We start from the raw sequence: 55,828 nt of genomic DNA on the forward strand, positions 1-55,828 counted from the left end.
CAGTACCCCGCCCAACTTTCCGGAGGACAAAAGCAGCGGGTAGCGATTGCTCGGGCGCTGGCCAGCAAGCCGCAAGTACTCCTCTGCGATGAAGCAACCTCGGCGCTAGACCCACAGACCACCAGCTCAATTCTAGAACTGTTGCGCGATATAAATCATCAACTGGGCATTACCATCCTGCTGATCACCCACGAGATGGAAGTGGTCAAATCGATTTGCCACCGGGTGAGCCTGATTTCGAATGGCGAACTGGTGGAGGACTCGGAAGTTGGCGATTTCTTTACCGCCCCGCGCACCCAGCTGGGTCGTGAGTTTCTCAACGACTTCCTGCAGCTAACGCCGCCTAAAGAGCTGATCGAGAGGCTTCTTGATGCCCCCGGCGAAAACACCCACCCCGTGGTACGCCTAACCTTCTCTGGTGATGCGGTCTCGACCCCGTTGATTTCACGCCTGGCACGGGAGTGCGGGGTCGATGTGAGCATTTTACAGGCGAAAGTAGAGTCGATTCAGGAACGTACCCTTGGCCTGATGATTGCAGAGCTATTGGGCTCTGCGACGCAAACCCAGCAAGCCATGCACTATCTCGAATCCCATCAACTACAAGTAGAGGTACTCGGCCATGTCCAGCGCAATGATTGATTTAATTTTACAGGCCACGCTGGATACGCTTTATATGGTGGCCGTTTCAGGACTTATTTCTACCCTCGTTGGCCTGCCTCTCGGGGTAATGCTCTATGTTACGCGCCCGCGGCAAATATTAGCGAAACCAGTGCTTAATCAAGTACTGAGCATTGTGACCAACATTGGGCGCTCGATTCCGTTTATTATTTTGATGGTGGCGATCATTCCTTTCACGCGCATGCTGGTGGGCACCTCGATTGGTATTAATGCCGCATCAGTTCCGCTCACCATTGCCGCAATTCCGTTTGTTGCACGACTGGTCGAGGCAGCGCTCAATGAAATTTCCCCTGGGTTAATCGAAGCTGCCCAAGCCATGGGAGCAACCCCATGGCAAATTATTCGCAAAGTACTGATTCCGGAAGCTCGTGGCGGCATCATGACCGGCTTAACCATCACCGTGGTCACACTGGTAAGCTACTCCGCCATGGCAGGCGCAGTGGGTGGCGGTGGCCTCGGCGACTTAGGCATTCGCTACGGCTACAACCGCTTTAACCCCACCATAATGCTGATTACGGTGGTGATTCTGGTCATCATGGTGCAGGGCTTTCAAAGCCTGGGCGACTACCTGGTTCGCAAAAGTGATCGTAAATAGCGGTAAACTCAACAGCCATCTTTTATAACCAAAATGCATTAGACAACGGTTTTTTATTGCCGCATCATTACACTATTAAGCACAACGTCACTGGAGAGACCTCATGCAAAAACTGATTATTGGTAGCCTTACCGCCCTGGCACTTGCGGTTAATGTCGCTAATGCTGAAACGCGCAGCATTAAAATGGGTACCGTGGCCGGCCCTGAGACCGAAGTGATGGAAGTGGCAGCGCGCATTGCCAAAGAAGAGTACGACCTTGACGTGGAAATCATCGAGTTTACCGATTACGTCACCCCTAATGCTGCCCTGGCAGACGGCAGCCTGGATGCCAATGCTTATCAGCATGAGCCCTACTTGCAGTCGATGGTCGACGACCGTGGCTATGACTTGGCTATTGCTGGCTACACCTTCGTTTACCCCATTGGCGCTTACTCAGAAAAATACGACAGTATCGATGACCTGCCAGACGGCGCTCAAATCGCGCTGCCCAACGACCCATCAAATGAAGGTCGCGCGCTTATCCTGATGCACAACGAAGGCCTGATCACCCTTAACGATCCAGAATTTCTCGAATCCACGCCTATTGATATCGCTGAGAACCCCCGCGACTTCCGCTTCCGCGAGATCGAAGCCGCGCAGCTACCCCGAGTCCTGCCCGATGTGGACATGGCGTTCATCAACAACACCTTCGCGCAACCGGCCGGTTTAAGCCTGGATGATGCCTTGATCAAAGAGGGCCCCGAGTCCCCTTACGTCAACCTGATCGCGGTTCGCGGCGGTGACGAAGAGCGCGAAGAGATTCGCCAACTGGTCGATGCCTACCAGCGCGATGAAGTGATCGAGAAAGCCGAAGAGCTCTTCAAGGGTGCAGCCGTTCCTGGCTGGACCGAGTAATACCGCAAGCCATCAATAGATAACATCAGGCCGACACGCATACCATATGCAAAAAGTGTCGGCCTGTTGCGTTAGTTACAAAGGACGCTAAATGCAAAACAGCATTGACTACCCTCTTCTCAATCGACAGCTTGAAGCGCTGCTCGATACACGCGACTGGCTCACCAACAGCGCGCAAACCTGTGCCTTTATTCAGCAACAGCTTAACGACTTAAACTGGGTCGGCTTTTATCTTCAGCGCCAGCCCGAGGTTTTAGCCCTGGGGCCTTTTCAGGGCCAGCCCGCCTGCCACCCGATCCCCTTTAGCAAAGGCGTCTGCGGCGCGGCTGCTCGCGAGCAAACCACCCAACGAGTGGACGACGTCCATGCGGTTGCCGACCACATTGCCTGCGACGCCAACTCCCGCTCCGAACTAGTGGTTCCCATCGTAGTGGATGGCCGCCTGTGGGGCGTCCTGGATCTGGATAGCCCACTGCATGCGCGTTTCACTCAACAAGACCAAGCAGGCATCGAAGCCCTGGTCGCCACTTTTATGCGCAAAACTGACCTGCCCCACTTTGTTTAATCAAGCACAAGTTTAGCGCTAACCATTAAAAGCCTTAGCGACTAAAAAAACCAAAAGCGCGCTACAACATCCACGCAAAAACGCCCCAAGCATCGCTGCTTAGGGCGTTTCTGATAAAAGCTGGTAGGACCAGGCGGATTTGAACCGCCGACCTCCACGATGTCAACGTGGCGCTCTAACCAACTGAGCTATGGTCCTGAAAAGGGGTGCTGATATTAGACTGGTAGAACCAGGCGGATTTGAACCGCCGACCTCCACGATGTCAACGTGGCGCTCTAACCAACTGAGCTATGGTTCTATTACGCTATCTATTAAACTATCGGTTAGTCCATCTGGAGTGCGCTATTTAGATAGCTGCGCGCCTTCCAACGGATGCATATCCTACGCTTTTATCACTGAATTGCAAGTTATTTCCTGTTGCGTGACCGCTCCCGCCAGCGTTACCCCCCTTTCGTATAGATATTCAAATTCGACACCCGCAACCTTCTAGGGCTAGGCTTAGCGCTTCAATGTGCTGGGTATTATCTATAGGGAGATAAACCATGCTGGGTATTTTGCTAGGAAGCATAGCGATCGTACTGTTAGTGGCGACGCTGATTGCACGAATTCATTTACACTGGTGGTGGATTCGCAGTTTTGAATTTCCACGCCTGCAGATCGCTTTCCTGGCTTTAACCACCTGGTTACTAGCCGTTATCTTCGTTGAGCCCGGCCCCTGGCTATGGGTAGCTCTACTCGCCTCGGGCATCACTTTACTGTTCCAGCTCTACTACATTCTGCCCTGGACGCCGCTATGGCCGGTTCAGGTAAAAGCGGCAGAAAGCAACGATTCAGATAAACGCATAACGCTGCTGATCGCCAACGTGCTGACCCCGAATCGACAGGCTCAGGCGCTGATCGATATGATCAAACAGCATCAGCCGGATATTGTACTGACCCTGGAGTCAGACCAGTGGTGGCAAGATCAGCTGGATCCTGCGCTCGCAGAGCAGTGGCCACACAGCGTCAAGATTCCGCTCGACAACCTTTACGGCATGCACCTCTACTCGCACCTGGAACTTACCGATACTTCCGTTGAGTGGCTAATACAGGACGACATTCCGTCGATTCATACCCGAGTAACGCTTGCTAACGGCGATAGCATTCGTTTTTACGCACTCCACCCACGGCCACCGGCCCCCAGTGAGAGTGAAAAATCTTTATGGCGGGATGCTGAGCTGCTGTTAGTGGGCAAACAGATCCATAAAGATCCCCGGGCAACGCTGGTCGCCGGGGATCTGAACGATGTGGCTTGGTCACGCACTACTCGGCTTTTTTGCCGCGTGGGCGGCATGCTCGACCCACGCCGTGGACGGGGTTTATTCAGCACCTTCCACGCCAAATATCCCATGTTGCGCTGGCCCCTGGATCATATCTTCGTGACCGAGCACTTTACCTTGGTTGGTATGCAGCGACTTAACTACTTCGGCTCCGACCACTTCCCGATACTGGCCACCTTTTGCTACCGCCCCTCGCGCCAAGACGAGCATGAAACGCCCGAAGCCGATGCAAAGGAGCGCAGTGAAGCCAGCGAAACAATTCAGGAAGGCAAAACCGAGCAGCAAGAAACCTGAACGAAAAGCCAACCTTAACGCTGTTTAAAGGTGTTACTCAGGGATGCCTCCCTGAGTTAACGCGGCGGGATCCAGCAGCCGCTCAAGCGTCTCACGGTCAAGATCCGTTTTCTCCTCGGCGACATCTATAATCGGCCGCCCCGCTTTGTAAGCCTCTTTGGCAATCGCCGCGGCGGCGTTGTAACCAATAGCGCCATTTAACGCCGTCACCAAGATGGGATTCCTGGCCAATGGCTCTTTCAGGCTATCTTCACGCACCTTGAAAGTGGCAATCGCACGATCGGCCAGCAGCCGTGCGGTATTACTCATCAAGCTGATTGACGTAAGTAAATTGGAAGCCACCAGCGGCAACATCACATTTAGCTGAAAGTTACCACTCTGCCCTGCGACGGTAATCGCACTATCCAGGCCGATGACCTGCGCGGCAGCCTGGGCGGCTGACTCAGGAATCACGGGGTTCACCTTCCCCGGCATAATCGAGCTGCCTGGCTGTAACGCCTCTAGCTCGATCTCACCCAACCCCGCCAGCGGGCCTGAATTCATCCAACGCAGATCGTTGGCAATTTTCATAATCACGCAGGCCAAACCTTTCAACTGCCCCGAAAGCTCTACCGCCGCATCCTGGGAAGAGAGGCTGGCAAAAAAGCTGTCATTAGGGGTGAACATCAGCCCCGTCTGTTCGCTCAGCTCTTGGGCGACCTGTTCAGCAAAACCGATAGGTGCGTTAATGCCGGTGCCAACGGCAGTTCCACCTTGAGCTAATCGGCACAGCCGTTTCATGGCGCTATCAATGCGTTCAATGGCCTGGCCTAACTGGCTTGACCATGCGCCCAGCTCTTGATCCATACGCAGCGGCATGGCATCCATGAGATGGGTACGGCCAGTTTTTACCACATGGCTTAGCTCACTGGCACGCTGGTCGATAGTACTGCGCAGGTGAACGAGGGCTGGACGTAGCGATTCATGCACGGCGATAGCAGCCGATAGATGGATGGCCGTGGGAATTACGTCATTACTGGACTGCCCCATATTGACGTGGTCGTTCGGCGTCACCTCGACGCCTTCACGGCTTGCCAGGGTCGCCAGCACTTCATTGACGTTCATATTGGTGGAGGTGCCTGAACCGGTTTGAAACACGTCGATGGGAAAGTGCTGATCATGCTTACCTGTTAATACCTCACGAGCCGCTTTTTGAATCGCCTCCCCACGCGCGCTATCAAGCCCTCCCAGGGTTTGATTAGCTCGGGCTGCCGCTAGCTTTATACGCGCGACTGCGTGGATAAAGGCTGACGGCATAGGCGAATGAGAGACAGGGAAATTATTGATTGCCCGCTGAGTTTGGGCGCCATATAGGGCTTCAGAGGGCACTTCCAATTCGCCCATGCTATCGCGTTCTATCCGTGTTGCCATTGCTCTTTCTCCCAACAGTGAGATTAACAGTGATGCCTATCTGAGCACATAACGGGTCTATCGTTCGCTGGCTAAAGCCACACTCTCTACCTTCAAGCTAGCTGTTTAGCTCATGCGGGTAAACATCTGCCTGCCACGCGGAGAGTAAATGCCAAAAACCAAATGTTGCACTGCACAAAAACAGTTGCTATGCTGCAACGCAAGATAGCTTAAAAAGCTACTCATTCAATCAGCAGCGCCAACCTCTGGATAGCTGCTTGTGCAAGAGTAAACCCAGGAGGGTATGACGATGCGTACTTTAAATACTAACGAAATGACTCAGCAGTTTGACAACATGTTTATGGCGCCAGTACGCGCATATATGGCACTGAGCATCGATTACAGCGAAAAAATGATCAACGCTCAGATGGATGCCAGCAAAGCCTATGTTGATACCGGCATTGCGCAAATGCGTCAAATGATGGACGTGAAAGATGCAGAAGGCCTGCGCAGCTATATGGAAGGTCAGCAAAAAGTGGCTAAAGAGCTGGCTGAGCGTGTTAAGGGCGATACCGATAAAGTCGTCTCTCTGCAGCAGGACTTTATCCAGAAAAGCCAGAAAATTACCGAAGACAACGTTAAGCAGGCGCAAACCGCTGCTAGCAAGATGAGTAAAACCGCTTAATCGCTTACTGAATCAGTAAGTGGGCAAGCAGTTCGTATAGAACGCCCCTGTTGGCTCTCGCCAGCAGGGGCGTTCTAGTTTGCATCTCTTTAACACACGCTTTACCAACCGAGAGCAGATTTCACAAAGGGGATCGTTAGCTTACGCTTGGCTGATAACGATGCCTTATCCAGGGTTTCCACCGCACGGCATAGCTCGCCTAGCTCCCGGGGGCCGCGATGCAAAATATAGCGCCCAACGTCATCAGGTAGTTGCATCCCTCTTACGCTGGCGCGCAGCTTTAACGCTGCTAAACGATCGTCATCATCTTCTAAGGGGTGAACATGAAACGTTACCCCCCAGGTCAGGCGGGAAGCCAAGTCCGGCAGCACCACGTTGAGCTGTCGCGGGGAGGCACTGGCTGCAATCACCAATTTCTTACCCGCATCTCTTAGCCGGTTAAAAGCGTGAAACAGCGCCTCTTCCCAGCGCTTACGGCCAATCACGCACTCCAGGTCATCAATGGCGACGAGATCCAGACGTTCGATGTCTTCCAGCATTAACGGCGGAAAGTGACCCAAATCATACAGCGGCAAGTAAAGCGCTCGCTTATCTGCATCAGACGCCGCATGACACGCCGCCTGAAGCAGATGACTACGCCCTACCCCTGGCGCACCCCACAGATAGAGAAACTGCTCACCCTCAGCGCTAAGCTGCTGTGTAAGGTGCTCTACCAGCGGCGTATTTGTACGCGCCACATAGTAGTTATCAAAGGTCGCATCATCACGCAGACCAATGCCCAAGGGAAGCTGTGCCGGTGCTCGGCTCATGGTGACTCCCGTCCATCATGATGGCCCAGCTCATCGTGGTGTGCAGAACTGACCTCAATGATTGGCGTATGGTTGTCGGTATTTTTTTCGTCGTATAACTCGCTATGCTGATAACGAACTTTTACTTCTTTTAGCAGCACTAGAATCACCGCAGCAACGGGCAGTGCCAACAATACCCCTGTTAAGCCAAACAGATTGCCACCCGCCAGCACGGCGAAGATAACCGCCACCGGATGCAGACCAATCTTATCCCCCAACAGTTTAGGCTGTAGAACCACGCTCTCGGCCATTTGACCAATACTGAACACCACAATGACGCCTAGCACTGCCCACCAGGTGGCGTACTGGAACAGAGCCACAACAAGAGCAATTACCAAGCCGACAATAAAGCCCAGGAATGGAACGATACTCACCAGTCCTGAAACAAAGCCGATCAAAAGGCCAAAATTAAGCCCCATCAGCGTTAAGCCCACCGCATAAATAATCCCTAAGCAGAGCATGACCAGCAGTTGGCCACGTAGAAACGATGACAACACTTCATCGCAGCGACGCGCCAACCGGAAAGTATCATCAGCCCATTGGCGTGGCACGAGATTGGCAATATTGGTCAGCAGACGGTTCCAGTCTAAGAGTAAATAGAAGGTCACCACGGGGATTAGCGCTACATAAGTGATCCATGAAGCAAACGCCATACCCGAACGACCAATCTGGCCTAGCGCCTGGGCTAGGTAGCCACCAGCATCGCGCCAGTTCTCGACCAGCGTCTCACGCGCATTGATTAATTCTGCGGTTAAGTCATAACCCGTCCACTCCTGCACCTGGGGTGCGAGCGTATTTTCTACCCAATTGAAGATACCCGGAATAGCTTCGCCCAGCTGTTTAAGCTGTTGTACAAGCAGCGGTATTAATATCAACAGACTCGCTACCAGAACGACCAGCAGTACTAAAAACACACTGCTCACCGCGAATGGCCGATTCATGCCCCAGCGCTGGAAACGGTTAGCCAGCGGATCAGCTAAGTAAGCGAGAATCATTCCGGCAATAAAAGGCATCAGCACCGCGTCTAACAAAAATATTAAGCCGCCTATTACCACCAAAAATAGGACACCCCACCAAGAATTCCGCATAGTTCCCTCTCAAACGTGGATTTAAACCAACCCTTCTCACTTATCGTCACTATTTTACTTGCCACTACTATTTTACTTACCACTACTATGCCGCATATAAGCAAAAGTCGCTCGTAAGCTTTTCATCATGTGCGACAGCGGTGCGGCCTGCGCCGCTGAGTGTTACAATCCGCTCCAGTTATCGTCTAGCACTGGCCATGTCGCCAGCACTACCAGCACCGCTATTTGCTTCACAGGATCTGTCATGACCGAGACTTCCTCTTCTTCGGCTACTCCTTCCCTCAGCTACAAGGACGCAGGCGTCGATATTGATGCCGGTAACGCCTTAGTTGACCGCATTAAACACGTTGCCAAGCGCACTACGCGCCCAGAAGTCATGGGCGGGCTGGGCGGCTTTGGCGCGCTATGCGAGATCCCCGCAGGCTATCGGCAGCCGGTGCTCGTCTCCGGCACCGATGGCGTCGGCACCAAACTGCGCCTGGCGATGGATCTTGGCAAGCACGACACCATTGGCATTGATTTGGTCGCTATGTGTGTCAACGATCTCATCGTGGCCGGCGCCGAACCGCTGTTATTCCTAGACTACTATGCCACGGGTAAGCTCGATGTGGATATTGCTGCTGACGTTGTCACCGGCATTGGCGCTGGTTGCGAACTGGCTGGTTGCGCCCTGGTCGGCGGCGAAACCGCCGAAATGCCGGGCATGTACGAAGGCAGCGACTACGATTTAGCGGGTTTTTGCGTAGGCGTGGTCGAGAAAGCGGACATTTTAGATGGCAGTAAGGTAGCGGAAGGCGATGTGATCTTGGGGCTTGCTTCTTCCGGGCCACACTCCAACGGCTACTCATTGATTCGTAAAATCCTTGAGGTTAGCGACGCTTCGCTAGAGACCGACATCGACGGTAAAACTCTCGGCGACGCACTGATGGCACCTACGCGCATCTATGTTAAATCGCTGCTCTCCTTAATGCGCGGTAGCGATATTGCCGTGCACGCATTATCGCACATCACCGGCGGCGGCTTGTTAGAAAACATTCCCCGCGTGCTGCCCGATAACCTCGCTGCGCATATCGATATTGCCAGCTGGCAGCGCCCCGCGGTGTTTGATTGGCTTCAGGCCAACGGCAACGTGAATGAAACAGAAATGCACCGCGTGCTCAATTGCGGTATTGGCATGGTCGTTGTAGTGCCGCAACATCAGGCAGAGCAGGCGTTGGCTCATCTGGAAGCCGAGGGCGAGTCCGTTTATCGTCTGGGCCAGATCGTTGCACGCCAAGGGGACGCCGTTATTCTGGAGAACCTCTCGGCATGACCAATACGGACTACCAGAGCGATACCATTAAAGACGTCACGCCGGAACCCCTCGGTGCGCGCCGCATTGTGGTACTTATCTCAGGCAGTGGCAGCAATCTGCAGGCGCTGATTGATGCTCAGTCCCACGACCGTCTAGGCGGTGGTGAGATTGTCGCGGTCATCTCCAATATTGCTGACGCTTATGGTTTGAAGCGCGCCCATGAAGCGGGCATAGAAGCGGTTGCGTTACCCCATCGTGAGTACGATAGCCGTGAAGCTTACGATGGCGCCTTGATCAAAGTCATTGAGCGCCACGAGCCGGATCTGATTGTACTAGCAGGCTTTATGCGCATTTTGACGCCTCGTTTTGTGCAGCGCTTCCTCGGCCGGATGCTGAATATCCACCCTTCACTGCTGCCGGCGTATCAAGGGCTCAACACTCACGCCCGTGCGCTGACAGATGGGGTTGCCAGCCATGGTTGTAGCGTTCACTTCGTTACCGAAGAGCTGGACGGTGGCCCGGTGGTACTGCAAGCGGAACTGCTGGTGACCAGTGACGACACTGCGGAAACGCTGCAAGAGAAGGTTCGCGCCCGGGAACATCTGATCTACCCGATCGCGGTGCAGTGGTTTTTGGAAGGTCGGCTGCAGTTCAGCGCCGAAGGCGCCAAGATGGATGGCCATCTGCTGCCGGAACAAGGGATGCGGCTCTCCCACGCCGACGCAGCGGAGGAGCTTGATGAAGACCTTGATGAAGAAGTCGACGAAGAGCCACAGGGCTAGAATAAGATCGTCACGGTAAGCATTAAAAAAGCGCTTTACGGGGTTCCCGTAAAGCGCTTTTTTTGTAGCAATGCACTTTCGTATGACTAGGTACGCGGCAAAGTAACACCGCGCTGGCCCATATACTTGCCGCCGCGGTCTTTATACGACGTTTCGCACACTTCATCGGACTCTAAGAACAGCATCTGAGCAACGCCCTCATGGGCATAGATTTTCGCTGGCAGATTGGTGGTGTTAGAGAACTCCAGGGTAACGTGGCCTTCCCATTCGGGCTCCAGCGGCGTCACATTAACAATAATGCCACAGCGCGCGTAGGTCGATTTCCCTAGGCAAATCGTGAGCACGTTACGGGGGATACGGAAGTACTCCACCGTACGCGCCAGCGCGAACGAGTTGGGCGGAATAATGCAGACGTCGCCTTTAATATCGACAAAGCTTTTTGCGTCGAACGCCTTGGGGTCAACTATCGCTGAGTGAATATTGGTAAAGACTTTGAATTCATCTGAGCAGCGCACGTCATAGCCATAGCTAGACGTACCGTAGGAGATCACCCGCTGGTCATTCACGTAGCGCACTTGCTCGGCTTCAAACGGCTCGATCATCGCGTCGCTTTTGGCCATGCGACGAATCCAATTATCAGATTTGATACTCATTTATTTCGTTATCACTCACTAAAGGAAATAGTTGGGCCGTCGCCTTGGTTCGCACTCACCGCCTCAGCGACTTTTTGGGCAATAGCCGCAAAGGTTTGGCTCACCGAGCCTTCAGGTTCAGACACTACGCTTGGGCGTCCCGAATCCGTTAACTCTCGGATGGAGAGCGTCAGCGGCAGCCGCCCAAGCACTTGGGTATCATACTCCTCGGCAATGCTGTCGCCACCGCCGGTGCCAAAAATCGCCGCCTCATGACCGCATTTTTCGCACTGGTAGAGGCTCATATTCTCCACCACGCCAAGCACCGGCACATTAACCTTGCGGAACATTTCGATTCCTTTACGGGCATCTAACAGCGCAATGTCCTGGGGAGTGGTCACAATCACCGCGCCAGCAACCGGTACTTTCTGGGCTAGGGTCAGCTGAATATCACCGGTACCCGGCGGCATATCGATCAGCAGAAAATCGAGGTTATCCCACTGGGTTTGCGTCAACATCTGCTGGAAGGCGCCCACCACCATTGGCCCGCGCCACACCATCGGCTCACGGGTATTGACCATAAACGCCATCGACATGGCCTGAATGCCATGGGCCTGGAGCGGCAGAAATCGGTCATTGCTGGCCGCCTGGGGGCGCGTGCCCTCTTTAACGCCAAGCATCTGTGCCTGACTGGGCCCGTAGATATCCGCATCCAGGACGCCTACTCGATAGCCCTGTGCTGATAGCGCTAATGCCAGGTTCACGGTGACGGTGGATTTTCCCACGCCCCCCTTACCCGATGCCACTGCAATAATATGCTTAACCCCATCCATTCAATGGCACTCCTCGTTTAGGCTTTTACTGTCTGAAATTAACGTTGAGTGAATGATACGCTTCACAGTCCCAATCATAAACCTACAACAAGAGGGCGGATGCCGGTTCTCCGACATCCGCCCTTAGGTTACTGGCGCGAAAGGTGCATAACTACCCTACTTTCTAGCCCCTTATTATCCAGCGTTTTGCTGAGACTCTTCACTGCCACCATCGCTGTCATTGGCGCTCTCATTTGAAGAGCTCTCATTTGAAGCGTCTTGATCTGACGAACTCTCCTCTGTTGTTAAAGAGTTTTCAGAACCGCCATTCTGTGAAGAACTGCCCTGTGAGGATGAGGTAGCCTCACTTGCGGACTGTTCCGCATCGGCCAAACGGCTATCGAGAGTCGACAGTTCATCGCGCCATTCGCTTAACTGACTCTCCAAACGCTCCAGTTGATTTTCACGCTGCTCGATATCACTCTCGACGCTGGCCACTTCTTCGCGCCCCATATCCAGAGCGACCATTACGTCATCCAGCTCACCGCGCACCTGACTCAGACTCTGCTCTTCCTCTTCGCGTAGCGCCGTTAGCGAATCAACATCATTTTGCAGCTCATCACGCTCGCTAGTGAGGGAGTCACGCTCATTTTTTAGCTCATCAAGCTCGCTTTGAGCAGCCGAGATTTCTTCTTCCAAGCCGGTTAGCTGTTCGTTGGCCTGGCTAATCTGTTCTTCAAGCGAAGATAACTCTTCTTGAGTGGCACCCAGCTCTTCAACCGCTTCTTGACGCTGCTGCTCAGCTTCCTGACGGGCAGCCTCAGCCTCCTGGCGGGCTTCTTCAGCGCTGGAACGCGCCTCCTCTACCTGCTGGAGGGCACTCTCAGCCTCATCCCGAGTACTGGTTATTTCGTCACGCTCTTCGCGCAACGCGGTCATTTCGCTCTCAGCGCTCTCTACTTGGTCATTAAGCGTGGCAACTTCTTCTTCCAGCGCAGCTCGCTCAGACTCAAGCTCTTCTAAACGGGACTCCACATCACTGACGTTACCTTGAGCACTTTCAAGCGACGAACTCGCTTCTTGCTGCTGTGCTTCCAGGGATGCCATCTCCTCCTGAAGGGCAGCTAAATTGCTTTCAGCTTCCTCGATTTCGTTAATACGCTGGCTCATTTGGCTGTTCTCTTGCTCAGCGCTGGCGAGCTGCTCTTCAAGACTATCAACGCGATCCTGGCGGGAGCCTGCATTAGACTGGGCCATAATCGCCCAAATAACCGCAATGGCAGCGATACCGGCAATGGCTTTTACCCGGTTATCTTGAAAGAGGGTTTTCATATCTGACTTTTTAGCCGGCTCTGGCTTATTGGTAGGCGGCTGGTGATCAGAGTGGTTTGCTTCCGACATTATGCGTTCCTCTATGGTCTAGGCTAACGTTTGTCCAAGCTAACGATAATCAAGTACGTAAATAATGCGCTAACCGTGGATGATCTCTCCCTTTAGCATACACAGCTCTCTGCATCTAGCCAGTCTGTTTGCAAAATCGTGTACAAATGTTTCAGAAGTGTTACCACCCGAATAGACATACCCACTGCTTAGCCTGAGGGTGGATGCTTTCCCTCATGGAAGCCTGAAGCTTCTCCATTATGCGCATCAAACCAAGCCAGTGTGGTATGCAGGGATACCACGCTGCCCACTATCATTAGCGTAGGCGGTTTAATATGACCCGCCAAGAAAGCATCAGGTAGCGCCAATAGCGTACCAACGTGGGTAAGCTGTTGGCGGGTGGTTCCCTGCTCGATAAGCGCCAGCGGTGTTTCGGGCGCCAAACCGTGCTCAATCAGCGCTTGGCTGATCACCCTAACGCTGCCCAGCCCCATATAAAACACCAAGGTTTGCCCAGGCCGCGCTAGCGCATCCCAGTCAAGTTCACACTCACCCTGCTGCAAATGCCCGGTGACAAAACGCACCGACTGGGCGTGATCGCGATGGGTTAAGGGAATCCCTGCATACGCGGCGCAGCCTGAGGCTGCGGTCACCCCTGGAATCACTTCCACGCTCACTTGCGCCGCCACCAACGCCTCAAGCTCTTCTCCGCCGCGGCCAAAAATAAACGGATCACCGCCTTTCAAGCGCACGACGCGCTTACCCTGGTGAGCCCACTTCACAAGCGCTTGATTAATGCCCTCTTGGGGGACGCTGTGCAGCGAGCGTGCTTTACCCACATAAAATCGCTGCGCCTCGCTGGGTATAAAGGCGACAATTTCATCGCTAACCAAGCGGTCATAAAGCACCACTTCAGCGGACTGAAGGCGCTTATACGCTTTTAGCGTTAACAACTCCGGATCGCCAGGGCCTGCGCCCACTAAACTGACCAAGCCGTATGGCTGAGACGTTTGCTCTCGTCCTGCTTCCAAGAAACCACCCCAGGAATAAAAAAGATTTTTGATATGCAAAAAAGTAATTAATTTTACCACTAAATGCCAATAACGCCTTGCCAGTTGCTTAGAATACAATCGAATATATATAAATAAAGAACATATATATTCTAAAAAAATATAGATAATAGCCATTTTGTCTGTAATGGCTTACATCCTGATTACGTATTTAGGGCTAATCTTCACGATCGAATTTAAATTGGCATATGTTTGGAGATTCACGCATGCCCGTGAATGATATAGATGCACCTCAGCGAGTCAGTGCAGACCACCTTGTACCCCACATACCTGGCGTTATCTTTCGGTTTCACCGTGCGCGCAATGGTCACATGCGGTTTCCCTATTTGGAGGGTGGCGGCGTGGCTCTCAAACATATTGACCGCGATCTACTCGCTGAAAATGCTGGCCAGTTAATTGAACAACTGACCGGCAGCGACCACCCCAAGATAATGTCCGCGATCGAGCGCTCGGCCCGTTGGATGCTGCCTCTCGCCACACGCTTTCGGTTACCGTTTCCAAAAGACAAACCTCACTGGATCGCGGTGAGTGCCAAACCAACGCCCGTCGCGGATGGCGTGCAGTGGAACGGCATAATGATGGACATTAGCGATCAAGTCAGCGAAGAGCAGCGGCTTCGCAAACTATGCGATACCGACCCCCTGACGCAACTGCCCAATCGGCGCAAACTGATGATGCACTTGACCCATGTTGCATCCCTTAGCACCCGTCACGGCACACCGCTCTCTATCATGATGATCGATATCGATCATTTTAAGCGCCTTAATGACCGATGGGGCCATCTGCATGGGGATGATGTACTTAAACAGTTAGCGACGCACACCCAGTCGCTACTGCGCTGTGAAGATATGGTAGCTAGGCTGGGAGGAGAAGAGTTCATGGTCGTGCTGCCGCTCACGCCGCTGCAGCAATGCCATGCACTTGCCGATCGCTTGCGCCAGGCCATCAGTGTGCGCGACTTCGGCATGGGGTCAGGCCAAGTGACGTTAAGTATTGGGGTAGCCGAATATCGCTGCGGCGAACCCCTAACTAGCCTGATTGAGCGAGCCGACCAAGCGCTGTATAGCGCCAAAGACGTTGGTCGCGACTGCGTTTGCCATCTACGCTAAAGGGAAATCCCCAAGCGCAGGAGCCCAACGATGACCACGCTAGCCAACGCTATTTGTGAACCGTGTGGCAAAGATGCTCAACCGCTAAGCAAAGATGAAGCCCAAGAGCGGCTAAAAAGCCTCAGCCAGTGGCAGATTGTCGAGCACGATGGCATCATGAAGCTGTCACGAAGTTTTAAATTCCGTGACTTTGCCAGCGCTATGGCGTTTACCCAGAGCGTTGGCGAGATTGCCGAGCAGGCTGGCCATCACCCCGTTATTGTGACTGAGTGGGGCAAAGCCACCGTCACGTGGTGGTCTCATGCTATAAAAGGCCTGCATCTTAATGATTTCATTCTTGCCGCCAGAACCGACGAGGTAGCCGAATAAATGTTTGAGCATATTGAGCGAGTCCCAGGAGACGCCATTCTCGGGCTGATCGAAGCTTTCAAAAAAGATACCAATCCGCAAAAAGTGGATCTAGGTGTTGGTGTTTACCGCGACACCCAGGGCAATACGCCGGTAATGCGCGCCGTTAAGGAAGCAGAAGCTCGCCTGCTCAAGAATGAAACGACGAAAACCTATATCGGTTCTCACGGCGCCCCCAGCTATGGTGAAGTCGTGCTTCCCATGGTATTCGGCGCCGAGTCACCGGTACTCAAGGCCAACCGTGCCAGCGCTACCCAGTCGCCTGGCGGTACCGGCGCTCTGCGCTTGGCTGCTGACTTCATCTCGACACAGCTGCCGGGCAAAGGTATCTGGGTCAGCGACCCAACCTGGCCCAACCACCACGGAATTTTCACCGCGGCGGGCATTGCACTGCACAAATACCCCTATGTAGACCCCGACAACCGTCTGGACTTTGACGGTATGCGGGCAGCGCTAAAAAGCATCCCTGAAGGCGATGTGGTGGTACTCCACGCCTGCTGCCACAACCCGACCGGGTTTGATCTTTCCCACGCCCAATGGCAGGAAGTGCTGGAAATTGTCCGTGAACGCAAGCTACTGCCGTTGATCGACTTTGCCTATCAGGGCTTTGGCGAAGGCCTGGATGAGGATGCTTACGGCGTTCGCCTGCTGGCAGAAAACCTCGACGAAGCGATCATCACCAGCTCCTGCTCCAAGAACTTCGGTATTTATTGCGAGCGTACCGGTTGTTTAATCATGGTGGCAAAAGACAGTGAGCAGATGGATAACATTCGCTCACAGGTCGCGATCGTTGCCCGGGAAAACTACTCCAACCCGCCTGCTCACGGTGGCGCTATCGTCAGCGAGATTCTCCACGACCCAGAGCTAACTGCGCTATGGCGCGAAGAGCTCACCGAAATGCGCGACCGGATTAACACCCTGCGTCGCGACTTCGTAGAAGCACTTAAGCCCTACGGGCTGGATGAAAAGTACGCCTGCGTAGCAGAGCAGCGAGGCATGTTCTCCTACACCGGCTTAACGCCGGAGCAGGTGGATCGTCTACGCGATGAGTTTGGCATCTACATGGTGCGCTCAGGCCGCGCCAACGTAGCAGGCTTCTCCCATGAAAACCTGCCCTACCTGGCCAAAGCGATCGCCGCTGTCAACGACTAGGTAACGTCCGAGCACTTAACAGGTACTACCGCACTACAAACGCCCAGGTCTTCCTGGGCGTTTTTGTGTGCTGAGCGTTTTTGCGTACCGGGCACTTGACCGATCAGTCAACACTTCGGCACACTCAGCGTTGCCTTGTATACAACACACCATAATCAAGAGGCTTATCATGGCGGCTGCCAACACCCACTACCCCTGGTATAAAAAAGAAGATACTGACGCGTTCTTCGCCCTGTTTCAAAACAACATTGCCAACTTTGTGATTATCGCCATCACTATGCTGGGCATGGGCTTTCCCTCCTCCATTGTCTATGGGCAAGTGCTGCCAGGTGCTGCGGTAGCGGTAATGGTGGGTAACTTCTACTATGCGTGGAGCGCGGCAAGGCTAGCCCGCAAGGAGAATCGCAGCGATGTGACGGCGCTCTCATACGGCATCTCAACACCGGTGATGTTCGTATTTCTGTTCGGTGTGTTACTCCCCGCCAAACAGCTCACCGGCGATGCAGAAATGGCCTGGAAAGTAGCGGTGGCTGCCTGCTTTATTAGCGGCGCCATTGAAGCCGCGATCAGCGCGATTGGCCGCTGGGTGCAGTATCACCTGCCGCGTGCCGCCATGCTGGGCGCCGTTGCCGGGGTCGCCCTGACCTTTATCGCCGGTGAAATGCTGTTTAAAACGTTGGAAATGCCGGTTATTGGCCTGCTGGTGTTAGCAATCATTATTGTTGGTCTGGTCGCACGAGTGAGTATGCCGTTTAAACTGCCCACTTCACTCTTTGCCATCATCATTGGTACCGCCATGGCTTATTTGATTGGCGATGCCGGCACCGAACGCTTTAGCGATGCCTTTACCCACCTGGGCTTTTATCCGCTGCTTCCCAATCTCGCTTGGTTCGAAGGGCTGGGGTTACTGCTGACCAGTATGCTCGCGGTACTCACCGTGGTGCTGCCAATCACGCTCTATAACGCCATTGAGACCATGAACAATGTAGAGGCGATGGAAGCCGCGGGCGATAAGTACGATGTACGCGAGTGTCAGGCAGTCGATGGTGCAGGCACCATGATTGGCGCACTGTTTGGCGGCGTCTTTCCCACCACGGTTTATATAGCGACAGTGGGGGCCAAGTGGATGGGCGCAGGCCGAGGCTACAGCCTGCTCAACGGTGCGGTATATGCGCTGGCCACCATGTTTGGCTTAATCGCCGCCCTGGCCGCCATCATTCCCGTTTCCGTGGTCGCGCCTATTTTGGTCTTTGTTGGTATGTCGATGATAGCCACCGCGTTTCAAGCCAACGACACGCGCTACTACCCTGCCGTAGCGCTGGCCATGCTGCCCTACTTCGCCAACTACGTAATGACGCGCTTTAACCGCGGGGCGGGCGAGGTAGTCACCGACATTTCCAGCGCCATTGTGGTGATGGGCCAAGGCGCCATGTTCATGGCTATACTGCTCGGCGCGATGACTGTCTCGGTAATTGATCATCAGTTTAAACGCGCCGCCGCCTTTGCGGCGATTGCGGCGGGCTTTTCGTTTTTTGGCCTAATGCACGCACCGAAACTATCACTCAATGCCGCCCCTGAGTTCGTGATGGGCTACCTGGGTATGGCGTTGCTATTTATCTACTTCTCTTTTCAGGAAGCTGGGCACCGGCGTTAATTGACGAATCCCGCCTGCCGATGCGGGCGGGAGAGAATACGCCGCAGGACTTGCCATGCCATCAAGCCTGCCAGCAGGTTACCCACAGCGGCGCCTGCCGCAAGCCCCCACCAGCCGAACAACTGCGAGCCCAGCCACAAACAGGGCAAATAGCAAATAAACAGCCGTGCGCTGGATAACAGCATCGCTCGCAGCGGCCAACCTAGGGCGTTCCCCGCCGAAACCACGATCATACAGACGCCCAGCGCTGCGTAGCTGGGCAGCAGAAAGCGGATGAGCAGCGTCAACTCACTCTGCACCTCAGGATTACCCGCTAAGGCCTTGGCCAACCAGGGGGCTCCCAGGGCCAGCAGTACGCCGAGACTGAGCTGCCAAACCAGTGCCACTTTTATCGCCAAGCGCATAAGCTGCTGAATCTGCGCCCAATCACCGGCACCATAGCAGCGACCTAACCACGGCGGTAGCGACATGGTCATGGCCAGAATGGCCATCAGCGAAAGCGTTTCCAAACGGCTCGCCAAGCCCCAAGCCGCCACTTCACTTTCACCCAGCGCAGCCACCACTGAGATAGCCAGCATCGCTGCCAAGGGCGGCATTAATTGGCTGACCATCGCTGGGGCGGCAATGCCTGTAAATGGGCGCCAGGAGTGCTTTGCCTCTAGCCACAGCCCCTGCCGTGATGCCCACTGGCGTTTGAACAGTTTACGCGTCGTCACCATCAGCCCCACTGTAAAGGCAATGACGGTTGCCCAGGCAGCGCCGGGCAACCCCCAGCCCTGCCAATCGCCGACCCCAAAAATCAGCAGAGGATCGAGCGCAAGGTTAACAAAGCTACTCAGCACCATCATCTTGCCCGGCAACCGGGTATCCCCATGGGCACGAAAGACGCTATAACTGAAATAGAGCAGCGCCCCCAGCCACGCGGATAACAGCTGCGGCCCCCAGTAGATATAGATATATGAGAGCGTGGCCGCATCGGCACCCAGCAGACGAAAAATGGGCACATGGAATAGCCACAGAGCGATCGCCAATAGACCGATTACTCCACCGCCAGCCATTAACACCAAACTGCTTAAGCGCCTCGCCCGCTCGCCTTCTCCTGCACCTAGCGCCCGGGAAATCAGCGCGGCAATGGCAATACCCATGCCTACCTGAATACCGATAATCAGGAAGGAGAGCGGAAAGGTGAACGACTGAGCGGCGAGCTGAGCAGTTCCTAAACGGGCAATAAAGGCGCTATCAACAAGTTGAAAACCCAATAGTGCCAACACCCCGATGGCCATAGGCCAGGTTTGACGCCATAGGGTTATTGCCAACTCCCGTTGCTGCATCACCATTGCCAAATCAACTCTCCTGTTTTCACCTTAAACACAAAAAACGCCACCACCCCTCGCAGGGTGGTGGCGTTTAATTAAACCGACGCTTTACTGACGAATACCTTCAAACGTCACGTATAGCTCAAGCTCATGCATGGATTCAGGGAAATCGCTCATGTCGATACCATAATCACCCAGGGTCAGCGTGGTGCTACCCTCAAAGCCAGCGCGGTAGTTGCCCCAAGGGTCATCGCCCTCACCCATCAGCGTCACCGGCATTTCAATTTCCTGGGTTTCGCCGTGCAGGGTTAAATCCCCCGTCAGCACACCTTCACTGTCGCCGGTGGACTCAAAGCCGGTTGATGTAAAGGTAGCCGTCGGAAACTCGCTAGCATTGAGGAAGTCATCGCTTAAGATGTGACGATCGCGCTCAGCATGGTTGCTGGTCAGGCTATTAACCTGCACTTCGATTTCGGCAGAAGAAGCATCCAAATCTTCTGGATCGTAAGCAAACTGGCCCTCGAACTCTTCGAAGCTACCCAGAATGTAAGAGAAGCCCAGGTGAGAAATTTTGAATTGAATAAAGGCGTGCTGGCCTTCGGTGTCAATTTGGTAATCAGCTGCCTGGGCTTGGCTCAAAGGTACCAGCGCTGCGGCGGCAATCGCAGAGGCAAATGCAGTCTTCTTTAACATAATCAACAACTCCTTGGGTTACTTAATAAACACCGTGACAGGCGGATACCACCTTCACAGCGGTCAAAACGAATCGACATTACTACTTTGGATCATTATGCATGCTGTAAGCTGGATTAAGCATACGCATCAGCGTTGCGTGCTTGTCTAGCCAGTGATGCTTGAGCGCTGCAAGCGCATGTCCACCGGCCAGAATCATTAGCGCCAAAGCGCTGTACCAATGGATATCACCCGCCACACTTGCCTGATTAGGCAGGTCATATAAGAGCGCGGGCACTTCAAACCAACCAAATACACTGATACCACGGCCATCGGCGGTAGAGATCAAGTAGCCGCTCACCATGACACCTAATACAAGCACATAAAGAGCAATATGACCGAGATGAGCGGCAATAGTTTCTAAACGGCTACCCTCTGCACGGGGTGTCGGCTGGATAAAGCGCCACACCAAGCGCGCCAGGGTGGCAAACAGCAGCAGGATTCCAATGGAGCGGTGCACCCAAGGCCCCTGATTATACCAAGGGTCGTAATAGCCCAGATCGGTCATCCACCAGCCCAACGCAAACAGGCCGATAATGGTCAGCGCGCTTAGCCAGTGGAATAGGATACTGATCAATCCCCATCCGCTGCGACTGTTCCGCAACATTGTGCTATTCCTCATTTTAGCTATGACTACTTCTTATCTATGACTGCTGCTTGTCTATTACTGCTTCGGCTTCGCCAGCTCGCTTACTAGATTCTGGATTACGCTATTCATCCACGCCTAGAACCTTACCGCTATAGGCTACTGAAAACCTCTGAAAAAAGCAGAATATTTCATTCGTAAAAACCATTGAATAAGCAGCTAATGATTTTTACGCGACGCCTTTCTAAAAAGACGACCAACACATTCATTCTATAAAATCGAACAAAAAAAGCAAATTTAATCAATTTTATCATTTTATTTGCGCGCTTAATATTAGCGCATGTCCTAAGAGACATTGTGCAACGATCTCAAAAGCTGCACACAAATTTTCCATTAGAGAGCGCCAATCATGAAAAAAATCACCCTTATCACCGCTATTGCCATGACATTAACTTCTACTGCCGTTCTAGCTGAACAGGGATCTGGCGAACTTAACCAGATTGTTCACTCTAGCTCTTCAGCGAACCACAGCACTAACTCTTTGTATATGACGCCGGCTGATTTGCCTTTGGTCAACGGCGGTGCAGAGAAAAACAGCGTTGCGGCACCAAGCTCGGATATCGATCACTCAGCCAGTAATGAAGACGAGATTGCGCTGTCAGACTTGCCCCACCGCAACGCTTCATAAAACACATAATGGTTCTTTGCTTGTGCAGCATATGATCCTTTAGGTGTTAAAAATGCGAAAAACCCACCTTCATCAGAGGTGGGTTTTTCGTTACCGGGCCGGGCTGCTCACTATCAACTAGCCAGCCAGAATGTCCAGGCCTCGGGCAAGGTCGCGTTGAATATCCTGCTGGCTCTCGAGACCTACCGCCACGCGAATCAGCCCTGGTGCAATACCCGCCGCTTCTTTCTGCGTATCGGATAAACGGCCATGGGTGGTTGTCGCAGGATGAGTAATGGTGGTTTTAACATCCCCCAAGTTGCCGGTGATAGAGAGCATGCGGGTCGCATCGATAACCTGCCACGCCCCCTCCTGACCACCCTTCGCTTCAAAACCCAATACGGCGCCAAACCCCTTTTGCTGCTGTTTGGCCAAGTCGTGCTGGGGGTGATTTTCCAGACCGCTATAGAAGACTTGGTTAACCGCCGGATGGGCATCTAGCCAGCGCGCCAGGGTCAAGGCGTTGTCACAGTGAGCATTCATACGCAGCGCCAGGGTTTCCAGACCCTTGGTAAAAATCCACGCATTGAAGGGGCTTAGGCAAGGCCCGCAGGTGCGCACCACGCCGAACACCTCTTCAAGCAGCGCATGGCTACCAACCACAGCGCCACCCACTGCACGGCCTTGGCCGTCCAGATACTTGGTCGCCGAGTGAATGACCAAATCAGCGCCTAGCGCCAGGGGCTGCTGAAGTGCCGGGGTGAGAAAGCAGTTATCTATCGCCAGTAGCGCGTTGTGACGCTTTGCCAGCGCAGCCAGGGCCGGTATATCAGCAATTTCTGAAAGCGGATTTGAGGGCGTTTCGGCAAACAGTAGTCGCGTTTTAGGGCCGATCGCCGCTTCCCAGGCTGAGACACTGGAAAGCTCCACGTAGCGCGTGGTAATACCCAGCTTGCCTAAGTACTTATCGAACAGGCTAACCGTAGACCCAAACAGCGACCGGGAAGCCACTATCTCGTCCCCCGCGGAAAGCAACGCCAGCGCGGTAGAGAGAATCGCTGACATACCCGAACTGGTGGCGACACAGCGCTCGCCGCCCTCAAGGGCCGCTAAGCGGCGCTCAAACGTATGCACCGTCGGGTTGGTAAAGCGCGAGTAAACGTTGCCCGGCTCCTGACCACCAAATTTACGCGCCGCTTCGGCAGCGCTTGCGTAAACAAAGCTTGAGGTCGGAAATATAGGCTCCGAGTGCTCCTGTTCAAAGGTGCGCTGATGGCCTGCACGGATCGCCAGCGTCTCAAGTGACCACTCATCCTGGGGATTGTCATCATGCATATGGCTGCTCTCCTAATCGTCCAGGTCGTCGTCCTGATTGTGCATATCGACCAGGGCATGGTCACCGGCGCTTTGATCCTTGGCAGAATCATTACGGCTAGCTTCCAAGGCGGCCAGGTAGGCGTCGTCGATATCGCCGGTCACGTAGTTGCCGTCAAACACCGAGCAATCAAACTCTTCCATCTCGGGATTCACTTCGCGGCAGGCCGCTTTTAGATCGTCCAGATTTTGATAGAAGATACGGTCGGCGCCGATTAGATCACCCACTTCCTCTTCGCTACGGCCATGAGCAATCAGTTCAGTCGCCGCAGGCATATCAATGCCATACACATTCGGGAAGCGAACCGGGGGCGCCGCCGAGGCAAAATAGACCTTGCGTGCACCTGCATCACGGGCCATTTGAATAATCTGCTTACAGGTGGTGCCGCGTACAATAGAGTCGTCCACTAGCAGCACGTTTTTACCTTTAAACTCAACGTCGATGGCGTTGAGTTTCTGGCGTACCGATTTTTTACGCTGGGTTTGCCCCGGCATAATAAAGGTGCGGCCAATATAGCGGTTCTTCATGAAGCCTTCGCGGTAGGTCACCCCAAGGTGCTGCGCCATTTCAAGGGCCGAGGTACGTGACGTATCAGGGATCGGAATCACCACGTCGATATCGTGATCCGGCCACTCGTTGAGAATGCGGTCGCCTAGTTTACGCCCCATCTGCATCCGGGTGCCGTATACATAGGCCCCGTCAAGCAGGGAATCAGGGCGCGCCAGGTAAACGTGCTCAAAAATGCACGAGCGCAGCTCAGGGCGATCAGCACATACTTGGGTGTGGATATTGCCCTCAATATCGACAAAAATAGCTTCCCCCGGCGATAGATCGCGCTCAAGCTCGAAACCGCCCACATCCAAGGCAACGGATTCAGAGGCGATCATGACCGCCTGCCCGTTCTCCTCTTCGCGAGTACCAAACACCACCGGACGAATGCCGAAGGGGTCACGGAACGCCACCATACCGAAGCCATTAATGATCGCCACGGCCGCATAACCACCCTTACAGCGACGGTGAACGCGACGTACGGCGTCGAAGATATCTTCTGCTTCCAGGTGTAACCCCTGCTTGCCCAGCTCGTGAGCAAAGACATTGAGCAGTACTTCAGAGTCGGAACTGGTATTGATATGGCGAAGGTCAGTTGAGAACAACTCCTGCTTCAACTGCTCGGAGTTGGTCAGGTTGCCATTATGCGCCAGGGCAATACCATAAGGAGAGTTAACATAGAACGGCTGCGACTCGGCTTCACTGGAAGAGCCTGCCGTTGGGTAACGCACGTGACCAATACCTAAGTTGCCTTTAAGGCGGGCCATATGGCGGGTATGAAATACATCACGGACCAAGCCGTTACTCTTGCGCAGTAGGAAGCGTCCCTCGCTCCATGTCATCATGCCGGCAGCGTCCTGGCCACGATGCTGAAGTACGGTCAGGGCATCGTAGATTCCCTGATTTACCGCCTGCTTGCCCAGAAGGCCCACTATACCGCACATTCACGTTACCTCGCTTAATGCCATGGCTTGCCTATCTCTAAGCAAGCCCGAACGTTCATAGAATCAACTTCACTAACAGGTCAATCACCTGTCGGGATAACTTCTCGCTCCGCCGAACCGGGCATGCGCAGTTCAGGCAGAGAAATATCGCGCAGCGACGATGGCGTCTCAGGCAGCTCACGATCCCATTGATCTAACTGACTCACCGCCCAATCGCGCAGTTGAATAAAGGTGGGCCGCAGCTCGGCCTGTTGCCAGGCCTGTAAGTCTGCCAGCGGCGTGAGGGTAATCAGCACGGTGGCAATTAACAAGATAACCGCCCCGCGGGCAACGCCAAAAGCGGCCCCGGCTACGCGGTTCAATAGCCCCATCCCCACCCACTCAATCGCCGCATGCACCAAGCGGATCACGATGCCGCAAAGCAAGATCACAGCAAAGATCACCAGTATAAAAGCGAGCACTAGGCGGGCGTCAAAGCTGTCGATGAATCCGCTCATTAGCTCGGCTACTGGCTCGGCGAGCACTCGTGCAACCATTAAGGCCACCACCCAGGCGGCCAACCCCAACGCTTCGCGAACAAACCCCCTGACGAACCCGGCCAGCATCGACAGCGCCAGCACAGCCAGGAAAATCGCATCAATCCATGTTAACGCCATGGTTTAATCTCTTACCCGTACAAGCAGGCCCTGCACATTGGCTCGCTGTTTAATCGAGGACATGGCGGCCTCCCCATCCTCAGAAGTGGCATACGGACCTACAAAGACGGTGGTCATATTGTTATCGCGCTCGCGCTGATAAACCGTAAAACCTTCACCTGATAGCTGTTCGCTTAAGCGCTGCGCATTAGCGGGCTCACCAAAGCTGCCGACTTGTACCGCCCACTCTCCCTGAGCACTGACGGAAGGGCTGGATGCGCTAGAAGAGGCGCCTTGTGATGAGTTTTGGGAAGCGCTGCTTTGTGACGCACTTTCAGCACTGGTTTGGACGCTGTCGCTATTGGTGGCAATCAGGTCAGCAATAGGATCGCTATTGGGCGTAGCCGGTGCCTCATCGGATCCGCTGGATCCCGCTTGATTAGAAGCCGTAATTTGATCGGTCTCCGGCAGCCGCGGGTCGGCGTCAATAGGCATATCGCCATCCTCCCCCACTTCGCTGGGCGTCGACGATAGCGACGGTTCACCAATGGTTGAAGGTCTTTCCGGTGCAGGAACGTCACGACGCTCCACTTCAACCGGCTGTTCGATCACAAAGCTCGGTTGGGGACGCTCTTCTCTAGGTGCAGGGTCACTCATTAGCCACGGCACAAAGATCGCCAATAGCGCGAGCAGAATCACAATACCGCTAATGCGTTCCGTTTTACCGTATTTCATTTCCGTCTCCATCAAGCGACGCAGCGCCTGTTGGCAGTGGCCGAGCTAGCAGTGCCGCTACTGTAAAGAACGACCCGGTAGCCAAGATACGATCATTAGGCGTTAACACCTTTGCCAGCCAATCGACGCCTGCTTGCGGCGAATCGGCGCTAAAATGCACCCGCCCTCCCTGAGCGATTATACGTTGCGACAACTCGCTTGCCTGGCAACCTCGCTCTCCGCTCAGCGACACGCACACCCAATCACTAATGCGAGACGCTAACGACTGTATGACACCGTCGATATCCTTATCATTCAACATACCGATAAGCCCCCACTGACGTCCTCCTGCTGGCGGTGGCGGCAAATGGCGAACGACATACTCAGCCGCGTGGGGATTATGCCCCACATCCAGACACCATGGCCCAATCCACTGTAACCGCCCGGCCAACTGCACCGAACCCAGCGCTGCTTGCACTCGCGACTCCTCTAACATAAGCCCGGCGAGCACTAGTGACTGTAAGGCGGTGGCAGCGTTGTCGATGGGCAGTCCAGGATCCGGGAGCTCGTCAAGAACAACGCTTAGACCATCCGCATCCTGGCCCTGCCAGCGCCATTGGTTAGGCTCAGCAGACTTCGCCTGATGGCTAAATTGCTGGCCCAAACTAAACGTAGGCGCCGCTAGCAATTGGGCGCATTCAGCGACACTGGAAGGTAGTGCCTGACTGCCTAATACCGCGGGTCGCTTGGCCCGAAAAATACCGGCTTTTTCACGCCCAATCTGGGCTAAATCGGTGCCTAAAAAGTTAGCGTGATCCTGAGCGATAGTGGTGACGATAGCCACATCCGCATCAATGATATTGACCGCATCAAGGCGGCCTCCGAGCCCTACCTCAAGCACCGCTAGATCAAGTTCCGCACTCGCCAGGCACCACAGGCCGCAAAGTGTACCCGCTTCAAAATAGGTCAGGCTGATTTCGCCACCCTGCAACCGCGCACGCTCGACCTGCTCAAAACCTTGTACCAGCAGTTGATCGTCGGCTTCCTGTCCAGCGATTTTTACGCGCTCGTTGTAGCGTAATAAATGGGGGGAAGTGTAGGTACCCACCCGCCAATCGTGGGCACGGGCAACGCTATCGATCATGGCAAGGGTTGAACCCTTGCCATTGGTTCCTGCTACCGTGATAACACGAGAAGCGATGGGGCTTGAGAAAAGCCCCATCCGCTCGGCCACTTGCGAAACCCGCTCCAGGCCCATATCAATCCCTACCGGATGCAGCGTTTCCAAATGCTGGAGCCACTGCTGCAAAGAGTAGAGCGGCAAAGACGTCTGTCGAGAGTCAGGCATTGCGTGAATGGTCATCACTCTTAGCGGCAGTGGTATCCTTATTAGACGCTTCGACCTTCTCAAACGTTACGTCAGCGGTTGCCGCTAAGGCCTCTTCCTCAACGATAGGCTCAACAACGTCAACATCATCAGGATTAGTCGAACTCACCGGTGTCGCTTCGTGATGCGTTAATTTACGCAGCACGCTACCCACGCGAGCGCGCATCTCATGGCGGTGCACGATCATATCGACGGTACCGTGTTCTAGCAGAAACTCGCTGCGCTGGAACCCTTCAGGCAAGGTTTCACGCACCGTTTGCTCGATAACCCTGGGGCCTGCAAAACCAATCAACGCATTGGGTTCAGCAATATTCAAGTCACCCAGCATGGCCAGTGAGGCCGAAACACCGCCAAAAACGGGATCCGTTAGTACCGAAATATACGGCACACCGGCTTGCTTGAGTTTTTCAAGCGCAGCTGAGGTCTTAGCCATCTGCATCAACGAGAAGAGTGCTTCCTGCATCCGCGCGCCACCGGAGGCAGCAAAGCACACCAGCGGGATATTCTGTTCCAGCGCCAGGGTAGCAGCACGAACAAATTTCTCGCCGACCACGGCCCCCATTGAACCACCCATAAAGGTGAACTCAAAGGCAACGGCGACTACCGGCAAACCGTCCAACTCACCGCGCATTGCGACCAGCGCATCTTTCTCGCCGGTGTCTTTCTGCGCCGCGGTTAGACGGTCTTTGTATTTTTTGGAGTCGCGGAACTTCAACCGATCATTGGGCTCGATTTCGGCCGCAATCTCCTCGCGTCCTGCTTTATCCAAGAACCAGTCCAAGCGTTTGCGTGCCGTCAAGCGCAGGTGATGATCGCACTTGGGGCATACGCTGTTATGTTTCTCTAGCTCAGGAAGGTAGAGAACCGCTTCGCACTTGGGACATTTACGCCAGAGGCCGTCGGGCACGCTAGCGCGACGGTCTTTACGCTGGATACGACCCATAGAGGGTACGATCTTGTCTAACCAGCTCATATCAAAAAGGCTTCCGTTATACGTCAACGCCCGGCAAAACCAGGCTTGATGAGTGTCGTGAATCTATTCAGTATAGGCGATAAAGCATGTTGCCTTAGGCATCCATCGCCGTACGCATCTCTGCTAATACAGTTTTCAACTGGCCCGCTATGGTTTCCGGCGCATCGACGCTTTCGGCGATGCGGTTAACCAAGGCGCTACCTACAATCACGCCATCGGCGACTTTAGCGACTTCGGCGGCTGTTACCCCGTCACGGATGCCGAAACCAACACATAGCGGTAAATCGGTCATTCCCCGCAGCGGTGCCAAGTGCTCGGCCACATCGGCTGCGTTCAGAGTGGCAGCACCGGTCACGCCTTTCAGCGAAACGTAGTAGAGGTAGCCTTCACCATGGGCGCATATTGTAGCGGCACGCTGATGTGAAGTGGTAGGCGCAACGAGAAAAATCGCGGCTAAATTGCGCGATTTCAGCAGAGGCCCGATCTCTTCGGCCTCTTCAGGCGGCATATCCACGATCAGCACACCGTCAACGCCCACGCTGGCCGCTTGATCGGCAAAATTTTCGTAGCCAATCCGCTCAATGGGATTCAAATACCCCATGAGCACCACCGGCGTTGTAGTATCGGTTTGGCGGAACTCTTTGACCATTTGCATAAGGTCAACTAGGCGTGTTCCCTGCTTCAAAGCACGCTCACAGGCTTTTTGAATTACCGGGCCATCAGCCATGGGGTCGGAAAACGGCACACCTAGTTCAATCACATCGGCCCCCGCTTCCACCAGTGCATGCATAAAGCCCACGGTGTACTGCGGCGCTGGATCCCCTGCGGTGATGTAAGGGATCAGGGCCTTGCGACCCTGCTGCTTAAGTTCACTGAAACGCTGATCAATACGGTTCATGCTCGCCCTTAAAATTCGATGCCATCAATCTTAGCAACTGTCATGATGTCTTTGTCGCCACGCCCTGAAAGGTTAACCACGATATGCTGGTCAGGTCGCATGGTAGGCGCCAACACCTTGGCATGGGCCAGCGCATGGGCTGACTCAAGGGCCGGCATAATCCCTTCCATGTGGGTCAACTCGCGAAACGCTTCGAGGACTTCTTTGTCGTTAGCCGCCACATAGGAGACCCGGCCTACGTCTTTCCAAAGCGCATGCTCCGGGCCGACGCCAGGATAATCCAGGCCAGCTGAAATGGAGTGGGTATCAGACACCTGCCCGGCTTCATCAGACATCAAGTAAGTCCGGTTGCCGTGCAACACACCGCGCGGCGCATTGGATGCCAGCGGCGCTGCGTGGCGGCCGGTTTCAACGCCATCGCCCCCCGCTTCCACGCCATACATAGCAACGCCGTCGTCTTCCACAAACGGGTAGAAAAGGCCAAGGGCGTTAGAGCCACCGCCTACGCAGGCAATCAGCGCATCGGGCAGGCGACCGATCTGCTCCAGCGACTGGCGGCGCGCTTCGCGCCCTACTACAGCGTTGAAATCACGCACTAGCAGCGGATAAGGGTGCGGGCCCGCGACAGTACCAATGATATAGAAGGTGTTATCAACGTTGGTGACCCAGTCACGCAGCGCCTCGTTCATGGCATCCTTGAGCGTGCGGGTTCCAGACTCCACCGGAATGACCCGCGCCCCCAACAGGCGCATACGATAAACATTCAGCTTTTGCCGCTGGACGTCTTCAGCCCCCATATAGACATCGCACTCAAGCCCAAGGCGAGCGGCGACGGTCGCCGAGGCGACGCCATGCTGGCCCGCCCCGGTTTCAGCGATAATCCGCGGCTTGCCGGTTTTTTTGGCCAGCAGTGCCTGACCAATGGTGTTGTTCACCTTGTGGGCGCCGGTATGGTTCAGGTCTTCCCGTTTCAACCAAATTTGCGCGCCGCCTAGACTCGCAGACCAACGCTTGGCGTGGTAGAGCGGCGACGGGCGCCCCACATAGTGGGCAAGATCGTAGTCAAACTCGGCCTGGAAATCAGGGTCATCGCGCAGGCTCAAGTAGGTTTTCTCTAACTCTTCCAACGCAAAGCTCAGGGTTTCTGACACAAAGCGACCGCCATAAGGGCCAAAATGACCGCGGGCATCCGGCATTCGGGTCAGATCGCTGAACTTGGTTTTGGGTGCAGGCGTCGCAGAAACAGTCACAGGGATACCTCACAAGATCGCCAGAACAGGCAAACAAAAAATGAATCGACGTAACACGTAGCTCGATAAAATACCCATAAGCAGTGCGTATAAATTACACACAAACCGGGCTCACATAAACGGATGCGGCGAACGCTAGCGGGCGTCAGCTAATGCCACCTGGCTGACGAAAGACGCCATCTTGTCGGCATCTTTACAGCCGTGGGAAGCTTCAATACCGCCGGATACATCCACGGCATAAGGCGCTACCTGACGCACAGCATCAGCAATGTTATCAGCACTCAACCCACCGGCGAGGATAACAGGTTTTGCAAGATTTGCGGGGATTCTCGACCAATCAAAGGTCTCCCCCGTGCCCCCTGGCGTTCCTGGGCGGTAAGCGTCCAATAACAATGCCTGGGCATGATGATAGCGCGCCGCCTCATGGGCAAGGTCTATCTCATCGCGCATACGCAGCGCCTTCATCCAGGGTAGCGCAAAGCGATGACACTCCTCGGGCGTTTCATTGCCGTGAAACTGAAGCATATCGAGATAGGGTAAGCACTGCTCAATGAGTTCAGCGGGCTGGTCAACAAACAACCCCACGCGGGTCACAAAGGCGGGTACGCGGGCCGAGAGCGCCGCCAACTGCTCTATATTGACGCTGCGAGCGCTTTTTGGCCACATCACAAACCCCAAGGCGTCCACACCAAGCGCCACGGCGCGCTCGATATCCTGCTCTTGGGTAAAACCACAGAACTTGATTCGGGTGCGGGTTAGTGGAGCAGACCTCATGACGACGCCTCCTGTTCAGGGGTGGCTGCCGGATGACGCAGTGAGCGATTCCGCCGATAGGCCACCCGTGGCGTATCAGGCAGCTCACGCTCTCCCGTCCATTCACCGGTAAATGAAAGCAGATGTGGCCCCAGCGGCTCCTTGGGCAGATCAAAGCGCTCATCGTAAACCGAATCCACAAAATGCAGACCACAGGCGGGTGCCGTAACGTCGCCTTTGCGGCGATTTTTGAGCGCCAGCAGTTCGCCGATATAGGCCTCACTCTTAGCACCACGCCCGACACTCACCAGCGCCCCGGCAATGTTGCGAATCATATGGTGCAAAAACGCATTGCCTTGGATGTCGATCATTACCAACTGGCCATAGCGTTTTACGTCCACAAAATGCATATGCCGCCAGGGGGTTTTGGATTGACAGCCAGCGGCGCGGAAGCTGGAAAAATCGTGCTCCCCTACCAGTGACTGGGCGGCCCTGTGCATGGCATCGGCGTCTAAGGGGTCACGGCACCAGGTCACATTGGCCCGCTCCAGTACCGGGCGGCTTATCTGATTCAGCAGCACGTAGCGGTAGCGGCGCCCCAGGGCACACAGGCGTGAATGGAAGTCATCGCCTACTGGCTTCACCCAACGCACGGCGATATCGCGGGGCAACTGGGTATTAGCGCCAAAGATCCAGGCTTTTTCAGAGCGCCCCACCGGCGGGTCAAAATGCACGATCTGGCGCGTCGCATGCACACCCGAATCAGTGCGCCCACTGGCACTCACCTGGATGGGCTCATTGGCTACCTTGGACAGCGCATTTTCTAACGATGCCTGTACCGATGCGGCGTGGTTTAAGCGCTGAAAACCGCAGTAGCGGGTACCATCGTATTCGACCCCCATTGCCAGGCGGCCGGTAAGCGGAATTTTCTCATCGAAGTGATAGAACAGCGTCATAAAGCCACATCATGTTGAAGATTTTGAAGGATCGCTATTATCCAGCCCTCGGGGCTTGAATGCTACCTCTTCAATTTCCCACTCCTCCTCAATTGGCCGTCGCGGCTGTTTAGCCGGTGACACCGATGCTCCTTGCGGCTCACTGGGGAACTCTACCGTGGGCTGCATGGGGGTCTCGAGGCGCAGTCCCTCATCGCTACTTGAAGCGCTGTTTAAAATCGGTGGGCGGTAATCGATAAAGCGATGACCTGAATCCTTAGCTAATCCAACTGGTTTTTCGGCTTTTTGCCCGTCTGTATCAGTCAGTCGACCAGACGCAGGCAAACCGGCCTCAAGAGAAGCCAGCAGTTGGTGAACGGCATTCGGCGGCGGAGCCAATGAAACGTTTTCAGCGCGCGCAACGGGAACAACTGTAAGCCCTAGCCGCCGCTGACGCCCCTGCTCAGCGAGCCCCGATGCCTGGCTTTTTTCATAGCCAAGCGTCTCTTCTTGAGATGGCTCCGGTACTTGATTATCGAGCAGCCACTGATCGGTATCCACTGCTGACACGGTGTTAGTGGGGGGAGCACCGGTCTCAGCACTGGGCTCTGGTTTCGCGGGCCCTAGCTGTTCTGGTTTAGGTCTTTCTGGCTCAGGCTCGGATTCGTTTTGAGACGCTGTCGACCGACCGCTGTCGTGGCGCGGCTCCTCAACGTCATCTTTATGATGGGAGGGCGCTGGGGAAGTGACGGAAACAGCCTCTCGCATAGGCGGCGCCTTGGGGGCTGCACGGGGCGAAACCGCTGGCTTCACTACTGGCTCTGCAAGCGGAATCTCTTCCCAGGTTTCTTCACGACGCTTACGTAGCCATACCAACAGCCCAACTAACAGTACGATGGCCCCCAGTGCCAACGGCCACTGGTAGCGCTCGATCACAGCAGCCACACCTGGGCTGCCCGTCTCGGCCATGCTGGCAGCAAGTGGCCCAGAGGATTGCTCTTGAGCAGACTGCTCTTGGGCAGCTAGTGCGCCGCTTAACGCCTGCGTTAGCGAGGCAACTTCACCACGCAGCTCGTTAAGCTCTGCGTGCATCAATTCACGCTCTTCGAGCACCTGTTGAAGTGTCGATTGGCTGTGGCGCAGTTGCGCGGTCAGCTCAGTACGGCTGAGCACTTCAGGCGCGTTGGTAACGGCTTCAACCGTTGTTTGATCAATGGGTTCTGGCCCACCTGTTCCTGGCTCATCCGTCTCAAGCACGCTCGAGTCAACCGCGACAGCTTCCGAACCCCCTGCGGCAAGCGCACTATTTGAGTGAGTAAGTGCATTAGCGTGTAGCGTTTGAGCGGTGGCTATTGCGGTATCAGCCACAGGTGCAGGCTCAACCTCTGGTGGCGACACAGCCTGTAACGCGCCATTGCGGCGCGACCGCCAGGCTTCGTTCATCGCCTTGATGGCAGCATCGGCATCGTCATGGGAGCGCGCCAGAATACGTTCAGCATCCGGTATGCGCAGCGTTTGTCCTGCACGCATGTCATTTATATTGCCCGAAGGAAAGGCGTCAGGGTTGGCCTCCAGCAGCGCGACCATCATCTGCTGAACGCTTACTTCGCCGGGCTTGATACGCTCGGCAACGCTCCATAGGGTATCCCCACTACCCACGTAAGTGCTGTTTGCATTACGTGAAGCACGGCTGTTGATACCAGACGGCTCAGTCGTCGTTGATTGGGTGGTGGCTGCATGCAACGCTATCGGCACGGCGGTTTGCAACTGACTCTGGTTTAAAGCGCCATGCTGAGAATAGTTCTGAGAAGGGCCCTGTTGAGAAGGGCCCAGTTGAGAGTAACCCTGGGGATCAAACAGCAAGGTCACGTCACGCGTCTGTTGGCCACCGGGATACTCCAGAGTGAATAACAGCTCCAGCCAAGGCTCTTCCATGGACTGTCCTGAGCTCAAGCGCACCTGGCGACGCCCCTGCTGCTCTTCAACCTGAACGCGAACGCTGTCTGCTAATGGCGTCCACTCAAGACCAGCGGCGGCAAATGCTGACGGCTCAGCTACGCTGACACGAATGTCATCGAGAGCGTAATCACTACTTTCAAGTAGAGGGATCGAGGCATCTAACGGCGCATTTAAATACGAGCTGACACTCGCCGGGCCCAAGCCAATGGCCAGTGCAATAGGGCTCACTGTGCTCAACGAGAGCCATGCCATCCATGTCACTGTTTTTTTCATGCATGCCCCCTGATCGCTCACTTACTTTTAACGACTGATGCCAGATTATTGTATTACGTCGTTTTTATTATAACTTAACGAAATAGTGACACTATTCGCACTATCGTGATGACTGGCCGCATAAAAAACGGGGAGCTGCGAACAGCTCCCCGTTTTGACTGGCGGACTACAAGACGTAGTACAAGTAACAATTACTGTTCGCGCAGAATCTTCAGCATCCGCTTGAGCGGCTCTGCGGCGCCCCACAGCAACTGGTCACCCACGCTAAAGGCTGAGAGATATTCTCCGCCCATTTGCAGCTTACGCAGACGGCCAACCGGCACTTGCAGCGTACCAGTGGCGGCCGCAGGCGTTAGGCCAGCGATGGTGGCGTCTTTATCGTTAGGAATCAGCTTGACCCACTCGTTGTGCTTGGCGATACGATCTTCGATCTCATCCAGTGGTACATCGCGCTTTAGCTTGATCGTAAACGCCTGGCTGTGCGAGCGCATCGCACCGATACGCACACATAGGCCATCAATGGGGATCGGGTTATTGTCGAGGCCAAGAATCTTGTTGGTCTCAACGCTGCCCTTCCACTCTTCGCGGCTCTGGCCATTCTCTAACTTGGTATCGATCCACGGCAGCAGACTACCCGCCAGCGGTGCGGCAAAGTTATCGGTCGGGAAGTCGCCGCTGCGCATGGCCGCCGTTACTTTACGGTCGATATCCAGAATCGCGCTAGACGGATCTTTTAACTCTTCGCCGACGCTGTCGCGCAGTGTACCCATTTGGTTGAGCAACTCGCGCATATGCTTAGCGCCAGAGCCTGAAGCCGCCTGATAGGTCATGGAAGTCATCCACTCGACCATATCGGCTTCGAATAGACCACCCAATCCCATCAACATCAGGCTTACGGTGCAGTTGCCGCCTACAAAGGTTTTAGCGCCTTTGGCTAGCTGATCGTCGATGACCCCGCGGTTGACCGGATCCAGCACGATTGTTGCTTCATCTTCCATGCGCAGCGTGCTGGCGGCGTCGATCCAGTAGCCTTTCCAGCCTGCATTGCGAAGATCTTTATAGACGGGCTTGGTGTAGTCACCGCCCTGACAGGTGACAACAACATCCAACGCTTTGAGCGCTTCAATATCAAAGGCGTCTTTTAGCGGAGGCACGTCTACACCGATGTCGGGGCCGGGCTGGCCTACCTGGGAGGTGGTGAAGAACACCGGCTCGATGCCGTTGAAATCACCATCTTCCTGCATGCGCTGCATCAGCACTGAACCCACCATGCCGCGCCATCCCACGAAACCGACTTTCAACATATGAAGTCCTCCTGCAAAGAATGAGTCTGTCTATTATACACACTTCTTTACGGTGATTTTGAAACCAGGAGATAGGTTAAGGGCTATCCCTGCGACAGGCCTATGAGGGGGCGCTGTGAACCCATCCCTGGGCGCTACATTTGCCATCCATGGCAAATGACCCCCTCTACGGCCTGCCCCAGGCGCCCTTAACGCAGACGCATTGCCAATACTTTACTGCTTAGCAAACGCCGCCAGTACCGCATCGCCCATAGCATCGGTGCCGATGGTTTGCATGCCTTCTGACGCAATATCAGCAGTACGCAGGCCATCATCCAATACGCTGCCCACGGCGGCTTCAATGCGCTCCGCCATGGCATTCTCGTTCAGCGAGTAGCGTAGCATCATGGCCACAGAGAGCATCATCGCCAAGGGGTTAGCCACATTCTGACCGGCGATATCCGGCGCGCTGCCGTGGCAAGGCTCGTACATGCCCTGCCCGCTCTCGTTTAGTGAAGCAGATGGCAGCATACCGATAGAGCCGGTGAGCATCGCGGCGGCATCGGACAGAATATCGCCAAACATATTGCCAGTGACCACCACGTCAAACTGCTTAGGCGCGCGCACCAACTGCATGGCGGCGTTATCCACGTACATATGGGAAAGTTCAACATCCGGATACTCCGGCGCCAAACGCTCCATCACTTCCCGCCACAAAATGGTAACTTCCAGCACGTTGGCTTTATCTACCGAGCAGAGCTTTTTGCCACGCTTCTGGGCCATTTCAAAGGCAACGCGGCCAATGCGCTCAATTTCGCTCTCGGAGTAGATATAGGTATTAAAACCCACGCGCTCGCCGTTGCGCTCTTCAATACCCCGTGGCTGGCCGAAGTAGATACCGCCAGTGAGCTCGCGGACAATCATAATATCCAAACCCGCTACCAGCTCAGGCTTGAGGCTGGAGGCGCTGGCCAACTGCGGGTAGAGCATTGCCGGGCGCAGATTGCCGAACAGGCCTAGATTCTTACGCAGGCCCAGTAGCCCTTTTTCGGGGCGTTTGGAGAGGTCTTCGATTTTGTCCCACTTTGGGCCACCCACCGCAGCGAGCAAAATAGCGCTGGCGGCTTTGGCTTTTGCGAGGGTTTCCGCAGGCAGCGGCTCGCCGTGGACATCAAACGCAGAGCCGCCCACCAGCGCCTCTTCTACTTCAATATCTAAGCCCGCTTCCTGGCACGCCTTCAACAAGCGTGCCGCCTGGGCGGCAATCTCGGGGCCAATACCATCACCCGGCAGCAATAAAACCTTATGCGTCATGCTGAATCCTTAACGTGTTAAAGAGCGACGTTGGCCGCTTGGCGCATTGCAATGGGGTTGCAACGCGCTATCAAACTTACTGTGAGAACTGAAAACCCTTTAGGCTGACTGACGGAACAGCCAGGGGCGTGCGGCTTTATGCTTCTGCTCAAACGCACGAATGGCGTCTTCATCTTTTAGCGTCAGGCCGATATCGTCCAACCCTTCCAGCAAACAGTGCTTGCGAAACTCATCCACTTCAAACTCTAAAATCTCGCCGCTCGGGGTAATGACCCGCTGGTTCTCCAAGTCCACATCCAACTGGTAGCCTTCATTAGCTTCTACCTCGGCAAACAGTCTATCGATCACATCTTCTGGGAAGGTAATCAGCAGAATGCCGTTCTTGAATGAGTTGTTATAGAAAATATCGGCAAAGCTAGGCGCAATCACTACCTTAAAGCCAAAATCTTCCAGCGCCCAAGGCGCGTGCTCGCGGGAGCTACCACAGCCAAAGTTGCGCCGCGCCAGCAGCACTTCAGAACCTTTGAAGCGCGGCTGATTCAAGACAAAATCAGGATTGAGGGGGCGCTGCGAGCAATCCTGCCCCGGCTGGCCTTCATCCAGGTAACGCAGTTCATCAAACAGATTAACGCCAAAACCGGTGCGCTTGATTGATTTCAAAAACTGCTTCGGGATAATCAAATCGGTATCGACGTTGGCGCGGTCAAGAGGCGCAACCACGCCCTCAAAACGTTCAAATTTTTTCATGGCTTAGGCCTCCTGAGCGTGAGTGGCGTCGTTAGCAGGCAAGCTGCGGACATCGACAAAGTGACCGGCAATCGCTGCTGCCGCTGCCATGGCCGGGCTGACCAGGTGCGTGCGGCCACCGTAGCCTTGGCGCCCTTCGAAGTTGCGGTTAGAGGTAGAGGCGCAGTGCTCACCGGCACCCAACTTATCCGCATTCATGGCCAAACACATGGAGCAGCCCGGCTCGCGCCACTCAAAACCCGCGTCAATAAAGATCTTATCCAAACCTTCCGCTTCCGCTTGGCGCTTCACCAAGCCGGAGCCCGGCACTACCATGGCCAGTTTGATAGAGTTAGCGACTTTTTTGCCCTTGGCCACTTTGGCGGCTTCGCGCAGGTCTTCGATACGCGAGTTAGTGCAGGAGCCGATAAAAATCTTATCCAGCTTAATGTCGGTAATTTTCTGGTTGGGCTGAAGGCCCATATACTCCAGCGCACGGGTGTGACTGCGCTGCACGGTTTCATCCAGCGCGGCCTGCGGATCAGGTACTTGGCCGGAAATACCGGTGACCATTTCCGGGCTGGTACCCCAGCTCACCTGTGGCTCGATCTCTTCAGCCTGCAAAGTAACCACTTTATCGAACGGCGCATCGTCATCAGAGACCAGATTGCGCCAATCGGCTACTGCGGCTTCCCACTGTTCTGCGGTCGGCGCAAAGGGGCGCTTACCAAGATAATCGATAGTGGTGTCGTCTACGGCGATCAGACCGACCCGTGCGCCCGCCTCAATGGCCATATTGCACACGGTCATGCGCCCTTCCATAGAGAGCGAGGCAATGGCACTTCCGGCAAACTCAATGGCGTAGCCGGTGCCGCCTGCGGTGCCAATTTTGCCGATAATCGCCAGCACTACGTCTTTGGCAGTCACGCCCAGGCCTAATTCGCCCTCCACGCGCACCTGCATATTCTTCATTTTTTGCGCCAGCAAGCACTGGGTCGCCATCACGTGCTCGACTTCAGAAGTGCCGATACCGTGAGCCAAGGCACCAAAGGCACCATGAGTCGCAGTATGGGAGTCGCCGCACACTACAGTCATACCCGGCAGCGTTGCGCCCTGCTCTGGGCCAACCACGTGCACGATGCCCTGGCGAGGGTCGTTGATTTTGAACTCTTCGATGCCGTACTCAAGGCAGTTGTCGTCCAGGGTTTGTACCTGAATCAGTGACACCGGGTCTTTAATCCCGCTGTTGCCCTCGGCCCGCTCTTTAATGGTCGTAGGCACGTTATGGTCAGGCGTGGCCAAATTGGCATCCAAACGCCACGGCTTGCGGTTGGCTAAACGCAGCCCTTCAAACGCCTGGGGGGAAGTCACTTCGTGAAGCAACTGGCGGTCGATGTAGATCAACGCTGTGCCGTCATCGCGCTGCTTTACCAAGTGTTGATTCCAAAGCTTGTCGTAAAGGGTTTGGCCTGACATGTGACTCTCCTGGGCAGTGCCCTGCTAGTTCGGTATGGCCGCCTCTATGGGCTGCTTAAATTGCTTGTGAGTCAGTGTCACGCGACTCGCGCATAAAAGCAATTCATGTTATTCATAGTTTAGATTCCAAACTGGAATAGCTAATTAGGGAGCAGCCCGTGGATACCCAAAGCCTACAAGCCTTTTTGGCCGTGGCAGATACGCAAAGTTTCTCACGGGCGGCTGAACAGTTGCACCTAACCCAGCCTGCGGTAAGCAAACGCATTGCCACGCTAGAGTCCCAGGTGGGTACACGGCTGTTTGATCGTATTGGTCGGCGAATTGCGTTAACCGAAGCCGGTAGCGTGCTGCTACCCCAAGCGCGGCGGATACTGTTTAGCGTCGAAGATAGCCGCCGCGCGCTGGCCAATCTTTCTGGCCAGGTAGGCGGCAAGCTGACCCTGGCCACCAGCCACCACATTGGCCTGCACCGCCTTCCGCCGCTATTAAAGCAGTACACCCAGCGCCACCCGGAGGTTACGCTAGATCTACACTTTCTGGATTCCGAACAGGCTTACCAGGGCGTTCTGGATGGCACGCTGGAAATGGCCGTGGTGACGCTCGCCCCCCATCCTCATGAACAGCTACAGGTGGTAGAGCTTTGGCGCGACCGGCTCTGTTTTGCCTGCGCTATTGATCACCCTCTTACCTATCAGACCTCTCAAAGCGTGCTGTCACTGACTGATCTGTGCGAATACAACTGCGTAATGCCGGGGGCGAAGACCTTTACAGGATCCCTTATCGCGCAGCGTTTTAGCCAAGCAGGCCTGGAACTGCCGGTCAGCATGGCGACCAACTATTTAGAAACGCTAAAGATGATGTGCAGCGTGGGGCTAGGCTGGAGCCTGCTACCGGAAAAGATGATCGACAGCGAACTGGTAGAGCTAAAAGTAGACACCCCGCCAATTTACCGCCCGCTGGGGTATTTGGTGCATACCAATCGAACGCTCTCGAATGCGGCACGCATGATGATTGAGGAGCTGGAAAATACGCGGGGCGAGAGCCCTATAAAATAAGCCCGATGTGTTATGCGCACACCCGCGTTGTCGGTTTTCGTAGCGCGTGGTAAGCCTACGAGAGCAGCGCGAAGCGGTGCCGGGGTTAGGCTCTGGTGGACATTGTTGGCTGGTTGCCGCCGGGCGTCGTTCCGCCGCCTCCTGAATTGCCCCCTATTCACCAAACTGGGCGAACACTTCTTCGCCGGTCAACTGCTTGGTTTTTTCTGCTAGTGAATAGTAACGTGGCTTTTGATCGATAAATATTTGCTCGGTTATTTTCCAATCATCCTCGCCATCAAGAAGCCCAACGGGAAGCGCATAATGTCCATCCTGCTTTAAGCGATAGAAAAGGTGGGTGCCACACTGCTGGCAGAAACCACGCTCGGCCCACTCAGAGGAACTGAAGGTGGATATATACTCTGAGCCTTTAAAGTTCACATCACCGGCAAACTCAACTGCAAACATCGGGCCACCGCCCCATTTTCTACACATCGAGCAGTGACAAACGCCGACATGATTGCTGTTGGTGGCAACAGTAACGCTGACAATGCCGCAAAGGCAGGCCCCATGAAGCTGTGTGGTGGATGCCATATTTGTCTCCTTCAGATATTCGTATTTAACCCTCAAAAGCCAAGATAGCTCAAAATTGATCCCTCAATATTGTGCCCCTATGAATCTATGAGTACTTGCCGCTACGGGCGCGTGTATCTTGGATCAAGTGGGTAGAAACAGCACGCTTAGCTTTTTCGCCAAGGCACAGCCGCAACGAAGATGGCCTACCCCTGTTGGTGCGTCTAACGTTAGCGGCCAATAATTATCTGAAGCCTACTGACAACTAGACGTACGATCAGCTTCAAAGGAAATGACCTATAGGCAGGTGGATCAGCTGGCAGAGCGTTGGAATCCTTGAGAAATTTGGTGGCAATACGTGACTGGAGAGCCGGTGCCTCGTCTACATACCGTTGGCGATACAACGAGATCCAGTGCTGCGAATTTTCGAACGTAACAAAAAGAGGCGAATTGCAGCACGTTGCCACCATACGTCTCGTTGGCGAGTTCTCACGAAATGTATAAGGATGGAGAAGCCCCTGACCGCGCACTACGGCGTATCGATCATTACGATGGAGCACATAGTGGGTTCCCAAGAATGAGTCCATGATCGGCTCCGGCGGAAAGAGCTTTGCAAGCTCATCAGCCGCAAACTGGCAATCATCACAATGGCACACAGTGCAATAGATTGGCGCGCCCTTAAGCTCTACGGCAACCTGGCCACATGAACACTCAACTAAAAATGTATCAACCGACATCCGGCTCTCTCCAAGTGTGCACTAGCGCCTAGTCTCACCAGCGGCAATGAAACGACAACTGGCAAGGGATCTCGACAGGAGCCTCAGCAATCAAAATCTCTTCTATTTTCATAGCGTCATTTCAGCTCTGGATGACGAAGAAGCAAAGAGCGGACATGCAGTTCAGCGGGTTAACGCCTCAACTGCCATAGCTTCCACCTCCTCAAGGGGAAGGCGAACTGCCTTGAGCGCTCTTGCGAGACTTGGAAATAGCTAAAAAGACAGTGCCAAGCACAATAAACGAGGGGCTAATCACCCAAAGCGTCGTCAAATGAGTGGTTAAGCCAACAATAAGGAATGTTATGCCGTTAGCTAGGAAGACGAAGCCGAGGGTTAGAAGGCTTTTGAACGTGTTCAATGCGATGCTCCTGGTAAGAGCTAAAGCCTTTCACCACCGGTGACAGGCGAATAGCGGGTGAACCCATTAAGGAATGAACGCAGCTAGCCTGCTGCATCGATGGTTAAGCGTTGAGCTAGGGCTTGGTAAAGGGTATGCCGAGCCGCTTCGTTAAACAGTACAAAACGGATCAGGCGAACTTTATGCAAGCTGGGGAGTATGGCTTCAAGGGTAGCCGCACACACTTGAGCGGCTTCTTTCGCCGGATAGCCGAAGGCGCCAGTAGAGAGTGCCGGAAAAGCCAGCCGCTCAATACCATTCTCCTCGGCAAGTTTCAGCGCGTTGCGGTAGCAGTCCGCCAGCAGCTGATCCTCCGGCTTGTCGACACCGTACACCGGCCCCAGGCAATGAATGACCCAGCGATTGGGCAGGTTATGGCCGCCGGTAAGTACCGCTTGCCCCGGAATGATGGGCGCCATTGACTGTCCCTCTTCCGCTAAGCCTGGCCCTGCAGCGCGATGAAGCGCTCCGGCGACGCCGCCACCGGTTCGCAATTGCGCATTGGCAGCACTAACTACTGCATCCACATCGGACTGTTGGGCAATATCGCCCACTACGCACTGCACTCGAATTCTGCTGTGGTCGCTCATAAGCTCCTCCCTCTATTACCCACATCGTGTCACGCCCGCTGGTGAAGACCTTCCTTTATAGCGGCAAATATCGAAAGTGCAGCCGGAACAGAGCGCTTCCGTTCAACCGACAGTCATGCGTTGTCTTCGATAATCGTCCCAGCTTTACGCATCTCGTCCATCACGACGCCTAATTGCTCCGGGCTCACTGCTCGGGTGGCATTGTCAATTAGGTGGGTTTCAAAGCCAAATTTGCAGGCGTCTAGCACGGTAGCCTTAACGCAAACATCGCAGGCTAGCCCTCCGATCCAAACGCGCTTGATCCCCCGACTCTCAAGAAAGCCCTGAAGGCCGGTGCCATCGAAAGCGGAGTAGGCGTCGCGATCAAACGCGCTCCCCTTGCTAACGCGCACGGTGTCCGGCGGCAATTGCAGATCCGGATGAAAGGCGGCACCGTCTGTGTCCTGAAGGCAGTGCTCTGGCCAGGGGCCACCTTGGGCCACAAAGGAGCAGTGTGCCACCGGGTGCCAGTCCCTGGAAACAATGGCCAGTGCGCCCTTCCGGGCGGCCTTAGCCAACCAATCGTTGAGTACCGGCACTACCGCATCGCCACCTTCAATGCCCAGCGCCCCGCCGGGGCAGAAATCGTTCTGCACATCCACAGCGATCACTGCATCTTGTGAGCAAAGTATTTCCGAAGCCCTCATAAACACCTCCTGCTAGTTTGTAGACGTTGCAACACCGTTACTGACATCATAGCGCCACAGGCATCAGTCACCCAGCGAGAGCTCTTGACCAAAAATGATTCGATGCACCTCAGGCGTTGCTACACCAAACTCACGTAGCCCCCAAGGCTTATCCGCTATTGCCTGGAAAATCTCGGCGCCCCGCTGCTGATAATCAAGGTGAAGTTCATCTATGCCCTCGTAGTTTACATACGCAAAGTAAGAATGCTCGTGTGTATAACGGGCGGGAAGTTCGTCTGGGCAGTGCCCCAGCATAACGTGAAAGCCACCTAGGCTGAGGAACGACCAGCCATCCACACGAAAACGTAGTGAGAAGCCAAGCTTGTCGAGAAAGTAGCTCTCAGTCTTCTCGATATCGTTAACTGCCAGCACATGTTGAGTTGCTTTTACCACAAACATTGATGGCTCCTTCCCCTATATGTAGAATGGCAATGGTTACTCCTTAGACGCACCACTGCTTAGATTAGCTAGGCTGTTGAGTCTGAGCAGATAACCATCTGGATCCATGATCATAAATTGTCTGACACTCAAAAATTCACCACCAACCCGGTAAGATTTTTTCTCTAACGGCAGCTGGATTGGATAATTGTGTTTAACTAAATGTCGGTATATGCCATCAAGATCAGTAACGGTTATTTGAAAATTCACGCCTCGGCCAAAGGGATATTCAAGCTCAGCGGTGATCCATGGATCGTTTGCAGCAACCAGTTCGCCTACTTGTTTAAGCATAAGGACGGCACCGTCAAGCTGTATAGTTGCAAAGCTATCTTCGGGACGTTCGAAGCAGATCGTAAAGCCGAGCAGCTCCGTATAAAAGCTCAACGACTTTTTAATGCAGCGAACATTTAGCTCTGGTGTTAAAGGAGGAAATATATCGATGTTAGTCATGACTCATAGCTTATAATTCTCAGCCTACAGAATCGATTTTATCAACGTAGCTAATGCTTACGTATCCATTTATGCTGGCTTATATTGTCTCTTTCCGCGCCAAAACTAAGAAGCAGCGCAACGACTTCAGACTGAAAAGTTAATTATTTTTTGCTCCATAAATTATAGTACAAACAATACCTGCGACTAAGCCTGGCATGCCGAACATTATCAACAAGGTTGCAATTGAGGTCGAATCATAATAAATAGTGCCGCCAAACAGTATCGATAAAAAAAGCCCTACTATGCCAATACCTATAGCAGCAATCCAACTATCGCTACACTTATGTAAGGCGCCTCGGATCAAACCAGTTAAGAGCGCAGGAATAATGCCAAAAATGTAAGCAAATATCGTCGTTAGCAGCCAAAGATAAAAAGCAGACTGAAAGCTAAAACCATGCTTTTCAACTTCACCAAGTAAAAGCAATGGCGTTAAGGTTAAAGCTCCTACCGGGGGGCCCACCAATGCGAAGAAGACAGCACACGCGGCTATCGACTTTAAATTCAATTGCAGAATCATAAGAATAATTCCTAACACACCATCATACGTGTTCCACGACTCAGTGCTGGACGAGAAGGTTGAACGTGGGCTTTTGGGCACGCTGCCGTCCCACGGTGCACAGTCGCTTCCGTGCGCGGTGTCTGCCTGGATAAATTGCACACAAGCGAGAATGTCGGCAGTCCTTGCCAAAAAGCGCGCTTGTTGGCCTTATTAGACATGGCTGCTACTCCTCTACCTCTTTAAGATTCACTCACGGTACCCATACTTCTTCTGTGCTGTCTGACTTTTCACACCATAGCCTTAATCTCATGAATGTCCATCAAAGCTCTAAGCGCAAAGGCGAAGCAGAGTGAGTCTTCGTGACAACACATGGTTAGCCATCAACAGCCTCCGCCAGCATCAGTACTTCGGTTGATGAGTACATATCGTCTATTTCGGCAACAACCCTGGCACCTAGCGATTTCTGGTACAGCCGCTGAGCCTCATTATCCGCTCGGATTGATACGAGAATCGATTTCAAGGACTGACCATTGCACTCAAGCACTCCTCGCACCTGGGCAAGCGATTCCCTTATGAGTAATTCTCCAAGCCCCCTGCCACGCAGTTGCGCAGTCACAGCAACCTGATCAAGCTCAACAACTGCAGACGGACGAATGCCGGATTTTTGGGCCCAAAAAATATACCCTGCAACCTCATCCGCTTGGATAAGGAGGTGAACGAGCATCCGCGGCCAGGCTGCCATCGTTGCCCGAACCCAGACCTCCGAGTCACTTTGACGCGTAAATGCTTGCCGATGAATGGCCGCTATTGCGACAACATCGTCAGAATTTGCAAGACGTACAAATATACTCATGTTGATGCCTACGTTTGATAAAGGGCCAAGCTAGCTCAATTAGTTATCGCTGCTGAATCGTATGGGCTTAAATAAATGATTTGGCCATACTCCTAAGCAGAAGCCAATACCAGCTTGAACCCCAAACATAGCTCCCGCGAACACTTGCTCTACTCCTGAGCCACCTAGAAAGTAGGCTATAAATTGATAGTAAAGAATACCTGCAGCGATAAAAGCAAGAAGAGCACTAAACCAAGAAAGCAAGCCGCAGGTTCTGAGAAGAAGAACAAATGGTAGCGCAAGGAAAACAACTCCTGGAAGAAAAAAAGCAAGTACAATCAAAACTAACTGAAAATCGTCCGTCCATAGAAAAAACTGATTATTCTGAATCATAAGACCCAGCATAAAAAAGATCACCGCCAGGAAAAATCCTATAAAAAAAGATCTCTTGTGCTGCATTTTTTTCATTTCACGCACCTAATTTACGCCTTCACACAAGGGCTTAACAGTGAAGGAAAAGCCGCAAAGCCTCCCTGCCCGATGTTTGTCAATGTAGCAGCCGTCACCAGGGCTCGCCTTGCTAGACCACGATCATTAATTTCAAACACTAAAAAACTGTTCTCTATAATCACAGCACTTTCCTTTATAGCAATGACTAATATTTTTTACGTGCCAGTATTCTTAACAACTCATCTGCATCCTTATTTGTTCTAACCGTATACGTGGCAATATCTTTGCCTACTGAGCCTAAGATCATCTCATCCTTCAACCCAAAAAACTCATCATACTTAAAAGACCAATAAAGCAATGATAAATTGAATTTATCTCGAATAGCCACTCGATAGACTCTTAACCAACGTGGCGGCTTCATAAAGACAAGAACGGTAGCTCTAGACGCTCTATCCGAATAGGTTCTAGAGTTCCCTCCTTCAATGATCCATTGATGTTTTGATGCCCAGGATCTTACCGTGCTATCAATTTCGGAGTTTGTCCGAAGCTTTCCGTCTTCATCATGAACGGCCTCATCAACACAATAAACAACTATGTCAAGTAACCTCGACAGCCTAAGCGCCAACCTAGATTTACCTGAGCCGGGACCTCCGATGATCATTATTCGTGTCGCGCTCATCCCTTCTCTCTTTATACCTAGCGCTGAGTTAAGCCGCTTTGCGGTATGGGTTTAAATGATTGCTTAGGCCTTACCGCTCAGTCAGCGCGAGCTGTACACCTAAACCCGCGAACGCTGCCGCAAAGCTCCTGCACAACCAACCCTGAATCTTAGGTGAATCAATAACGGCTGTTCTAAACGCATGGGCAAGCTGCCCGTAGATGACGAAGACAACAAAGGTCATCGCCATGAAAATAGCGCTCAGTCCGAGCAATTGCCCTAGTGATGACTGGGCATCAGTTGCAACGAACTGCGGCAAGAACGCTAAGAAGAAAATGGTCAGCTTGGGGTTGAGGATATTCAGCAGGAACGCCTTGCTCATAAGCGAAACGGCATCACCCTTTCGCCTCACCTCATGAACAGAGAAAGCGCTTCGATCACGCCAAGTAACGACGGCAAGGTAAAGAAGATACACGACACCCGCATACTTGAGCACCTGAAATGCTACCGCGCTCGTATGCATGATAGCCGCCAGGCCCAGAACAGTGGCCAGCAGGTGCGGCACAATACCAAGTGTGCAACCGATAGCAGCATAGAGACTTGCCAGACGCCCATGCATTAAGCCAATGGAAACGGTAAAGATAACACCTGTGCCTGGGATCAGCACGACAACCAACGAGGTAAGCAAGAACTCAGCAGAAAACATAAATGACTACTCCTCTATGAGGCACGCCGCTGCCCAATGCACAGCAACGCAGTAGGTTCCAAGTCAGAAGGCAATCTCAACACTTCCTTCACCCTTGCATTATCGAAACCTGCCACTAGAACACAGCCAACTCCGAGGGCAGTACTCTGAAGATGGACATTTTGTGCTAAAGCCCCCGTTTCCATATACACATATCGAGCGCCGCGCTCTCCCTGGGGTGGCTGAGCTTTAAAGTGCTGAACTGCATCGCCAAGTTTCGCGGTAACCGCGATGATAAGAGCGGATTCTTTCAACCATGGTTGATCGCCAATTCCTAGCGATTGCACAACCCCTTCTGGAACACGGCCACTCATTAGGTTTAACGAATGGCTCTCAGCCTGATACTTCATAGATACCGGCCTCAAGTTCCGATACCCGCTGCACTAAAATTTTTAGGCGCAGCGGATATAACCCACCTGCCGATGGCGTGGCTCTTTTTTCATTCGGCCCTGTTACGCCCTGGGCCGACCACAGCAACTGAGACAAAACGCCTATAGGTAGCAGTGCATTCGTGTACTCCCTCACGCTGCGCCGAGCCGCAATACTGCCAACCAATGACTGGGAGTCTTGCTGTTCTGGAGCAGGTAAGTCGAAGGCCATGTGTTCACTCCCTATGTTTAACTGTTATGGCACTACTAACTCGGACTGTTGCGCACCAAGAGAGCACCAGCACCGATCATCAAACTGCCTGTAATCCAATCCCACCACTGCCGAATGCGCGGCCTGCGTAATGCTTGCGCTACACGCTCCATAAGTATGACAACGCCCCACCACCATGCGACACCAATCAGTACATCAAGCACACCGAGTATCAAAATTTGCCGAGCTGCACCGACCATCGGGTCGATGAACTGAGGTAAGACGCTAAGGAAGAAGATGATCGCCTTGGGGTTGAGTAAATTGCACAAAAAGCCATTGGCAAAAGCACGACTACGGCTAGTGACATCAATGTCTTCTTGCACGTCTGCCTGTGCACTACGGTGCTGGCTACGGCTACTGTACAGAACTGCTAGCCCCATCCAGATTAAATAAGCCGCACCTGCCCAACGAATCAGCATAAACAGCTCGGCGGAGCGGGCCGCAATGGCCGAGAGGCCAAGAGCGGCTATCAGCATGTGTATACAGAGTCCGCTTTGAGCACCCAGCGCAGCGGCTAAACCGAGTCGACGATGCTGTACCGCATATCGGCTCACTAGCAGAAAATCCGGGCCAGGAATAAGGTATGCCAGCAATACGACTGCGATGAAGCCAACTAGCTCAGTGCCCATCCATCCTCCTCCTATTACTACAACCCCTTGGTATGGAGCTAACGGCAACGGGCAGCAATCAGCAGGTGTGACAGACCGCTTCTGTCGGTCTCGCATCATACTCATCGTGGCGCCGAACCCAGTCCATGATTTCCTTCTCGTTGCGGCCCTTCGGTGTGATGTCGAGATAAATGAAGGCGCCAATAACCTCCTCATTGCCACGGGCGTAGCTGGAGTAAGTGTGGAATACTGCCCCGCTCTCGTCCCTGTAGAAAACGCTAAGTCCGGGCAGTTCTTCGCTGAAGTATTTCGGATCCTCGATAGCTTGGTAATTGTAGTAGAGCCGACCAGCCTCAAGATCCTCCCGAGCGAAAGAGACCTGAAAGTCAAAATTGAAATCGCTGCCCAGGGAGGACACCCAGGTGGCTGTCCAGCCCATACGCCTCCGATAGGCTTCCAGCTTTTCCAGCGGCGCGCGGGATACACGAACGTAACTGACATCATGATTGGCGAGGTGGACGATGGCCCCCTCGGCATGATCCGCCTCCAGCGAGCAGCTCGGGCAGCCCGCATTCCAATCAGGGCTGAACATGAAATGGTGAATGACCAGCTGACTGTTTGCGCCAAATAGCTCGGCAAGGGTCTTCTTCCCTTCCAGCGTATCGAAGGCGTATTCCTTGTCTATCTTGACCCATGGCAGCTCGCGCCGCTCACGGGCGACCAGGTCACGCATACGAGTGAGCGCCTTCTCGTTCTTTAGGTGAGCTTTGCGTGCCTGAAACCACTCCTCTTTGGAGACAACTCTCGGTGATTCAATCTGGCTCATGACGGACTTCCTCGCGTAAATTCAGCGTTGTTCCGGCTTGCAGCACCGGAATAGTGCGTTTTGCATAGAGTAGTCGTTCGCCACTGATCAAAATCGACAACACCGCCGCAATTAATGACGATGCGCTTGGTGAAGCATTGATGCATCGAGGCCCTAGTTCGCCAGGTTGAGCTGCCAAGAAACGCCATACCTATCCTTTAACCACCCAAACTGCTTACTAAAACCGTAGTTATCCAAAGGCATTAGCTCAGCGCCACCCTCAGCTAGGGCATGAAAAGCCTTTTCAATTTCGCTCGTAGATTCACACTCAACATACAATGACATCGATGGCGTGAAAGTAAATTGGTGATCAAGGTGGCTATCTAGCGCCAGAAACTCAGTACCGTTTATCGTAAAGCGAGCCATCTTGGTGGAACCCTCTGGCTCATTCTCACCCGCTTGGAAGCGCTGAATATCGAGAACCTCTGAACCAGGAAAGAGTGAGGTATAGAACTTGATTGCCTCTTCAGCCTTCCCGGCTTGCTCTCCGACAAACATTAGCGAGGTCGTGATGGACTTCATGTATGCCTCCGTTCCAGTTGATACACATAACGCTGAGAGTTTAGCGCCCTTGCAATGAAGGCGAAGCCACAATTTAAAGGGCGTCTGGCAGCTATCGGCCAAGTACTATAGCTACTTGTTGATTTTAGCTTCGGGCCGCGCTGTAGCTCAGACTAACAACCCTCCAAGCAGTGCCATCCCACTCCCAGGTTTCTGCAAACGCCACCACCGGCCCTTGGGATGATCCGGAAAGGGTATATCCCTGCCCTGTTATTACGGTGTTCCTGTCAGATTCCTGAATCGATAGCTCGGTATCGTTTTTTTGCCCGCCTTGAGGAAACCAACTTCCTTTCTGCTTAGCTGAAGAGAGAGCGCCGAGCTGGGATCTCTTGGATTGGATACCGCGTTCGGTAGTAACTATGAAATTATATGCCTGCACTTGGGCAAGGTGCTCAACGTCACCAGCGAAATAAGCGGCGTACCAGTGTTCTCGTACTTGTTTCAGACCCTCGCGTTTCATGGACTGGTTCCTATCTTTAGAAATGAACGCTAGAAGGAAGCAGCGTATCTCACGCGTACACCTTTCGGGATTTTGTTAGGCCTAACACGTATCTCGGCGGAGATCTCTCGCCAGCTTCAACCTGCCGAGTATTTTTACTACAACCATTAAGATTATAATCACGGACTAAGTCATACCCACTCGACAATTGAACGCCAAGCCTCAGGCCTAATACTGTGAACAACCACCCTCAAAGTTAAAGAAGCCGAGCCAAGCCTGTTCGCAAAGGCCTGCACCCGAAGAATCTACACAACCAAGGCTATGACTTTCCAGCGCTCGTAAAAAGCCACCCAGCACTAGCCCTCTATGTGAAGCCAAACGCTTATGGCGAACTTTCCATCGATTTCGCAGATCCACTGGCGGTAAAAACGCTCAATGCCGCGTTATTAAACCGATACTACAACATCGTCAACTGGGATGTCCCAGAGGGCGCGCTTTGCCCTCCCATCCCAGGCAGAGCCGACTATATCCATTACATGGCGGACTTATTGGAGTTTGGGCTTGGGCGTGAACAGCCCGGCATCAAGCTGCTCGATATAGGCACTGGAGCCAATGGGATCTACCCGCTACTGGCCTGCCAAATTTACGGCTGGGAGTGTGTCGGTAGTGACATCAACACTCAGTCGCTTGAGAACGTCGCCACGATTATCACCCACAACCCCACGCTCAAAGATCGCTTCACGCTGCGCACGCAACACGATAAAAACCACATATTTGAAGGGATCATTCAACCCGGAGAGTTTTTTGACGTCAGCGTATGCAACCCGCCCTTCCACGCCTCGCTCGATGAAGCCCTTAAAGGTAGCCAGCGTAAACTCAATAACCTTGCGCGTAGCCAAGGCGAACACAAAGCAAAAACCAAATCTCCCAGTCTAAATTTCGGCGGGCTGGGGGCAGAGCTTTGGTGCAAGGGTGGCGAACAGCTGTTTCTTAAAAAGCTAATAAGAGAAAGCCAAACGTATTCAACTCAATGCCGCTGGTTTAGCAGCCTGGTCTCAAAAGCCAACAATGTTAAGCCTGCCAAGAAGCTGATTCGTAAACTCGGTGCCGTTGATAGTCGGGAAATCGAGATGAATCAGGGAAATAAGATCACGCGGATATTGGCCTGGACATTTATGTGAGCCGTTCCTGAGATGGCACATGATTATGCGGAGTCTACCGTGACATTATTCCGCTATAAGCACTGGAGAACTGCCAGTGCTCAATCAAATACGTGCTACGTGAAAGGTACCTGGCTAAAGCGGATCTCGGCTACCAAACTTAGCCGTCAGTGGTTTTTTTTTTAACAGCCTCAGCGCTCACAATAGCGCACGTTTATACGCCCGACTGCTTTTGCTTGTTATACGATCATTCCTCTTCGTTTCATTTCTTCCTCAAGGTTTCGCGGAATGGGACGACAGGAACAGTTTTTAAAATGCTCCAAGTGCCACTCAATTCTTTCCTCTAAGGTAGGGTTCTTAGGCATCCTATGGTTGCGATGCCACTCTGCGTTCGTTTTTTTCATAGTGAACTCTAGCTGTCATAGGCTTGAAGGGCGATTGGCAGCGAGCGTGTCACTATGTTGCCTGCTGCTGGCAGGCCAACGAGTATTGCGCTGATTATTTCTTCTCTAGATGCGCCCGCTTCCTTCGCAACCTTCACATGAAATGGAACACCGCTATCAAGGCCTTTAACAGACAATACGGCTAAGTAAGCAAGGCTCTCTGTTTTCTTGTCTAAAGCACAGGCATTGCCCAAGCTCTGGACTGCTATCATCCATGCTTGAGCATGCTCCGGCGCTTCCTGCATGAATATCTGATAAGCATTGCTTACCAAGTTTTCATTACCATTCATTTCGTTCCCCTTTTTCTTTAGGCACATACGCCCTCCGTAAACAGCGCGCGGAAGGAGCGTTCTGCGACCGAAGGGAGCGAATTTAATGGCTTGGCTATGCCTGTTTGTCATCAGTGGCAGGAACCATTTGGGATCTGTGCTAATCAGTGATGAATAGTTTCAAAAAGTCATCTTTGGTTAGAACCGTTCCAACATAGCCAAGATCACGGAGAAGCACCACCATCAACTTACAAGTGTCCGTAGCAATTCTATTCCGTCTAGCTCGCCACTACTGGACTTAGCTTTCCACTCGCCAGAATCTATTACTGCCTCATCTGAGGCATTGAGAAAAAGCCGGTGCCCAGCTCCATCACTTATGAGTTCCACTCAGGCAGGTTGCGGCGAGATCATGGCAGGATGGTGGCTACAAGGTGGCGAAGATGCCTGTTTCTCGCCAAAGCGTGGATACAAGCTACGGAGAGAGCTCGCCTGTGGTAGTTATTCTGAAATCGGCCATATCACCACGGCCGCTCTCAGATCCCACAGCCGCCACGAAAGCGCTACCCGCCCTACGCCAGGGCAGTTTTGCTGACCAGCACGACACCGAAGGCGATCAGCATCAGCAACACTACTTTGCGGAAGGTGTCGGCATCCATCCGCTGGCGCACGATACCGCCGACCTTGGTGCCGACGTACACGGGTATCAGCCCCAGCAACGAGATCCAGATCGTTTCGGCCGTCATGAGCCCCAACTTCGCTAGGCCCACGGCCATGACCAGGCTCGAAAGGGTAAAGGAGATGTTGATCGCCTGGATAAACCGTTTGGGATCGAGTTGAAGCGCCAGCAGGAAAGGCAAGACCGGCATGACTTGCGATCCGGTCATACCATTCACCACACCGGTGAGAAAGCCGGAAACCGGTGCAAGTTTGCGGCCCAGGCTCTCCGACATCGGTTGGCCAGGGCGAAACAGCGTGAAAGCGCCGTAGCCGATAAGCACCAGACCCAGTATCGCGCCGGCGACCAGGCTATCGATCAGATCCAGCACGGCGAGGCCGATCAGCAGGCCGGGAATGGTGGCGAGAAACATCGGCCAGAAGCGCCGCACCGTTTCCCCGAAGTGCCCTGCCTGCATCATCACGATGGCGTTACTCACCAGCGAGGGAATGATGACCAGCGGCATGGCGGATTTGAGGCCCAGCCCAAGCGCGAGGATGGGTAGCGCGGATGTTGAGAACCCCAGACCGGTCGCCCCTTTGACGAAGGCAGCCACAAGATAGGCACAGGCGATGATCAGAATCGTCTCGAAATTCACAGTGCATCCATACGGTAACACTCACAGATTGGTCTTAGGCAGGCTTCGCTTCCTACCGGCTGGTTTTCCGGCGATCCATCGCCGCGGCAATGTCCTCTTCGTACTCTTCTCCCCAGCCGCAAAGCGGCTCCATGGCCTGCACCAGACTTACCCCAAAGGGCGTCAGCGAGTAGTCGACGCGCAGCGGGATCTCGCCATAGTCGGTGCGCTGGACAATACCGTCGGACTCCAGCTCCTTCAACTGCTGGATCAACATCTTGTCGCTCACGCCCCGGACGCTTCGCTTGAGCTCGCCATAACGCGTCGGGCCCTTGCTTAAAAAGAACAGAATCAACGGCTTCCACTTGCCGGAGATCACGTGCAGCGTCGCATGCAGGCCACAAATGAAACGTGGGTTTTCAGAGTTTACTTTCGCCATAAAGGTACTTACCAAAAGGTGCATACTTGAACATTTGTAAGCGGTTTATATATTGTGAAAGCGCATCGAGTCAACACACACGGAGACCCAACCATGAATCGACTAAACGGTAAAATTGCACTAATCACTGGCGGAGCCAGCGGCATCGGCCTGGCCTCGGCCCAACGCCTCATCGACGAAGGCGCCTTCGTCTTCATTGTCGGACGGCGCCAGGAGGCCCTCGACAACGCAGCTGAGGCATTGGGATCCAACGCCTGGGGCATCCAGGCGGATGTAACGAAGCCGGAGGATCTCGAACGCGTATTCGAGACAGTCCAGAAAGAGAAAGGCCGCCTGGACGTACTGGTGGCCAACGCGGGCGTCGGCGAATTCGCCAGCCTGGGAGAGATCACTGAGGAGCACTACGACTACATCTTCGACATCAACGTCAAAGGCACCCTCTTCACCGTCCAGAAGGCCCTCCCCCTGATGACGAACGGTGGCTCCATCATCCTCACCGGTTCCACGGTCGGCAGCATGGGCACCCCCGCGATGAGCATCTACAGCGCCTCCAAGGCGGCCGTCCGAAATCTGGTGCGCAGTTGGGCCTATGATCTCAGGAGCACCGGCATCCGCGTAAACGTCATGTCTCCTGGCCCGACCAAAACAGACAAGTTGATCGAATTGCTCCCATCCGACGCCCTGAGAGAGATGAAACGGAGCGTACCGCTTGAGCGTCTGGGCGATCCCCAAGAAACCGCAGGCGCGGTGGCATTCCTGGCGTCCGACGATAGCAGCTTTATGACAGGAAGCGAGGTGTTCGTTGATGGGGGCTACGCGCAGGTTTAGGGGTTAGGCGGAGAACGGGAGGCAATGAACCCAAAGGGGTCAGATAGATTTTAGATCAGTCAGCTTGGTTAAAAAAAATCAACCTGCCTCATTTACATTGATCAAAATAAACTCGATCTGCCCCCTTTCATTTTGGCTTCCCTTACACACAACGTCTGCCGTCACCGATGACAAAGCCGGAGCGAAGCGGAGGTTTTGGGATCCGGTGCACGGCTTGGTTATACAGCATGTAGCGGCTTGATTCGATCCACTTCTTCCTTGACCGATTGCGCGGCCATCTAAAGATCAACAGATCGCTGTGCGTTCAGCCAGAATTCCGGCGAGTTACCAAACAAGCGAGCAAGCCGGAGCGCCATTTCAGGGCTAACAGCACTACATTCGCGCAATAATTTATTAACTGACTGACGAGAGACACCCAAAGGTTCGGCCTACCCCGAAACCGTCAGTCCATAATCCGGAAGAAAATCTTCCCTCAGCATTTCGCCAGGATGTGTGGGGTTGCGTTGCATACCGGTCGTATTAAGAATAGACATATCATAACCTCACTCAGTGGTAGTCACACACTTCGACTTCATACGCATCATCACCTTCAAAACTAAAACAGATACGCCACTGATCATTGATTGAAATTGCGTGCTGCCCCTGCCTGTTTCCCGTCCGAACGCGCCAGGTGTTTTTTCAA

Annotated in this window: 61 protein-coding genes and 2 tRNA genes (1 of these 63 cut by a window edge); 16 read left to right on the forward strand and 47 right to left on the reverse strand. The window is 53.8% G+C overall.

Features of this window, described 5'->3' with window-relative positions:
* The 4 genes from ACFIOZ_RS11950 to ACFIOZ_RS11965 all read left to right on the forward strand — a co-directional run.
* Window positions 1-639, forward strand: partial view of a methionine ABC transporter ATP-binding protein gene (locus ACFIOZ_RS11950; RefSeq protein ID WP_386077859.1) — the 3' portion only. 420 nt of this gene lie to the left of the window's left edge; only the last 639 of its 1,059 coding nucleotides appear in the window; its start codon lies off the left edge, out of view; it ends in the stop codon at window positions 637-639.
* The gene (locus ACFIOZ_RS11955; protein ID WP_386077861.1) at window positions 620-1,273 is read left to right on the forward strand and encodes a methionine ABC transporter permease; all 654 of its coding nucleotides are present in this window, start codon (window positions 620-622) and stop codon (window positions 1,271-1,273) included. The genes ACFIOZ_RS11950 and ACFIOZ_RS11955 overlap by 20 nt, the downstream gene beginning before the upstream one ends.
* A gap of 103 nt (window positions 1,274-1,376) precedes the next feature.
* The gene (locus tag ACFIOZ_RS11960) at window positions 1,377-2,168 is read left to right on the forward strand and encodes a MetQ/NlpA family ABC transporter substrate-binding protein (protein WP_133733520.1); all 792 of its coding nucleotides are present in this window, start codon (window positions 1,377-1,379) and stop codon (window positions 2,166-2,168) included.
* A gap of 91 nt (window positions 2,169-2,259) precedes the next feature.
* A complete protein-coding gene (locus ACFIOZ_RS11965; protein WP_386077864.1) occupies window positions 2,260-2,733 on the forward strand; it encodes a GAF domain-containing protein in 474 nt (157 codons plus the stop codon).
* Window positions 2,734-2,854: 121 nt separating this feature from the next.
* Here ACFIOZ_RS11965 and ACFIOZ_RS11970 read toward each other — a convergent pair.
* Window positions 2,855-2,931, reverse strand: a tRNA-Val gene (locus ACFIOZ_RS11970).
* 23 nt (window positions 2,932-2,954) lie between these two features.
* Window positions 2,955-3,031: transfer RNA gene (locus ACFIOZ_RS11975), tRNA-Val, on the reverse strand.
* A gap of 244 nt (window positions 3,032-3,275) precedes the next feature.
* On the opposite strand from ACFIOZ_RS11975, the gene ACFIOZ_RS11980 reads away from it, so the two are divergent.
* Entirely contained in the window at window positions 3,276-4,346 is a 1,071-nt protein-coding gene (locus ACFIOZ_RS11980; RefSeq protein ID WP_386077866.1) for an endonuclease/exonuclease/phosphatase family protein, read from the forward strand.
* 33 nt (window positions 4,347-4,379) lie between these two features.
* On the opposite strand, the gene ACFIOZ_RS11985 is transcribed toward ACFIOZ_RS11980, so the two are convergent.
* The gene (locus ACFIOZ_RS11985) at window positions 4,380-5,756 is read right to left on the reverse strand and encodes a class II fumarate hydratase (RefSeq protein ID WP_386077868.1); all 1,377 of its coding nucleotides are present in this window, start codon (window positions 5,754-5,756) and stop codon (window positions 4,380-4,382) included.
* Window positions 5,757-6,045: 289 nt separating this feature from the next.
* Here ACFIOZ_RS11985 and ACFIOZ_RS11990 point away from each other — a divergent pair, with 289 nt between their 5' ends.
* Window positions 6,046-6,420, forward strand: a complete 375-nt coding sequence (locus tag ACFIOZ_RS11990; RefSeq protein ID WP_386077870.1) for a phasin family protein — start codon at window positions 6,046-6,048, stop codon at window positions 6,418-6,420.
* 101 nt (window positions 6,421-6,521) lie between these two features.
* Here ACFIOZ_RS11990 and hda read toward each other — a convergent pair whose 3' ends face one another.
* Both hda and ACFIOZ_RS12000 read right to left on the reverse strand, forming a co-directional pair.
* A complete protein-coding gene (gene hda, locus ACFIOZ_RS11995) occupies window positions 6,522-7,229 on the reverse strand; it encodes a DnaA regulatory inactivator Hda (RefSeq protein WP_386077872.1) in 708 nt (235 codons plus the stop codon).
* Window positions 7,226-8,356, reverse strand: a complete 1,131-nt coding sequence (locus ACFIOZ_RS12000; protein ID WP_386077875.1) for an AI-2E family transporter — start codon at window positions 8,354-8,356, stop codon at window positions 7,226-7,228. Before ACFIOZ_RS12000 ends, hda begins: the two co-directional genes overlap by 4 nt.
* Before the next feature lie 244 nt (window positions 8,357-8,600).
* Between ACFIOZ_RS12000 and purM the strand changes: the two genes are divergently transcribed.
* Both purM and purN read left to right on the forward strand, forming a co-directional pair.
* Window positions 8,601-9,668 carry a phosphoribosylformylglycinamidine cyclo-ligase gene (gene purM, locus ACFIOZ_RS12005; RefSeq protein ID WP_386077877.1) on the forward strand — a complete coding sequence of 356 codons (1,068 nt, stop codon included), beginning with the start codon at window positions 8,601-8,603 and terminating at the stop codon, window positions 9,666-9,668.
* The gene (gene purN, locus ACFIOZ_RS12010) at window positions 9,665-10,432 is read left to right on the forward strand and encodes a phosphoribosylglycinamide formyltransferase (RefSeq protein WP_386077880.1); all 768 of its coding nucleotides are present in this window, start codon (window positions 9,665-9,667) and stop codon (window positions 10,430-10,432) included. The genes purM and purN overlap by 4 nt, the downstream gene beginning before the upstream one ends.
* A gap of 86 nt (window positions 10,433-10,518) precedes the next feature.
* Here the strand turns inward: purN and dcd are convergent, their stop codons facing one another.
* From dcd to cobA, 4 genes are all read right to left on the reverse strand, one after another.
* Window positions 10,519-11,085: a dCTP deaminase gene (dcd, locus tag ACFIOZ_RS12015; RefSeq protein WP_035579668.1), complete on the reverse strand. Its 567-nt coding sequence runs from the start codon at window positions 11,083-11,085 to the stop codon at window positions 10,519-10,521.
* 11 nt (window positions 11,086-11,096) lie between these two features.
* Window positions 11,097-11,897 carry an iron-sulfur cluster carrier protein ApbC gene (gene apbC, locus ACFIOZ_RS12020; RefSeq protein WP_386077884.1) on the reverse strand — a complete coding sequence of 267 codons (801 nt, stop codon included), beginning with the start codon at window positions 11,895-11,897 and terminating at the stop codon, window positions 11,097-11,099.
* A gap of 174 nt (window positions 11,898-12,071) precedes the next feature.
* Entirely contained in the window at window positions 12,072-13,277 is a 1,206-nt protein-coding gene (locus tag ACFIOZ_RS12025) for a kinesin (protein WP_386077887.1), read from the reverse strand.
* 188 nt (window positions 13,278-13,465) lie between these two features.
* The gene (gene cobA, locus ACFIOZ_RS12030; protein ID WP_386077889.1) at window positions 13,466-14,287 is read right to left on the reverse strand and encodes a uroporphyrinogen-III C-methyltransferase; all 822 of its coding nucleotides are present in this window, start codon (window positions 14,285-14,287) and stop codon (window positions 13,466-13,468) included.
* A gap of 245 nt (window positions 14,288-14,532) precedes the next feature.
* Between cobA and ACFIOZ_RS12035 the strand changes: the two genes are divergently transcribed.
* The 4 genes from ACFIOZ_RS12035 (at window position 14,533) to ACFIOZ_RS12050 (ending at window position 18,649) form a co-directional block, all read left to right on the forward strand.
* Window positions 14,533-15,435 (forward strand): GGDEF domain-containing protein, encoded by a 903-nt coding sequence (locus ACFIOZ_RS12035; protein WP_386077892.1) that lies wholly within the window; start codon window positions 14,533-14,535, stop codon window positions 15,433-15,435.
* A 30-nt stretch (window positions 15,436-15,465) separates the two neighbouring features.
* On the forward strand, window positions 15,466-15,804 hold the full coding sequence (locus tag ACFIOZ_RS12040) for a 4a-hydroxytetrahydrobiopterin dehydratase (RefSeq protein WP_386077895.1): 339 nt from the start codon (window positions 15,466-15,468) through the stop codon (window positions 15,802-15,804).
* Window positions 15,805-16,995 (forward strand): aromatic amino acid transaminase, encoded by a 1,191-nt coding sequence (locus ACFIOZ_RS12045; RefSeq protein ID WP_386077897.1) that lies wholly within the window; start codon window positions 15,805-15,807, stop codon window positions 16,993-16,995.
* A 169-nt stretch (window positions 16,996-17,164) separates the two neighbouring features.
* Entirely contained in the window at window positions 17,165-18,649 is a 1,485-nt protein-coding gene (locus ACFIOZ_RS12050; protein WP_386077899.1) for an NCS2 family permease, read from the forward strand.
* On the opposite strand, the gene ACFIOZ_RS12055 is transcribed toward ACFIOZ_RS12050, so the two are convergent.
* The 3 genes from ACFIOZ_RS12055 to ACFIOZ_RS12065 form a co-directional block, all read right to left on the reverse strand.
* On the reverse strand, window positions 18,646-19,986 hold the full coding sequence (locus ACFIOZ_RS12055; RefSeq protein WP_386084066.1) for an MATE family efflux transporter: 1,341 nt from the start codon (window positions 19,984-19,986) through the stop codon (window positions 18,646-18,648). The genes ACFIOZ_RS12050 and ACFIOZ_RS12055 overlap by 4 nt on opposite strands.
* 87 nt (window positions 19,987-20,073) lie before the next feature.
* Complete coding sequence (locus ACFIOZ_RS12060) at window positions 20,074-20,658, reverse strand: YceI family protein (protein WP_386077902.1); 585 nt, start codon at window positions 20,656-20,658, stop codon at window positions 20,074-20,076.
* 82 nt (window positions 20,659-20,740) lie between these two features.
* Window positions 20,741-21,304 (reverse strand): cytochrome b, encoded by a 564-nt coding sequence (locus tag ACFIOZ_RS12065; RefSeq protein WP_386077904.1) that lies wholly within the window; start codon window positions 21,302-21,304, stop codon window positions 20,741-20,743.
* Between the two features lie 388 nt (window positions 21,305-21,692).
* Here ACFIOZ_RS12065 and ACFIOZ_RS12070 point away from each other — a divergent pair, with 388 nt between their 5' ends.
* Window positions 21,693-21,971, forward strand: a complete 279-nt coding sequence (locus ACFIOZ_RS12070) for a hypothetical protein (protein WP_386077907.1) — start codon at window positions 21,693-21,695, stop codon at window positions 21,969-21,971.
* Window positions 21,972-22,088: 117 nt separating this feature from the next.
* Here ACFIOZ_RS12070 and ACFIOZ_RS12075 read toward each other — a convergent pair whose 3' ends face one another.
* The 15 genes from ACFIOZ_RS12075 to leuC form a co-directional block, all read right to left on the reverse strand.
* The gene (locus ACFIOZ_RS12075) at window positions 22,089-23,285 is read right to left on the reverse strand and encodes an O-succinylhomoserine sulfhydrylase (RefSeq protein ID WP_386077910.1); all 1,197 of its coding nucleotides are present in this window, start codon (window positions 23,283-23,285) and stop codon (window positions 22,089-22,091) included.
* Between the two features lie 12 nt (window positions 23,286-23,297).
* The gene (gene purF, locus ACFIOZ_RS12080; protein WP_386077912.1) at window positions 23,298-24,818 is read right to left on the reverse strand and encodes an amidophosphoribosyltransferase; all 1,521 of its coding nucleotides are present in this window, start codon (window positions 24,816-24,818) and stop codon (window positions 23,298-23,300) included.
* An 80-nt stretch (window positions 24,819-24,898) separates the two neighbouring features.
* A complete protein-coding gene (locus tag ACFIOZ_RS12085; protein ID WP_386077915.1) occupies window positions 24,899-25,474 on the reverse strand; it encodes a CvpA family protein in 576 nt (191 codons plus the stop codon).
* A 3-nt stretch (window positions 25,475-25,477) separates the two neighbouring features.
* Window positions 25,478-26,188, reverse strand: coding sequence for an SPOR domain-containing protein (locus ACFIOZ_RS12090; RefSeq protein ID WP_386077918.1), 711 nt, complete (start codon window positions 26,186-26,188; stop codon window positions 25,478-25,480).
* Window positions 26,175-27,530, reverse strand: coding sequence for a bifunctional tetrahydrofolate synthase/dihydrofolate synthase (gene folC, locus ACFIOZ_RS12095; protein WP_386077920.1), 1,356 nt, complete (start codon window positions 27,528-27,530; stop codon window positions 26,175-26,177). The genes ACFIOZ_RS12090 and folC overlap by 14 nt, the downstream gene beginning before the upstream one ends.
* Window positions 27,508-28,527 (reverse strand): acetyl-CoA carboxylase, carboxyltransferase subunit beta, encoded by a 1,020-nt coding sequence (gene accD / locus ACFIOZ_RS12100; protein WP_386077922.1) that lies wholly within the window; start codon window positions 28,525-28,527, stop codon window positions 27,508-27,510. The genes folC and accD overlap by 23 nt, the downstream gene beginning before the upstream one ends.
* Window positions 28,528-28,621: 94 nt before the next feature.
* The gene (gene trpA / locus ACFIOZ_RS12105; RefSeq protein WP_386077924.1) at window positions 28,622-29,425 is read right to left on the reverse strand and encodes a tryptophan synthase subunit alpha; all 804 of its coding nucleotides are present in this window, start codon (window positions 29,423-29,425) and stop codon (window positions 28,622-28,624) included.
* Between the two features lie 8 nt (window positions 29,426-29,433).
* Entirely contained in the window at window positions 29,434-30,621 is a 1,188-nt protein-coding gene (gene trpB, locus ACFIOZ_RS12110) for a tryptophan synthase subunit beta (protein ID WP_170938529.1), read from the reverse strand.
* 189 nt (window positions 30,622-30,810) lie between these two features.
* Window positions 30,811-31,449: a phosphoribosylanthranilate isomerase gene (locus tag ACFIOZ_RS12115; RefSeq protein WP_386077926.1), complete on the reverse strand. Its 639-nt coding sequence runs from the start codon at window positions 31,447-31,449 to the stop codon at window positions 30,811-30,813.
* A complete protein-coding gene (truA, locus tag ACFIOZ_RS12120; RefSeq protein WP_386077928.1) occupies window positions 31,446-32,384 on the reverse strand; it encodes a tRNA pseudouridine(38-40) synthase TruA in 939 nt (312 codons plus the stop codon). The genes ACFIOZ_RS12115 and truA overlap by 4 nt, the downstream gene beginning before the upstream one ends.
* Window positions 32,385-32,393: 9 nt before the next feature.
* Window positions 32,394-34,595, reverse strand: a complete 2,202-nt coding sequence (locus ACFIOZ_RS12125; RefSeq protein WP_386077931.1) for a FimV family protein — start codon at window positions 34,593-34,595, stop codon at window positions 32,394-32,396.
* A 191-nt stretch (window positions 34,596-34,786) separates the two neighbouring features.
* Window positions 34,787-35,899: an aspartate-semialdehyde dehydrogenase gene (asd, locus tag ACFIOZ_RS12130; RefSeq protein ID WP_386077934.1), complete on the reverse strand. Its 1,113-nt coding sequence runs from the start codon at window positions 35,897-35,899 to the stop codon at window positions 34,787-34,789.
* 213 nt (window positions 35,900-36,112) lie between these two features.
* Window positions 36,113-37,192 carry a 3-isopropylmalate dehydrogenase gene (gene leuB / locus ACFIOZ_RS12135; protein WP_386077937.1) on the reverse strand — a complete coding sequence of 360 codons (1,080 nt, stop codon included), beginning with the start codon at window positions 37,190-37,192 and terminating at the stop codon, window positions 36,113-36,115.
* A 99-nt stretch (window positions 37,193-37,291) separates the two neighbouring features.
* The gene (gene leuD / locus ACFIOZ_RS12140; protein WP_386077940.1) at window positions 37,292-37,939 is read right to left on the reverse strand and encodes a 3-isopropylmalate dehydratase small subunit; all 648 of its coding nucleotides are present in this window, start codon (window positions 37,937-37,939) and stop codon (window positions 37,292-37,294) included.
* A gap of 3 nt (window positions 37,940-37,942) precedes the next feature.
* Window positions 37,943-39,394: a 3-isopropylmalate dehydratase large subunit gene (gene leuC / locus ACFIOZ_RS12145; protein ID WP_386077943.1), complete on the reverse strand. Its 1,452-nt coding sequence runs from the start codon at window positions 39,392-39,394 to the stop codon at window positions 37,943-37,945.
* A gap of 158 nt (window positions 39,395-39,552) precedes the next feature.
* Here leuC and ACFIOZ_RS12150 point away from each other — a divergent pair, with 158 nt between their 5' ends.
* Window positions 39,553-40,449, forward strand: coding sequence for a LysR family transcriptional regulator (locus tag ACFIOZ_RS12150; protein ID WP_386077945.1), 897 nt, complete (start codon window positions 39,553-39,555; stop codon window positions 40,447-40,449).
* 153 nt (window positions 40,450-40,602) lie between these two features.
* Here ACFIOZ_RS12150 and ACFIOZ_RS12155 read toward each other — a convergent pair whose 3' ends face one another.
* From ACFIOZ_RS12155 to ACFIOZ_RS12230, 16 genes are all read right to left on the reverse strand, one after another.
* A complete protein-coding gene (locus tag ACFIOZ_RS12155) occupies window positions 40,603-41,022 on the reverse strand; it encodes a GFA family protein (RefSeq protein ID WP_386077948.1) in 420 nt (139 codons plus the stop codon).
* Window positions 41,023-42,218: 1,196 nt separating this feature from the next.
* Entirely contained in the window at window positions 42,219-42,764 is a 546-nt protein-coding gene (locus ACFIOZ_RS12160) for a macro domain-containing protein (RefSeq protein WP_386077951.1), read from the reverse strand.
* Between the two features lie 113 nt (window positions 42,765-42,877).
* Window positions 42,878-43,450 (reverse strand): isochorismatase family protein, encoded by a 573-nt coding sequence (locus tag ACFIOZ_RS12165; RefSeq protein ID WP_386077953.1) that lies wholly within the window; start codon window positions 43,448-43,450, stop codon window positions 42,878-42,880.
* A gap of 63 nt (window positions 43,451-43,513) precedes the next feature.
* Window positions 43,514-43,888 carry a VOC family protein gene (locus ACFIOZ_RS12170; protein ID WP_386077955.1) on the reverse strand — a complete coding sequence of 125 codons (375 nt, stop codon included), beginning with the start codon at window positions 43,886-43,888 and terminating at the stop codon, window positions 43,514-43,516.
* A 36-nt stretch (window positions 43,889-43,924) separates the two neighbouring features.
* Window positions 43,925-44,377, reverse strand: coding sequence for a bleomycin resistance protein (locus ACFIOZ_RS12175; protein WP_386077957.1), 453 nt, complete (start codon window positions 44,375-44,377; stop codon window positions 43,925-43,927).
* 139 nt (window positions 44,378-44,516) lie between these two features.
* A complete protein-coding gene (locus ACFIOZ_RS12180) occupies window positions 44,517-44,936 on the reverse strand; it encodes a hypothetical protein (RefSeq protein WP_386077960.1) in 420 nt (139 codons plus the stop codon).
* A 355-nt stretch (window positions 44,937-45,291) separates the two neighbouring features.
* Window positions 45,292-45,771: a GNAT family N-acetyltransferase gene (locus ACFIOZ_RS12185; RefSeq protein WP_386077963.1), complete on the reverse strand. Its 480-nt coding sequence runs from the start codon at window positions 45,769-45,771 to the stop codon at window positions 45,292-45,294.
* A 39-nt stretch (window positions 45,772-45,810) separates the two neighbouring features.
* Window positions 45,811-46,218 carry a hypothetical protein gene (locus ACFIOZ_RS12190; protein ID WP_386077966.1) on the reverse strand — a complete coding sequence of 136 codons (408 nt, stop codon included), beginning with the start codon at window positions 46,216-46,218 and terminating at the stop codon, window positions 45,811-45,813.
* 187 nt (window positions 46,219-46,405) lie between these two features.
* A complete protein-coding gene (locus ACFIOZ_RS12195) occupies window positions 46,406-46,879 on the reverse strand; it encodes a hypothetical protein (protein ID WP_386077969.1) in 474 nt (157 codons plus the stop codon).
* Window positions 46,880-46,949: 70 nt separating this feature from the next.
* A complete protein-coding gene (locus tag ACFIOZ_RS12200; RefSeq protein WP_386077971.1) occupies window positions 46,950-47,564 on the reverse strand; it encodes a LysE family translocator in 615 nt (204 codons plus the stop codon).
* 14 nt (window positions 47,565-47,578) lie between these two features.
* On the reverse strand, window positions 47,579-47,953 hold the full coding sequence (locus tag ACFIOZ_RS12205) for a nitroreductase family protein (RefSeq protein ID WP_386077973.1): 375 nt from the start codon (window positions 47,951-47,953) through the stop codon (window positions 47,579-47,581).
* On the reverse strand, window positions 47,937-48,203 hold the full coding sequence (locus ACFIOZ_RS12210; protein ID WP_386077976.1) for a nitroreductase family protein: 267 nt from the start codon (window positions 48,201-48,203) through the stop codon (window positions 47,937-47,939). Before ACFIOZ_RS12210 ends, ACFIOZ_RS12205 begins: the two co-directional genes overlap by 17 nt.
* A 35-nt stretch (window positions 48,204-48,238) precedes the next feature.
* Window positions 48,239-48,871 carry a LysE family translocator gene (locus ACFIOZ_RS12215; RefSeq protein WP_386077978.1) on the reverse strand — a complete coding sequence of 211 codons (633 nt, stop codon included), beginning with the start codon at window positions 48,869-48,871 and terminating at the stop codon, window positions 48,239-48,241.
* 58 nt (window positions 48,872-48,929) lie between these two features.
* Window positions 48,930-49,676: a DUF899 domain-containing protein gene (locus tag ACFIOZ_RS12220; RefSeq protein WP_386077981.1), complete on the reverse strand. Its 747-nt coding sequence runs from the start codon at window positions 49,674-49,676 to the stop codon at window positions 48,930-48,932.
* Window positions 49,677-49,829: 153 nt separating this feature from the next.
* Window positions 49,830-50,237, reverse strand: a complete 408-nt coding sequence (locus ACFIOZ_RS12225) for a VOC family protein (protein WP_386077984.1) — start codon at window positions 50,235-50,237, stop codon at window positions 49,830-49,832.
* Between the two features lie 124 nt (window positions 50,238-50,361).
* Window positions 50,362-50,736 carry a nuclear transport factor 2 family protein gene (locus tag ACFIOZ_RS12230; protein WP_386077987.1) on the reverse strand — a complete coding sequence of 125 codons (375 nt, stop codon included), beginning with the start codon at window positions 50,734-50,736 and terminating at the stop codon, window positions 50,362-50,364.
* Window positions 50,737-51,005: 269 nt separating this feature from the next.
* On the opposite strand from ACFIOZ_RS12230, the gene rlmF reads away from it, so the two are divergent.
* A complete protein-coding gene (gene rlmF / locus ACFIOZ_RS12235) occupies window positions 51,006-51,896 on the forward strand; it encodes a 23S rRNA (adenine(1618)-N(6))-methyltransferase RlmF (RefSeq protein ID WP_386084068.1) in 891 nt (296 codons plus the stop codon).
* A 391-nt stretch (window positions 51,897-52,287) separates the two neighbouring features.
* Here the strand turns inward: rlmF and ACFIOZ_RS12240 are convergent, their stop codons facing one another.
* From ACFIOZ_RS12240 to ACFIOZ_RS12250, 3 genes are all read right to left on the reverse strand, one after another.
* Window positions 52,288-52,608 (reverse strand): carboxymuconolactone decarboxylase family protein, encoded by a 321-nt coding sequence (locus ACFIOZ_RS12240; RefSeq protein WP_088700052.1) that lies wholly within the window; start codon window positions 52,606-52,608, stop codon window positions 52,288-52,290.
* A 548-nt stretch (window positions 52,609-53,156) separates the two neighbouring features.
* Complete coding sequence (locus ACFIOZ_RS12245; RefSeq protein ID WP_386077989.1) at window positions 53,157-53,900, reverse strand: sulfite exporter TauE/SafE family protein; 744 nt, start codon at window positions 53,898-53,900, stop codon at window positions 53,157-53,159.
* Between the two features lie 52 nt (window positions 53,901-53,952).
* The gene (locus tag ACFIOZ_RS12250; protein WP_386077992.1) at window positions 53,953-54,342 is read right to left on the reverse strand and encodes a winged helix-turn-helix transcriptional regulator; all 390 of its coding nucleotides are present in this window, start codon (window positions 54,340-54,342) and stop codon (window positions 53,953-53,955) included.
* Between the two features lie 69 nt (window positions 54,343-54,411).
* Between ACFIOZ_RS12250 and ACFIOZ_RS12255 the strand changes: the two genes are divergently transcribed.
* Window positions 54,412-55,146, forward strand: a complete 735-nt coding sequence (locus tag ACFIOZ_RS12255; protein WP_386077995.1) for an SDR family NAD(P)-dependent oxidoreductase — start codon at window positions 54,412-54,414, stop codon at window positions 55,144-55,146.
* Between the two features lie 278 nt (window positions 55,147-55,424).
* Here ACFIOZ_RS12255 and ACFIOZ_RS12260 read toward each other — a convergent pair whose 3' ends face one another.
* Window positions 55,425-55,565: a HigA family addiction module antitoxin gene (locus ACFIOZ_RS12260; RefSeq protein WP_386077998.1), complete on the reverse strand. Its 141-nt coding sequence runs from the start codon at window positions 55,563-55,565 to the stop codon at window positions 55,425-55,427.
* Between the last annotated feature and the right edge of the window lie 263 nt (window positions 55,566-55,828).

The organism is Vreelandella sp. F11, assembly GCF_042466685.1.
Taxonomy (GTDB): Bacteria; Pseudomonadota; Gammaproteobacteria; order Pseudomonadales; family Halomonadaceae; genus Vreelandella.

Coding starts and splice junctions, on each gene's coding strand:
- ACFIOZ_RS11955 (WP_386077861.1), top strand. CDS start 620: ATGTCCAGCGCAATGATTGATTTAATTTTACAGGCCACGCTGGATACG.
- ACFIOZ_RS11960 (WP_133733520.1), top strand. CDS start 1,377: ATGCAAAAACTGATTATTGGTAGCCTTACCGCCCTGGCACTTGCGGTT.
- ACFIOZ_RS11965 (WP_386077864.1), top strand. CDS start 2,260: ATGCAAAACAGCATTGACTACCCTCTTCTCAATCGACAGCTTGAAGCG.
- ACFIOZ_RS11980 (WP_386077866.1), top strand. CDS start 3,276: ATGCTGGGTATTTTGCTAGGAAGCATAGCGATCGTACTGTTAGTGGCG.
- ACFIOZ_RS11985 (WP_386077868.1), bottom strand. CDS start 5,756: ATGGCAACACGGATAGAACGCGATAGCATGGGCGAATTGGAAGTGCCC.
- ACFIOZ_RS11990 (WP_386077870.1), top strand. CDS start 6,046: ATGCGTACTTTAAATACTAACGAAATGACTCAGCAGTTTGACAACATG.
- hda (WP_386077872.1), bottom strand. CDS start 7,229: ATGAGCCGAGCACCGGCACAGCTTCCCTTGGGCATTGGTCTGCGTGAT.
- ACFIOZ_RS12000 (WP_386077875.1), bottom strand. CDS start 8,356: ATGCGGAATTCTTGGTGGGGTGTCCTATTTTTGGTGGTAATAGGCGGC.
- purM (WP_386077877.1), top strand. CDS start 8,601: ATGACCGAGACTTCCTCTTCTTCGGCTACTCCTTCCCTCAGCTACAAG.
- purN (WP_386077880.1), top strand. CDS start 9,665: ATGACCAATACGGACTACCAGAGCGATACCATTAAAGACGTCACGCCG.
- dcd (WP_035579668.1), bottom strand. CDS start 11,085: ATGAGTATCAAATCTGATAATTGGATTCGTCGCATGGCCAAAAGCGAC.
- apbC (WP_386077884.1), bottom strand. CDS start 11,897: ATGGATGGGGTTAAGCATATTATTGCAGTGGCATCGGGTAAGGGGGGC.
- ACFIOZ_RS12025 (WP_386077887.1), bottom strand. CDS start 13,277: ATGTCGGAAGCAAACCACTCTGATCACCAGCCGCCTACCAATAAGCCA.
- ACFIOZ_RS12035 (WP_386077892.1), top strand. CDS start 14,533: ATGCCCGTGAATGATATAGATGCACCTCAGCGAGTCAGTGCAGACCAC.
- ACFIOZ_RS12040 (WP_386077895.1), top strand. CDS start 15,466: ATGACCACGCTAGCCAACGCTATTTGTGAACCGTGTGGCAAAGATGCT.
- ACFIOZ_RS12045 (WP_386077897.1), top strand. CDS start 15,805: ATGTTTGAGCATATTGAGCGAGTCCCAGGAGACGCCATTCTCGGGCTG.
- ACFIOZ_RS12050 (WP_386077899.1), top strand. CDS start 17,165: ATGGCGGCTGCCAACACCCACTACCCCTGGTATAAAAAAGAAGATACT.
- ACFIOZ_RS12055 (WP_386084066.1), bottom strand. CDS start 19,986: ATGGTGATGCAGCAACGGGAGTTGGCAATAACCCTATGGCGTCAAACC.
- ACFIOZ_RS12060 (WP_386077902.1), bottom strand. CDS start 20,658: ATGTTAAAGAAGACTGCATTTGCCTCTGCGATTGCCGCCGCAGCGCTG.
- ACFIOZ_RS12065 (WP_386077904.1), bottom strand. CDS start 21,304: ATGTTGCGGAACAGTCGCAGCGGATGGGGATTGATCAGTATCCTATTC.
- ACFIOZ_RS12070 (WP_386077907.1), top strand. CDS start 21,693: ATGAAAAAAATCACCCTTATCACCGCTATTGCCATGACATTAACTTCT.
- ACFIOZ_RS12075 (WP_386077910.1), bottom strand. CDS start 23,285: ATGCATGATGACAATCCCCAGGATGAGTGGTCACTTGAGACGCTGGCG.
- purF (WP_386077912.1), bottom strand. CDS start 24,818: ATGTGCGGTATAGTGGGCCTTCTGGGCAAGCAGGCGGTAAATCAGGGA.
- ACFIOZ_RS12085 (WP_386077915.1), bottom strand. CDS start 25,474: ATGGCGTTAACATGGATTGATGCGATTTTCCTGGCTGTGCTGGCGCTG.
- ACFIOZ_RS12090 (WP_386077918.1), bottom strand. CDS start 26,188: ATGAAATACGGTAAAACGGAACGCATTAGCGGTATTGTGATTCTGCTC.
- folC (WP_386077920.1), bottom strand. CDS start 27,530: ATGACCATTCACGCAATGCCTGACTCTCGACAGACGTCTTTGCCGCTC.
- accD (WP_386077922.1), bottom strand. CDS start 28,527: ATGAGCTGGTTAGACAAGATCGTACCCTCTATGGGTCGTATCCAGCGT.
- trpA (WP_386077924.1), bottom strand. CDS start 29,425: ATGAACCGTATTGATCAGCGTTTCAGTGAACTTAAGCAGCAGGGTCGC.
- trpB (WP_170938529.1), bottom strand. CDS start 30,621: ATGCCGGATGCCCGCGGTCATTTTGGCCCTTATGGCGGTCGCTTTGTG.
- ACFIOZ_RS12115 (WP_386077926.1), bottom strand. CDS start 31,449: ATGAGGTCTGCTCCACTAACCCGCACCCGAATCAAGTTCTGTGGTTTT.
- truA (WP_386077928.1), bottom strand. CDS start 32,384: ATGACGCTGTTCTATCACTTCGATGAGAAAATTCCGCTTACCGGCCGC.
- ACFIOZ_RS12125 (WP_386077931.1), bottom strand. CDS start 34,595: ATGAAAAAAACAGTGACATGGATGGCATGGCTCTCGTTGAGCACAGTG.
- asd (WP_386077934.1), bottom strand. CDS start 35,899: ATGTTGAAAGTCGGTTTCGTGGGATGGCGCGGCATGGTGGGTTCAGTG.
- leuB (WP_386077937.1), bottom strand. CDS start 37,192: ATGACGCATAAGGTTTTATTGCTGCCGGGTGATGGTATTGGCCCCGAG.
- leuD (WP_386077940.1), bottom strand. CDS start 37,939: ATGAAAAAATTTGAACGTTTTGAGGGCGTGGTTGCGCCTCTTGACCGC.
- leuC (WP_386077943.1), bottom strand. CDS start 39,394: ATGTCAGGCCAAACCCTTTACGACAAGCTTTGGAATCAACACTTGGTA.
- ACFIOZ_RS12155 (WP_386077948.1), bottom strand. CDS start 41,022: ATGGCATCCACCACACAGCTTCATGGGGCCTGCCTTTGCGGCATTGTC.
- ACFIOZ_RS12160 (WP_386077951.1), bottom strand. CDS start 42,764: ATGAGCGACCACAGCAGAATTCGAGTGCAGTGCGTAGTGGGCGATATT.
- ACFIOZ_RS12165 (WP_386077953.1), bottom strand. CDS start 43,450: ATGAGGGCTTCGGAAATACTTTGCTCACAAGATGCAGTGATCGCTGTG.
- ACFIOZ_RS12170 (WP_386077955.1), bottom strand. CDS start 43,888: ATGTTTGTGGTAAAAGCAACTCAACATGTGCTGGCAGTTAACGATATC.
- ACFIOZ_RS12175 (WP_386077957.1), bottom strand. CDS start 44,377: ATGACTAACATCGATATATTTCCTCCTTTAACACCAGAGCTAAATGTT.
- ACFIOZ_RS12180 (WP_386077960.1), bottom strand. CDS start 44,936: ATGATTCTGCAATTGAATTTAAAGTCGATAGCCGCGTGTGCTGTCTTC.
- ACFIOZ_RS12185 (WP_386077963.1), bottom strand. CDS start 45,771: ATGAGTATATTTGTACGTCTTGCAAATTCTGACGATGTTGTCGCAATA.
- ACFIOZ_RS12190 (WP_386077966.1), bottom strand. CDS start 46,218: ATGAAAAAAATGCAGCACAAGAGATCTTTTTTTATAGGATTTTTCCTG.
- ACFIOZ_RS12195 (WP_386077969.1), bottom strand. CDS start 46,879: ATGAGCGCGACACGAATAATGATCATCGGAGGTCCCGGCTCAGGTAAA.
- ACFIOZ_RS12200 (WP_386077971.1), bottom strand. CDS start 47,564: ATGTTTTCTGCTGAGTTCTTGCTTACCTCGTTGGTTGTCGTGCTGATC.
- ACFIOZ_RS12205 (WP_386077973.1), bottom strand. CDS start 47,953: ATGAAGTATCAGGCTGAGAGCCATTCGTTAAACCTAATGAGTGGCCGT.
- ACFIOZ_RS12210 (WP_386077976.1), bottom strand. CDS start 48,203: ATGGCCTTCGACTTACCTGCTCCAGAACAGCAAGACTCCCAGTCATTG.
- ACFIOZ_RS12215 (WP_386077978.1), bottom strand. CDS start 48,871: ATGGGCACTGAGCTAGTTGGCTTCATCGCAGTCGTATTGCTGGCATAC.
- ACFIOZ_RS12220 (WP_386077981.1), bottom strand. CDS start 49,676: ATGAGCCAGATTGAATCACCGAGAGTTGTCTCCAAAGAGGAGTGGTTT.
- ACFIOZ_RS12225 (WP_386077984.1), bottom strand. CDS start 50,237: ATGAAGTCCATCACGACCTCGCTAATGTTTGTCGGAGAGCAAGCCGGG.
- ACFIOZ_RS12230 (WP_386077987.1), bottom strand. CDS start 50,736: ATGAAACGCGAGGGTCTGAAACAAGTACGAGAACACTGGTACGCCGCT.
- ACFIOZ_RS12240 (WP_088700052.1), bottom strand. CDS start 52,608: ATGAATGGTAATGAAAACTTGGTAAGCAATGCTTATCAGATATTCATG.
- ACFIOZ_RS12250 (WP_386077992.1), bottom strand. CDS start 54,342: ATGCACCTTTTGGTAAGTACCTTTATGGCGAAAGTAAACTCTGAAAAC.
- ACFIOZ_RS12255 (WP_386077995.1), top strand. CDS start 54,412: ATGAATCGACTAAACGGTAAAATTGCACTAATCACTGGCGGAGCCAGC.